This is a genomic window from Pseudomonas solani, from assembly GCF_026072635.1.
Classification (GTDB): domain Bacteria; phylum Pseudomonadota; class Gammaproteobacteria; order Pseudomonadales; family Pseudomonadaceae; genus Metapseudomonas; species Metapseudomonas solani.
This window is the reverse complement of sequence record NZ_AP023081.1, coordinates 6,088,436-6,144,356: the sequence shown is the minus strand read 5'-3', so window position 1 is coordinate 6,144,356 and position 55,921 is coordinate 6,088,436. Positions and strand designations below refer to the sequence as shown.

Annotated in this window: 51 protein-coding genes and 1 pseudogene (2 of these 52 cut by a window edge); 22 read left to right on the top strand and 30 right to left on the bottom strand. The window is 64.9% G+C overall.

Features of this window, described 5'->3' with window-relative positions; genetic code table 11:
• The 3 genes from PSm6_RS27765 to PSm6_RS27755 form a co-directional block, all read left to right on the top strand.
• Window positions 1–372 carry the end of a DUF1852 domain-containing protein gene (locus PSm6_RS27765; protein WP_021220137.1) on the top strand. The gene continues 612 nt to the left of window position 1, outside the view, so the window shows 372 of its 984 coding nt (coding positions 613–984); its start codon lies beyond the left edge, outside the window; the stop codon is at window positions 370–372.
• 26 nt (window positions 373–398) lie between these two features.
• Window positions 399–1,427 (top strand): methionine synthase, encoded by a 1,029-nt coding sequence (locus tag PSm6_RS27760; protein ID WP_031287992.1) that lies wholly within the window; start codon window positions 399–401, stop codon window positions 1,425–1,427.
• A 102-nt stretch (window positions 1,428–1,529) separates the two neighbouring features.
• Window positions 1,530–2,039 (top strand): flavin reductase family protein, encoded by a 510-nt coding sequence (locus PSm6_RS27755; protein ID WP_021220139.1) that lies wholly within the window; start codon window positions 1,530–1,532, stop codon window positions 2,037–2,039.
• Between the two features lie 54 nt (window positions 2,040–2,093).
• Here PSm6_RS27755 and PSm6_RS27750 read toward each other — a convergent pair whose 3' ends face one another.
• The 3 genes from PSm6_RS27750 to PSm6_RS27740 all read right to left on the bottom strand — a co-directional run bounded on the left by PSm6_RS27750 (window position 2,094) and on the right by PSm6_RS27740 (window position 4,766).
• Window positions 2,094–2,567, bottom strand: a complete 474-nt coding sequence (locus tag PSm6_RS27750) for a PraA/PraB family alkane oxidation protein activator (RefSeq protein WP_265168883.1) — start codon at window positions 2,565–2,567, stop codon at window positions 2,094–2,096.
• Window positions 2,568–3,185: 618 nt separating this feature from the next.
• Window positions 3,186–3,746: a type 1 glutamine amidotransferase domain-containing protein gene (locus PSm6_RS27745; RefSeq protein WP_021220141.1), complete on the bottom strand. Its 561-nt coding sequence runs from the start codon at window positions 3,744–3,746 to the stop codon at window positions 3,186–3,188.
• Between the two features lie 258 nt (window positions 3,747–4,004).
• On the bottom strand, window positions 4,005–4,766 hold the full coding sequence (locus PSm6_RS27740) for a bestrophin-like domain (RefSeq protein ID WP_021220142.1): 762 nt from the start codon (window positions 4,764–4,766) through the stop codon (window positions 4,005–4,007).
• 347 nt (window positions 4,767–5,113) lie between these two features.
• On the opposite strand from PSm6_RS27740, the gene PSm6_RS27735 reads away from it, so the two are divergent.
• On the top strand, window positions 5,114–5,608 hold the full coding sequence (locus PSm6_RS27735) for a hypothetical protein (protein ID WP_148304344.1): 495 nt from the start codon (window positions 5,114–5,116) through the stop codon (window positions 5,606–5,608).
• 80 nt (window positions 5,609–5,688) lie between these two features.
• On the opposite strand, the gene PSm6_RS27730 is transcribed toward PSm6_RS27735, so the two are convergent.
• From PSm6_RS27730 to PSm6_RS27695, 8 genes are all read right to left on the bottom strand, one after another.
• A complete protein-coding gene (locus PSm6_RS27730; RefSeq protein ID WP_265168880.1) occupies window positions 5,689–5,934 on the bottom strand; it encodes a hypothetical protein in 246 nt (81 codons plus the stop codon).
• 1,315 nt (window positions 5,935–7,249) lie between these two features.
• Window positions 7,250–7,804, bottom strand: coding sequence for a putative natural product biosynthesis protein (locus tag PSm6_RS27725; RefSeq protein ID WP_021220146.1), 555 nt, complete (start codon window positions 7,802–7,804; stop codon window positions 7,250–7,252).
• 159 nt (window positions 7,805–7,963) lie between these two features.
• Complete coding sequence (locus PSm6_RS27720) at window positions 7,964–8,368, bottom strand: DUF2946 family protein (RefSeq protein ID WP_081711603.1); 405 nt, start codon at window positions 8,366–8,368, stop codon at window positions 7,964–7,966.
• A gap of 9 nt (window positions 8,369–8,377) precedes the next feature.
• Entirely contained in the window at window positions 8,378–8,737 is a 360-nt protein-coding gene (locus PSm6_RS27715; RefSeq protein WP_265168878.1) for a hypothetical protein, read from the bottom strand.
• Between the two features lie 125 nt (window positions 8,738–8,862).
• Complete coding sequence (locus tag PSm6_RS27710; protein ID WP_265168877.1) at window positions 8,863–9,270, bottom strand: DUF2946 family protein; 408 nt, start codon at window positions 9,268–9,270, stop codon at window positions 8,863–8,865.
• Between the two features lie 54 nt (window positions 9,271–9,324).
• On the bottom strand, window positions 9,325–9,615 hold the full coding sequence (locus PSm6_RS27705; RefSeq protein ID WP_043245594.1) for a c-type cytochrome: 291 nt from the start codon (window positions 9,613–9,615) through the stop codon (window positions 9,325–9,327).
• 85 nt (window positions 9,616–9,700) lie between these two features.
• On the bottom strand, window positions 9,701–11,803 hold the full coding sequence (locus PSm6_RS27700) for a TonB-dependent copper receptor (RefSeq protein WP_371876986.1): 2,103 nt from the start codon (window positions 11,801–11,803) through the stop codon (window positions 9,701–9,703).
• Between the two features lie 59 nt (window positions 11,804–11,862).
• The gene (locus PSm6_RS27695; RefSeq protein WP_184490075.1) at window positions 11,863–12,234 is read right to left on the bottom strand and encodes a DUF2946 family protein; all 372 of its coding nucleotides are present in this window, start codon (window positions 12,232–12,234) and stop codon (window positions 11,863–11,865) included.
• A gap of 420 nt (window positions 12,235–12,654) precedes the next feature.
• On the opposite strand from PSm6_RS27695, the gene PSm6_RS27690 reads away from it, so the two are divergent.
• Window positions 12,655–13,869: an HD-GYP domain-containing protein gene (locus tag PSm6_RS27690; protein WP_043245598.1), complete on the top strand. Its 1,215-nt coding sequence runs from the start codon at window positions 12,655–12,657 to the stop codon at window positions 13,867–13,869.
• A gap of 123 nt (window positions 13,870–13,992) precedes the next feature.
• Here PSm6_RS27690 and PSm6_RS27685 read toward each other — a convergent pair whose 3' ends face one another.
• Window positions 13,993–14,268 carry a hypothetical protein gene (locus PSm6_RS27685; protein ID WP_021220154.1) on the bottom strand — a complete coding sequence of 92 codons (276 nt, stop codon included), beginning with the start codon at window positions 14,266–14,268 and terminating at the stop codon, window positions 13,993–13,995.
• 676 nt (window positions 14,269–14,944) lie between these two features.
• Between PSm6_RS27685 and PSm6_RS27680 the strand changes: the two genes are divergently transcribed.
• From PSm6_RS27680 to PSm6_RS27660, 5 genes are all read left to right on the top strand, one after another.
• On the top strand, window positions 14,945–15,292 hold the full coding sequence (locus tag PSm6_RS27680) for a metalloregulator ArsR/SmtB family transcription factor (protein WP_021220155.1): 348 nt from the start codon (window positions 14,945–14,947) through the stop codon (window positions 15,290–15,292).
• Between the two features lie 20 nt (window positions 15,293–15,312).
• Window positions 15,313–16,596 carry an arsenic transporter gene (locus PSm6_RS27675; RefSeq protein ID WP_021220156.1) on the top strand — a complete coding sequence of 428 codons (1,284 nt, stop codon included), beginning with the start codon at window positions 15,313–15,315 and terminating at the stop codon, window positions 16,594–16,596.
• 28 nt (window positions 16,597–16,624) lie between these two features.
• On the top strand, window positions 16,625–17,098 hold the full coding sequence (locus PSm6_RS27670; RefSeq protein WP_021220157.1) for an arsenate reductase ArsC: 474 nt from the start codon (window positions 16,625–16,627) through the stop codon (window positions 17,096–17,098).
• 84 nt (window positions 17,099–17,182) lie between these two features.
• Window positions 17,183–17,449, top strand: a complete 267-nt coding sequence (locus tag PSm6_RS27665; RefSeq protein WP_265168874.1) for a PepSY domain-containing protein — start codon at window positions 17,183–17,185, stop codon at window positions 17,447–17,449.
• Window positions 17,449–18,000: a cytochrome b/b6 domain-containing protein gene (locus PSm6_RS27660; RefSeq protein WP_043245603.1), complete on the top strand. Its 552-nt coding sequence runs from the start codon at window positions 17,449–17,451 to the stop codon at window positions 17,998–18,000. Before PSm6_RS27665 ends, PSm6_RS27660 begins: the two co-directional genes overlap by 1 nt.
• Here PSm6_RS27660 and PSm6_RS27655 read toward each other — a convergent pair.
• The 10 genes and pseudogenes from PSm6_RS27655 to PSm6_RS27610 all read right to left on the bottom strand — a co-directional run bounded on the left by PSm6_RS27655 (window position 17,997) and on the right by PSm6_RS27610 (window position 29,146).
• The gene (locus tag PSm6_RS27655; protein WP_265168872.1) at window positions 17,997–19,382 is read right to left on the bottom strand and encodes a sensor histidine kinase; all 1,386 of its coding nucleotides are present in this window, start codon (window positions 19,380–19,382) and stop codon (window positions 17,997–17,999) included. The two genes, PSm6_RS27660 and PSm6_RS27655, sit on opposite strands and share 4 nt — an antisense overlap.
• Window positions 19,379–20,041, bottom strand: coding sequence for a response regulator (locus PSm6_RS27650; protein WP_021220161.1), 663 nt, complete (start codon window positions 20,039–20,041; stop codon window positions 19,379–19,381). Before PSm6_RS27650 ends, PSm6_RS27655 begins: the two co-directional genes overlap by 4 nt.
• Window positions 20,042–20,049: 8 nt before the next feature.
• On the bottom strand, window positions 20,050–20,685 hold the full coding sequence (locus PSm6_RS27645; RefSeq protein WP_021220162.1) for a tetratricopeptide repeat protein: 636 nt from the start codon (window positions 20,683–20,685) through the stop codon (window positions 20,050–20,052).
• The gene (locus PSm6_RS27640) at window positions 20,682–21,488 is read right to left on the bottom strand and encodes an SDR family oxidoreductase (RefSeq protein WP_031287995.1); all 807 of its coding nucleotides are present in this window, start codon (window positions 21,486–21,488) and stop codon (window positions 20,682–20,684) included. The genes PSm6_RS27645 and PSm6_RS27640 overlap by 4 nt, the downstream gene beginning before the upstream one ends.
• Entirely contained in the window at window positions 21,475–22,146 is a 672-nt protein-coding gene (locus PSm6_RS27635) for an iron-containing redox enzyme family protein (RefSeq protein WP_021220164.1), read from the bottom strand. Before PSm6_RS27635 ends, PSm6_RS27640 begins: the two co-directional genes overlap by 14 nt.
• Window positions 22,147–22,154: 8 nt before the next feature.
• On the bottom strand, window positions 22,155–23,624 hold the full coding sequence (locus PSm6_RS27630; protein WP_265168868.1) for an AMP-binding protein: 1,470 nt from the start codon (window positions 23,622–23,624) through the stop codon (window positions 22,155–22,157).
• The gene (locus PSm6_RS27625; protein WP_021220166.1) at window positions 23,614–24,291 is read right to left on the bottom strand and encodes a thermostable hemolysin; all 678 of its coding nucleotides are present in this window, start codon (window positions 24,289–24,291) and stop codon (window positions 23,614–23,616) included. Before PSm6_RS27625 ends, PSm6_RS27630 begins: the two co-directional genes overlap by 11 nt.
• A gap of 418 nt (window positions 24,292–24,709) precedes the next feature.
• A pseudogene (locus tag PSm6_RS27620) lies at window positions 24,710–25,420 on the bottom strand (response regulator); the annotation flags it as partial.
• A gap of 49 nt (window positions 25,421–25,469) precedes the next feature.
• Window positions 25,470–28,337, bottom strand: a complete 2,868-nt coding sequence (locus PSm6_RS27615; RefSeq protein WP_265168866.1) for a hybrid sensor histidine kinase/response regulator — start codon at window positions 28,335–28,337, stop codon at window positions 25,470–25,472.
• Between the two features lie 38 nt (window positions 28,338–28,375).
• Window positions 28,376–29,146 carry an MCP four helix bundle domain-containing protein gene (locus tag PSm6_RS27610; RefSeq protein ID WP_265168864.1) on the bottom strand — a complete coding sequence of 257 codons (771 nt, stop codon included), beginning with the start codon at window positions 29,144–29,146 and terminating at the stop codon, window positions 28,376–28,378.
• 903 nt (window positions 29,147–30,049) lie between these two features.
• On the opposite strand from PSm6_RS27610, the gene PSm6_RS27605 reads away from it, so the two are divergent.
• Window positions 30,050–30,586, top strand: coding sequence for a hypothetical protein (locus PSm6_RS27605; RefSeq protein WP_031287997.1), 537 nt, complete (start codon window positions 30,050–30,052; stop codon window positions 30,584–30,586).
• 185 nt (window positions 30,587–30,771) lie between these two features.
• Here the strand turns inward: PSm6_RS27605 and PSm6_RS27600 are convergent, their stop codons facing one another.
• Window positions 30,772–31,515, bottom strand: coding sequence for a class I SAM-dependent DNA methyltransferase (locus tag PSm6_RS27600; protein ID WP_265168862.1), 744 nt, complete (start codon window positions 31,513–31,515; stop codon window positions 30,772–30,774).
• A gap of 200 nt (window positions 31,516–31,715) precedes the next feature.
• Here PSm6_RS27600 and PSm6_RS27595 point away from each other — a divergent pair, with 200 nt between their 5' ends.
• The 6 genes from PSm6_RS27595 (at window position 31,716) to PSm6_RS27570 (ending at window position 36,298) form a co-directional block, all read left to right on the top strand.
• Window positions 31,716–32,552, top strand: coding sequence for a TIGR02285 family protein (locus tag PSm6_RS27595; protein WP_265168860.1), 837 nt, complete (start codon window positions 31,716–31,718; stop codon window positions 32,550–32,552).
• Between the two features lie 28 nt (window positions 32,553–32,580).
• The gene (locus PSm6_RS27590; protein WP_052351391.1) at window positions 32,581–34,188 is read left to right on the top strand and encodes a sensor domain-containing diguanylate cyclase; all 1,608 of its coding nucleotides are present in this window, start codon (window positions 32,581–32,583) and stop codon (window positions 34,186–34,188) included.
• Window positions 34,189–34,304: 116 nt separating this feature from the next.
• A complete protein-coding gene (locus PSm6_RS27585) occupies window positions 34,305–34,730 on the top strand; it encodes a GNAT family N-acetyltransferase (protein WP_043245332.1) in 426 nt (141 codons plus the stop codon).
• Between the two features lie 129 nt (window positions 34,731–34,859).
• Complete coding sequence (locus tag PSm6_RS27580; protein WP_043245334.1) at window positions 34,860–35,297, top strand: HIT family protein; 438 nt, start codon at window positions 34,860–34,862, stop codon at window positions 35,295–35,297.
• A 116-nt stretch (window positions 35,298–35,413) separates the two neighbouring features.
• Window positions 35,414–35,809: a hypothetical protein gene (locus PSm6_RS27575; protein ID WP_043245336.1), complete on the top strand. Its 396-nt coding sequence runs from the start codon at window positions 35,414–35,416 to the stop codon at window positions 35,807–35,809.
• Window positions 35,810–36,103: 294 nt separating this feature from the next.
• The gene (locus PSm6_RS27570; protein WP_043245338.1) at window positions 36,104–36,298 is read left to right on the top strand and encodes a DnaD domain-containing protein; all 195 of its coding nucleotides are present in this window, start codon (window positions 36,104–36,106) and stop codon (window positions 36,296–36,298) included.
• 421 nt (window positions 36,299–36,719) lie between these two features.
• Here PSm6_RS27570 and PSm6_RS27565 read toward each other — a convergent pair whose 3' ends face one another.
• Complete coding sequence (locus tag PSm6_RS27565; protein ID WP_265168857.1) at window positions 36,720–37,169, bottom strand: anti-virulence regulator CigR family protein; 450 nt, start codon at window positions 37,167–37,169, stop codon at window positions 36,720–36,722.
• Window positions 37,170–37,874: 705 nt separating this feature from the next.
• Here PSm6_RS27565 and PSm6_RS27560 point away from each other — a divergent pair.
• Together PSm6_RS27560 and PSm6_RS27555 are read left to right on the top strand one after the other, a co-directional pair.
• Window positions 37,875–39,953: a phosphocholine-specific phospholipase C gene (locus PSm6_RS27560; protein ID WP_265168855.1), complete on the top strand. Its 2,079-nt coding sequence runs from the start codon at window positions 37,875–37,877 to the stop codon at window positions 39,951–39,953.
• A 1,179-nt stretch (window positions 39,954–41,132) separates the two neighbouring features.
• On the top strand, window positions 41,133–41,474 hold the full coding sequence (locus PSm6_RS27555; RefSeq protein WP_021220181.1) for a DUF6794 domain-containing protein: 342 nt from the start codon (window positions 41,133–41,135) through the stop codon (window positions 41,472–41,474).
• Window positions 41,475–41,510: 36 nt separating this feature from the next.
• On the opposite strand, the gene PSm6_RS27550 is transcribed toward PSm6_RS27555, so the two are convergent.
• Together PSm6_RS27550 and PSm6_RS27545 are read right to left on the bottom strand one after the other, a co-directional pair.
• Window positions 41,511–42,113: a hypothetical protein gene (locus tag PSm6_RS27550; RefSeq protein WP_265168853.1), complete on the bottom strand. Its 603-nt coding sequence runs from the start codon at window positions 42,111–42,113 to the stop codon at window positions 41,511–41,513.
• Window positions 42,114–42,309: 196 nt separating this feature from the next.
• The gene (locus PSm6_RS27545; protein ID WP_021220183.1) at window positions 42,310–43,038 is read right to left on the bottom strand and encodes a Crp/Fnr family transcriptional regulator; all 729 of its coding nucleotides are present in this window, start codon (window positions 43,036–43,038) and stop codon (window positions 42,310–42,312) included.
• A gap of 169 nt (window positions 43,039–43,207) precedes the next feature.
• On the opposite strand from PSm6_RS27545, the gene PSm6_RS30690 reads away from it, so the two are divergent.
• Window positions 43,208–43,540, top strand: a complete 333-nt coding sequence (locus PSm6_RS30690; RefSeq protein ID WP_371876985.1) for a DUF3509 domain-containing protein — start codon at window positions 43,208–43,210, stop codon at window positions 43,538–43,540.
• Here the strand turns inward: PSm6_RS30690 and PSm6_RS27540 are convergent.
• Window positions 43,537–43,719 carry a hypothetical protein gene (locus PSm6_RS27540; protein ID WP_265168851.1) on the bottom strand — a complete coding sequence of 61 codons (183 nt, stop codon included), beginning with the start codon at window positions 43,717–43,719 and terminating at the stop codon, window positions 43,537–43,539. The genes PSm6_RS30690 and PSm6_RS27540 overlap by 4 nt on opposite strands.
• Before the next feature lie 95 nt (window positions 43,720–43,814).
• Window positions 43,815–44,147, bottom strand: a complete 333-nt coding sequence (locus PSm6_RS27535; protein ID WP_021220186.1) for a hypothetical protein — start codon at window positions 44,145–44,147, stop codon at window positions 43,815–43,817.
• Window positions 44,148–44,510: 363 nt separating this feature from the next.
• Here PSm6_RS27535 and PSm6_RS27530 point away from each other — a divergent pair, with 363 nt between their 5' ends.
• Window positions 44,511–44,765, top strand: coding sequence for a hypothetical protein (locus tag PSm6_RS27530; RefSeq protein WP_021220187.1), 255 nt, complete (start codon window positions 44,511–44,513; stop codon window positions 44,763–44,765).
• Between the two features lie 308 nt (window positions 44,766–45,073).
• On the opposite strand, the gene PSm6_RS27525 is transcribed toward PSm6_RS27530, so the two are convergent.
• Window positions 45,074–53,695, bottom strand: a complete 8,622-nt coding sequence (locus PSm6_RS27525) for a glycoside hydrolase family 94 protein (RefSeq protein ID WP_265168850.1) — start codon at window positions 53,693–53,695, stop codon at window positions 45,074–45,076.
• A gap of 420 nt (window positions 53,696–54,115) precedes the next feature.
• Between PSm6_RS27525 and PSm6_RS27520 the strand changes: the two genes are divergently transcribed.
• Window positions 54,116–54,490 (top strand): hypothetical protein, encoded by a 375-nt coding sequence (locus tag PSm6_RS27520; RefSeq protein ID WP_265168848.1) that lies wholly within the window; start codon window positions 54,116–54,118, stop codon window positions 54,488–54,490.
• Window positions 54,491–54,719: 229 nt separating this feature from the next.
• Here the strand turns inward: PSm6_RS27520 and PSm6_RS27515 are convergent, their stop codons facing one another.
• Window positions 54,720–55,921: the end of a DEAD/DEAH box helicase gene (locus PSm6_RS27515; protein WP_265168847.1), read on the bottom strand. 1,738 nt of this gene lie beyond the right edge of the window; only the last 1,202 of its 2,940 coding nucleotides appear in the window; the start codon falls outside the window, past its right edge; it ends in the stop codon at window positions 54,720–54,722.

The following is a 55,921-nucleotide window of genomic DNA, read 5'->3' as shown; positions in this document are numbered from 1 at the left end:
ACGGATGAGTACTTCCAGAAGATGGGCCTCAAGGTGCGCTACTTCATGCCGCCGAACAGCGTGGCGCCGTTGGCCTTCTACTTTGCCGGCGACCTGCTGGGTGACTACACCAACCTTGAACTGATCAGCACCATCAGCACGATGGATACCTTCCAGAAGATCTACCGGCCCGAGATCTACAACGCGAACTCTGCGGCGGGCAAATCCTATCAGCCGAGCCTGAAGCACGAGGACTACTCGCTGACCCGGATTGTCTACGACCGGGAAGAGCGCAGCCGGCTGGCTATCGAACAAGGGAAGTTCGTCGAAGAGCACTTCATCAAGCCGTACCACAGCATTCTTCAGCGGTGGTCCGCCGGCTGCGCTCTTTGACTCATCAACCTACAAGGTCATCCATCGTGAAAAAATTACTCCCCACGTCGACTGCCGGCAGCTTGCCCAAACCCTCCTGGCTGGCACAGCCCGAGACGCTGTGGTCCCCCTGGAAGTTGCAGGACGAGGCGTTGATCGAAGGCAAGCAGGATGCGCTGCGCCTGTCGTTGCAGGAACAACAACAGGCCGGAATCGACATCGTCAGTGATGGCGAGCAGTCGCGTCAGCACTTCGTCACCACCTTCATCGAGCACCTCGACGGCGTTGATTTCGAGAAGCGCGAGACGGTTCGAATCCGTGATCGCTACGACGCCAGCGTGCCGACGGTCGTGGGCGCTGTAAGCCGGCAGAAGCCGGTCTTCTTGGAAGATGCCAAGTTCCTGCGTCAGCAGACCCAGCAACCCATCAAGTGGGCGCTGCCAGGCCCCATGACGATGATCGACACGCTGTACGACGCCCACTACAAAAGCCGCGAAAAACTGGCCTGGGAGTTCGCCAAGATCCTCAACCAGGAAGCCAAGGAGCTGGAGGCTGCCGGCGTCGATATCATTCAGTTCGACGAGCCCGCCTTCAACGTATTCTTCGATGAGGTGAATGACTGGGGCATCGCTGCCCTGGAGCGCGCTGTCGAAGGGCTCAAGTGCGAAACCGCCGTGCACATCTGCTACGGCTACGGTATCAAGGCCAATACCGACTGGAAGAAAACCCTCGGGTCGGAGTGGCGGCAATACGAAGAGATCTTTCCCAAGCTGCAAGCGTCCAGCCTCGACATCATTTCGCTGGAATGCCAGAACTCCCGCGTGCCCATGGAGCTGCTGGAACTCGTGCGGGGCAAGAAGGTGATGGTGGGGGCCATCGACGTGGCATCCGACAGTATCGAAACCCCGGAGCAGGTCGCCGACACCTTGCGCAAAGCCCTGCAGTTCGTCGATGCCGACAAGCTTTGCCCGTGCACCAACTGCGGCATGGCGCCCCTGTCCCGTCGGGTTGCACGGGGCAAGCTCAATGCCCTGAGTGCCGGCGCAGACATCGTCCGCAGGGAACTCCTGGCCTAGTGCCGAATTGAATTCGGACGCGGTGCAGGGGAGGGCTGAAGCCCGTCGCCGCTCAAACCCTCCTTTGCACCTCCGAGCTGCACCCACTGTCCAGGACCTGCCATGTCACTCCCTCGTACGTCCATCGAGCCCTGCCGCTTTCGCGAAGCGCTCGGGCATTACGCATCCGGTATCACGGTGATCACCTCGCATCACGATGGCGAGCCGGTCGGCTTCACCTGCCAGTCGTTCTACAGCGTGTCGATGAGCCCACCGCTGGTGTCGTTCAGCGTCATGTGCAGTTCGGCCAGCTACCCCAGAATCCGCCAGGCCGGCCGCTTCCTGGTCAACATCCTCTCGGGTGAGCAGGTGACGATTTCCAACCAGTTCGCCCGCAAGGGCACCGACAAATGGCATGGAATCGACTGGAAAGCGTCGCCGCTGGGCAACCCCATCATTGCGGGCAGCCTGCACTGGCTGGATTGCGAGATTCATGCCGAACACGCCGCCGGCGACCACCTGATCGTGATCGGTGAAGTGAAGGCGTTGAGCCTGCCGGATGCCGCGGCCACGCAGCCACTGCTGTATTTCAAGGGGCAGTACCGCAACCTCGCCACCCATAGCGCGGTGTGAGCGGCGCCGCGCTACTCGAGTGGGTGCCGGGCACTGGTAACCCGGCACCTTCGATCAAGGCACGACGGTGAACATGGGCGATGGACTGAAGCGCAGGTTCCCGAGGATGCAGTCGCCCAAGAACTGGTTGGGCGAGAAGGAAAGTGTGTTGGAGGCGTTCGACCACGACCCGTTAAGCGTCGCGGAGGAAATGGTGCAGGACTTCCCTAAGACCAACAGCTTGACCCCCGAGAGGGTCGCCGCCGTGGTGGTCGTTGCTGTCCAGGTCCAGGGCAGCCAGGAGGCAGTGATGGCCGGGCAAAAGCCTGTGCCGGTAATGCTCACCGTGGTGATGCTTGCCGTGTTGCTGGTGCCCGTCGTGCCGGAGAGGCTGATGTTGCAGGTTGTGGTCGGGATGGTTCCGGACTGCAATGTAAACATGCCGTAGGCCGTGAATGCCGTGCTTGGCGGCAACAATGTCGCTGCTTGGGCGATGCTGCAAAGGGCTGCCAAAACGAAGGCGCATAGCGGTTTGAAATAGGCGTTCATGTCGTGTCCCTGTTCGCTCTGATCTTGCAGAGGTTCGCGCGTTCTTCCCTGCAAACTGCCGTTTGGGTAACTGCTCCTTCTCTCCAGCGTTGCTGGACAGTCCGTTGAGGCTAGGTGAGGCTTGCCGGCTGTAAGCCAAGCCAAAGGCTGGGGTGCGGCGCGCTCGCCTTCAGCGGCGGGCACCTGGGTAACAGGCGGGTTCGGGGGCGGCGGGCGAGTGTGTGCTGGAGACTCAACCGGGCCGGCGCGCGCATTCACGGACCACGCGATGTGCTCGCCAGTGGCACCGTTCGGTGGATGAAAAGAGCGCCATCCACCCTACACATGGGTGGGCATAGTGGGTGGTGCCAGCGCCGTAGGATGCGTCGGGCGGCGCTCCGAGAGCGCAGCGAAACCCATCATCGCAAGCGTCGGGTTGCACCTGACCTGCAGGCTAATCACCGTCTCCGCCATGTGCTCCCGGCGGCACCCCGGTTGGGGTGGGCGTCGCAGGTTGGCGCCGAGCGCAGCGAGGCCCAACGGTTCGTCGGTGAAGCTGATCGCGGATGAATCCGCTCCCACAAAGAGGCGACCCTGGCTCGCCGCCGTGATGTGCCCGGCGGCGCTCTTTGTAGACGATCAGGCCGCCTGCAGGGCCTTGCCGATGGCCGCGTTGAAGGCGGGCAGGTCGTTGGGGTTGCGCGAGGTGATCAGGGTCCAGCCCTTGCCCGGGCAGACCTTTACTTCTGCATCTACCCAGCTCGCACCGGCATTGACCAGGTCGATACGCACGCTGGAGTAGGAGGTCAGTGATTTGCTGTCGACCACGCCAGCGTCGATCAGCAGCCAGGGCCCATGGCAGATCGCCGCGACCGGCTTGCCCGCCGAGGCGAACTCCTGCACCAGGCGTTGGGCGTCCGCATCCTGGCGCAGCGTATCGGCATTCACCGTACCGCCCGGGATCACCAGCAGGTCGAAGTCGCTCGCGCCCAGGCCCTTGAGGGTCGTGTCCGAATTCACCGTCACGTCTTTTTCACTGTCCTGGACCCAGGTCTGGGCTTCGCCACCCTTGACCGTCGCATGCATCACCTTGGCTCCCTGGGTCTTCAGGGCCTCCATGGGCTTGAGCAGCTCATCGCGCTCGATCCCGGTGTTGGCGGTGATGAATAGAACCTTCTTGCCTTGCAGATTCATGCTCATGATGGACCTCTTCGCAGAAGCGCCTCGCGAGGCGCGGGGACACGTGTTGGAGAACACGAGAGTCTTCTGAATGGGCAGAGGCCATGCCGATAAGTTCGAACGATTCGCCCGACGGATACCCGATACGGGCTTGAAGTGTTCCGTCGTGATCGCTACGCCCCCGGTATTCGCTTTTCGGGCGGGAGCGGCATCGCACGTTGGATGAAAGAGCGCCATTGCCCGCCGAGATGAACGCCCGCACCCGGCGATGCGCTGAAGTCACCCCTGCATCTGCATCTCTGCCAATGCCCTGCGCAAGGGGGCGTCCGATATCTGGATGGGGCCGTGGAAGGGGATGTCCATGTCCAGCACCAGATACACGGAGGTGGCGATCAGCAAGGAGGACACGGTGAACATGCCGATCACCATTGGGTTGCGTGGCGCCCGATAACCGAAGCTTGCGTAGATAAGCGTCAACCACGCGACGAGCATGCCTATCAGCGGCATCGGAATCGTGCCTTCGGATTGCTCCACGATTCTCCAGCGCTGCTCGATGAGCGAGTGATATTGGCGACGAAGATCGGTGAGCTGGGTTTCCTGATACCGGCTCCCGGGTGTGATGGCGGCAAGAGCCACGCCGATGTTGTCGAGAAACTGCGTGGCGGGGCTGTTCCGATGCTGGAGCGCCTCATCCCCACGGTAGGGATTGGCAATGGCGCGCTCCACATACGCAGCCAGGCGCAGGCGGGTTTCCTGTGCCGCTTCTCCGTAATTCTTCAAGGTGCGATCAAAGATGATCAGGCTGGTGGCGTAGGCGTGCATGTTGGTGTCGATGGCTTCGAAGGTGTTCTTTGCTGAATTGATCATGAGGCCGAACACCAGTGAGGTCATGACCACGAAGATATTGGCCACCAGGCGGACCACCGTGTTGGTTTCTTCGTCTTTGTGACGGGCCGAAAGCTTGGGATACCAATGCATCATCAGCAGGGAGGCCAGTATCAGGCATACGAAGACGCCCGCTGCGATCAGGACTGATTCCATAGGTACCGCCTTCGGTGTGTCGTGGACAGGTCGTGGCCCGGGAAAGCCGATTCACCCGCTTCATCGTCTCTCCAGCATCTGCTGCTATCGGAAGGTAGTTGGAAGACAGACTTTTCGCCCGCCCGCAATGGGGCCGACCGGTGGGGTGACAGCCGTTGCGCCGTCGCACCGATGTGCTTGGATTGTCCTATCCAGCCAGGGATGGGCCCGCTGCGGAGGCTCGCCTGGCGTGTAGCCCGGATTGGGTACTGCCGCGCACGTCCCGGCCCCGGGCAACTGATGAACATCCACACGCGGAGAGGGAGAGTCCAATGCCGAGCGTAAAGGTAGGGTTGAACGAATGGGTCGTGCTCGACACAACCGGCCACAACGACCTATCACTCTGGACGGACGGGTTGTCCGGTTGCGTCGGGGTGGGGGTGATAGTCCCACCGAAGATCTTCGTGACCCATATCAGCAGTACGTTCAGTGCACAGAGCTGGACGCAGAGCGTCGAAGCCCCCTTCCTCCAAGCGTTGAGCAACCTAGGCAGCATCAAGACGGCCAAGGAAATCTCGGTCGTGATCGGCGACGACGACGAAACGCCGCTCTCCAAGGCTGTTCTCGCTACCTTGTTACAGCTCTGCGAGACCAACGATCTCGATTTCGAGCCCTCGCTGACCGACTCGCGAACGGGGCTGCGCATCTACCAGCACTCGGTCTCCGGCTCCGTCAGCCTGATGATCCAGTCGCTGGCGAAGATGGGGCACCTAAGCACATGGGGCACCAGCCAGAACTCCACCAATGGAACCGGTGTGGTTGCTCAGGGCTTCTTCAGCGGTGGCAGGGTCGCGGATATCTAGCGGTTGGGTAATAGGGGGAGGCCAGGTTTTTGAGCCCCGGCCTCTTGCAGGTGGACCCTGGCCGTAAAGCCACATCACCCTCAACGCAGCGGCAACTGCGCCAGCTTCGCCACGTGCTGGAAGTCTTCCTGGTTGCTGCGGGAAAGGTGAATCACCGCCTCCATCAGCGCGGCCTCTCGCACGTCATCCAGGTAGGGCCCGGGTATGCCTTCGCGCATGGCGGCGTTGTCCAGGATGACCTCGGCGAGCACCTGGACTGTATTCAGGCGCGATTCCAGGCGGTCGACGAGTTCATGCAGGCGGCGGTGTTCGAGGTCGCTGTTCATGCCGATCTCTCCTTTTTGATGCGCAGGAGCGGCAGGTGCGGGTGGGGGAGTTTGATGGAGTTCATGGTCGTAGCCTCTTGGAGCCAAGAACCGCTCCCTGACGCCAATCAGGGTGGGCGGACCGTGCAGGTTGGCGTAACCGTCAAGAGAACCGGCGCATCCGAAGATGCCCTGCACGGTCCTCCCATGAAAAACACGGGTGCGACCATGCCAGGAGCTGAACCGAGGCCCATGCTCCTTCTCTTGATCGGGACGCCAATCCCGGCTCCCCAGGTTGGGCAGCGGGGCAACGTTATGGATTCGGGGGCGGGGTGTCAATCGGAGGGCCGGAGGCCAGCGGTGAGGCTGATCGCGGATGAATCCGCTCCCAAAAGAAAGGCAGCCCGGATCAGCGTAGGGCGGGTGTAACTCGCGAGTGCCTGGTACCGGCGTTGTCGGGTTGCACCCGACCTAAAGGCCTGCCAAGGCCCATGCAATGCGTTCGTCGGTGGCATCGTTTGGTGGATGAAAACAGCGCCATCCACCCTACGCATGGGTGGGCATCGTGGGTGGGGGGGCGCCGTAGGTTGGCGCCAAGCGCAGCGAGGCCCAACGGTTTGTTGGCGAGGCTGATCGCGGATGAGTCCGCTCCCGCAAAAGAGGCAGCCCGGATCGGCGTAGGGCGGGTGAAACCCGCGAGTGCCTGGTACCGGCGTTGTTGGGTTGCACCCGACCGACAGGCCTGCCACGGCCCATGCAATGCGTTCGTCGGTAGCACCCTTTGGTGGATGGAAAGAGCGTCATCCACCCACCTCGATCAGCTCCGCGCAGGGTCAAAGCGCACAATGCCGGCCGGGCGCACACCCTGCCGGCAGGTGGCAGCGTTGCGCACCTTTATCTTTTGCGTGATGTGAAAAGGCCGAGGCTTTTTGAGCCCCGGCCTTTGACCAGACGTACCTGCCAAGGAAACCGTCGTGTCACGGAAACGTTAGCACCCGGGCCTTTGACGGGCGAGATGCGACAACTTGCCACGCTCGTTGCGCAGGCGGGCGTCGAGCCCAGAGGCCGTCAGCTAGCTGCCATTGGGTGCGGCAGCCTGTCGCACCCTGCGCACAATAAAAAGCCCTCCGTGAAGAGGGCTGGTTTTGCAGAGCGTCCCCGCTCCTTGTCGCTGCTTCGGGCTAACCGTGGAAGCCTCTTTCCTGCATCCGCCCTCGGCAGTCGAACTCTAGGGGCGGGCCTGGTTGCCGCCACTGCGACAGCCTGACACAGCCCCACCCGCCGTCGCGCGCCGTGACGCCTCGGGCGGCGGCTGCGGCGGGCTGTCGCAGCCGGCTCAGCCGGGAATCGGCAACCAGCGCCGGAACCCGTTCGCTCCCCGCCCGGCCAGCGGGCTCCAGGCAAAGTCCCAGTGGGGTGCGGGCAGCCCCTCCTCGGCCTCGACCATCGCAAGCGCCCGGGGCGCGACCTTCCAGTCGGTCACCGTCACCGCGGTTTCACGCCAGATGAGGATGAGCCCCCGGGCCTGGCTGTCGTCGGTGTTCACCCAGCGTGCCGCGGCGGCTGCCATGAACGCCTCCACATGCTCCTCGTGCACCTGTTGCCGGTACTCGGACTCCAGCAGCCAGCGGCAGACGCTCAGGTAGTAGGTCCAGTCCAGCGGGGGATGGCGGCGGTAGGCCCAGGTCATGAAGCTGCGGAACAGATTGAGGCCCTCCGGTGCGTCCAGCTTGAGCAGAGCCGGGCACACATCGAACAGGGTGTGCCAGTAGGGCAGCAGGCGTGCGTCCAGGTGCACGAAGCTGCGTGCGTTGCAGGGGTAGTCGGGAAAGGGCAGCAGAAAGTCGCCACGGCTTCCGCTTGGGCGGGTGGCAAGGGTCGGCGAGCGCATCTGTCCTCCTGCCCCTCGTTGGGGGCTGGGGAGGGATGGCGTCGGAAGGTCGTTTCTTCGGGTGGCAAGCCTGTTGTGGAGCATGTCGTGTCGTCCTTGCAGAGGCGTGGTCTACCTCGGGGCGGATGGGCGTTGAAGCCCGTGCCCGAGGGGTTGCTATCAGGGGCAGCCAGGCAGGACGGGAGAGGCTCGGGGGTTGATCGAGGGCCAGCGCTCGCGGGGCGAGACGGCGAAGGGATGGGCGGCGGGCGTCGGGCGCAGTGCCGCGAGCCGCCCCGGTGCAGCCAGAGGCGACGGCGGCAGGGGGGCCGCGCCGACGGATTGTGAGCAGCAGCAGTGGGACGTGCCACCTGCGTCGGGCGAGCCGGAACTGTCCTTGTCGAGTACCAGGGCGCTCTGCTGCAAACCACCCGACGAGCAGAAGCTCCCGGCCAGCAGTTGCTCCAGGCTGAGCGATCCGAAGGCCGTGGCCATCGGCAACGCCATGACCTTGAGCACGATCGCCAGGAATGCCGCCACCCAGGCATTGTGATGCGCCTCACGGCGCATGCCGCAGCAGATCATCGCGCGTCCCTAGGCCGCCCGGACGGCCCTGCAAGGCAGGTCGTCCTGGCGCACCTCCAGCAGGTGCAGGGCGTCCGGGAGTACGGCCGTGACCCGGTAGTAGCGACGCATCTTGATGCGCCCCTGCCGCTGGTAGGCGATGGCGAACTCGACGTAAGCCCCTTCCAGCAGATTCGCCACGAACAGCGTGCGGCCCTCGCGGCTGGAGGCGAGGTACTCGCGCCGCACGCCTCCCGGTTTCTCATGGTCTCGCCAGACGATCGCTCCCCAGCGTCTGATCCCGGCAATGCGCTGCGCCGTGGACGCGCGGGCGGGATTGCCGATGGTGCCCTCGGCGATCGGCAGAACCAGTACCTTGGTGTCGTTCATGACCTGTCTCCTTCAGGGTACCCGGCGCCGTGCCTTCTCGGCGAAGGCGCGCGGGCCGGGTGTCAGTCGAACGGCAGCGGCCGCCGTGTAGCGGCAAGCGACTGCCGGTGCAGGGAAAGGGAAGGTCAGGCGGGGGAGGCGCGGGGGTTGGCCGAGGGCCAGGTGAGGCGAGGGTGGGTATGGCCCTCGACGACGCCGGGGTGCGGTGGATGGCCGCCAGGCCTGCCAGGCAGCAACAGGCCGCCCAGCAGGAGGGTGGTGAGGGTGAAGGCGCTGCACAGCGGGCAGCCCATGGCCGGCATCGACGAAGCGCCGCCGGTGCCGGCCGGAGTCTTGCTCGGTGACGCACCCAGGTCGCCGTTGGCTGTGCAGTAGAGCCCGCCGATACCGCTCAGCGCCAGGCCGCTCTGCTGGCCATGCCCCAGGCTGCAGGCGAACGCGCTGTACAGGACGCAGGCGTAGAGCATCCAGGCGATCAGGGAGCCTGGTCTACGACGGGCGCTCTTCAGGTGTGGGCGGGCAGGTCTCTGCATTGGGGCGAGGGCGGTGGATGGGTTCGCCCGCCGGGAGCGAACCCAGGCACAGCGTTACTGGGCCATCCAGTGGATCACGGCCTTGTAGTCCTCGGGGCTGCAATCCATGCACAGGCCGCGCGGCGGCATGGCGTTGAAGCCCTGGGTCACGTGCTGCACGAGTACCTCGTCACCCTTTTCCAGGCGGGGTTTCCAGGCCGCGGCATCGCCTTTTTTCGGAGCGGTGGGCAGTTGCCCGTTGTGGCACATGCCGCAGGCGCGGGTGAACACCGCCTCGGGTTCCTGGGCCGCCTGGGCCAGGGGAAGGGCCAGCAGGCAGGCTGCGAAGAGCAGGGATTTCTTCATGATCAACTCCTGTTTTTTCAATTGTCGGTTGGCTTTCAGGTGGAGCACGGCAGCCGACTCACGGATCGGCTGCGCAGGTGTCGCTTCAGAAACTCAGGTCGACCTTGGCCCAGAGGGTGCGGCCCGGCTCGTCGATGGCGACGCGTTCGGCGGGGTAGCCGAAGCCGGCGTCACCGGCGAGGTTGAGGTGTTCGGCATAGTCCTTGTCGAACAGGTTGTCGACACCCGCGCTCAGCTTGACGTTCTTGCTGACACGGTAGGCGCCGTTGAGCGAGAAGACGCCAAAGCCCGCGCTGCTGCCGAAGTCCTGGCCCACGACGTTGCCCTTGCCCTCGGCCACCCGGCCCTGTTGGGCGACCAGGCGCCAGAGCGCGCCGGCGCTCCAGTCATCCTGCTCGTAGGTCAGGCCGAGGCGGGCCTCCAGCGGCGGCATCTGCGGCAGGGCTTCACCGTCGGAGCTGTTCTTGCCCCAGGCATAGGCGAGTGAGCCGTCGGTTTTCCAGTGTTCGCCCAGCTTGTAGCTGGCCCCCAGCTCGCCGCCCATGATGCGGGCGTCCACGTTGCCGGCCGAGGAGCTGGTCATGCCCATCATCCCGGTGCTGTAGCTGAACAGGATGTAGTCACGCACCTGGCCCACATAGGCGGAAGCCCAGGCGTCGAGGTTCTCGCCAGCGTATTGCACGCCGAAGTCGAGCTGGGTGGTCTTCTCGGGCTTGATGCCGTCGAAGGCGTTGGCACTGCCGGACGGGCCGCTTTCCGCCGAGAACAGTTCCCAGTAGTCCGGGAAGCGCTGCACATGGCCCAGGCCCGCATACAGGGTGGTGGGCGATTCGGCCAGGTCGTGCTCGTAGCGCACGAAGCCGCTGGGCAGGGTGTCGGCGCGGGTGGCCCCGGCGGTGGGGTTGTCGACGGTCATCATCCCGCTCCACTGGAACGAGCGGAAATCCTTGGCACTGGACCTGTCCAGGCGCGCACCGCTGACCACGCGGTTGCGCTCGGCGAGGTACCAGGTGGCCTCGGCGAAGGCACCGTAGTTGTGGGTGACGGCGTCCTTGTCCCAGGGCGTCTGGTCGGTGTCGATGTAGTCGCCGGTCATCATGTCGGCGCTGGAGTTGCGCCAGCGGTGCTCGCTGCGCAGCGCGTCGACGCCGGTGACCAGCTCCACCTCGCCCAGGGCGAAGGTGGCGGCGAAGCGGGTGCCCAGGGTGCGGCGGTCGACCTGGGAAGCCATGGGCATCGGCATCATGCTGGAGGGGTCCGGGTCACGCAGGCTGAAGTTGTCCATGATGTGGTCGGCGTAGTTGTAGTAGACCTGCGCCTCCACCTTGGTGAGGACGTCGCCGAGGTTGCTCTTCTCGAAGCGCAGCCCGAGGCTTTCCCGGGTGAACTGGGCGCCGTCCATGCTGCGACCGGCGTAGCGCGCCTCACCGTCGCCCTTGCCGGCGGTGAGCTCCAGCAGGGTGTCTTCATCGGGTGTCCAGCCGATGGCCAGGTCGCCGTTCCACTTCTTCCAGCGCGAGGGCACGGTATCGCCGTCGCCATCCTCGTAGTCATCCGACTGCGCCTGGTTGCCGGTGAAGCGCACATAGCCTTCGCTGCCGCCGACCGCACCATCGAGCACCTTGTCGAAGCGGCCGTTGGAGCCGACCAGGAAGCTGGCATTCAGCCGGCTGCCCAGCTCGCCGAAGTGCTCCGGGCCGCGCTCGAACAGCACCGTGCCGGCGGAGGCGCCGGGCCCCCACAGTACCGTCTGCGGGCCTTTGATCACGGTCAGCTTGTCGTAGGTTTCCGGGGCGATGTACGAGCTCGGAGCATCCATCCGGTAGGGGCAGGCGCCCAGCATCAGGCCGCCGTTGGTGCGCAGGTTGATGCGCGAGCCGAACATGCCGCGCAGCACCGGGTCGCCGTTGCTGCCGCCGCTGCGGATGGCGGCGAAGCCGGGGATGGTCTTGAGGTAGTCGGTGGCATCGCTGGCCGGCACCGGCTGCCGGGCGTCCTTGGGGTTGGCCACGATGGTCAGCGGTGAGCTCTGCTGGACCGCGGTGATAACGGTGGGGGGCAGTTCGTCCTTATCGTGCTGTTGCTCTTCGGCATGCAGGGAGGGCATGGCCACGGCCAGGGCCAAGGCGTGAAGCAGGAAAGGCACGCGCAGGGCGGCGCGACCCGGACGGGAAGGGGTTGCAGACATGATTGTTCCTAAATGGATGAACAGCAGTACGCCTTCGCAGGAAGGCGCGCTTCAACGATTCAGGAAAACGAAGGGGGCGCCCGGTTGGGAGGCGCGAGCAGGAAGGGCGGGGCATTGGCCGGGGGCGCAAGGTGCCGCGCGGGTTGCGTCGCCAGCGCGGGCGGTGGCGCTGGCGGGGTGAACGGCAGGCTCTGCAGCGCAACCGACTGCAGGCCGCACTGGGTGCAGGGCAGTTGCTGGCCGGCGAGCCCGTCGTCCTGGTCGCCGAGCTGCCACTGCATGCCCTGGGAGGTGCACATGAGCATGAAGCCGCCACCGCTCATCTGCGGTATCGCCCACAGCGGCATGGTCACGCGCAGCAGCATGCCCACCAGGGCAAAGGCGTAGAGCCAGTCGCGAAGGTTTCGGCTGAGTGGGTTCAGGGCGGGCATCCTCGAAGGTGCGCGGAGTATAGATTCATTTCCCCCGGGTTCAACACGGCGGATTGCCGCAGCGCCCGCGGCGAGGAGGCGTACTCCGTCTGGAAACGGTAAGCCTGACTATGCGGTTGTAGAGCGACTTCATCGCGTCATTCAACGGCCATTTTCGGCGCAGGTCGCTTCAGCCAACCGAAACACTTGCAGCGACATGCCGGCGGGTAGCTTGTCGTGATTGTCATGCCGGCCCCTGCATATCGCAGCGTACAGCGTACTTTTTGTAGATGATCCGAATATTCGCACCATCTGGCCGCCAACAGCCAAGCGCACGGAGCCTATGCGCTCCCGTGATTTCATAGCGAAATTCAATTGGCTGCCCAGAGCTGGCTTGATGGCTAAATGATTTCACAGGTATCGCTTTCTTTGGAGTGTCCTATGGCTGAAGGCGCCGGGATGGACCACATCAAAGTCGAAGCAGCGCAGCTGACCATCGGCATGTATGTGGTGGAGCTGGATCGCCCATGGACGGACACCAATTTTCTCTTTCAAGGTTTTCGCATTCGCCAGCAGCAGGAGATACGCCTGCTGCAGGAGATTTGCCGCTATGTCTGGGTGGATGCTCGACGCTCGCTCGACGTGCGTGGGCAGCTTGTGGAGAACTACGCTCAGGCGGCTCCCTTGATCCCTGCCATCGCTAAGGTCGACTTCAATGTGGAGGTGGAACGGGCAACTCCTGTGTGGCATGCCGCGCGTGAGGAGTCGTTGCGAATCCTGCATACGCTGAGGATGGGGCAGGAGTTGGATGTGGCGGCTGTCAAAGTCGTGGTCAAGGAGTGCGTCGAAAGCATCTTGCGCAATCCTGCCGCGATGCTCTGGCTGGCTCGCATCAAGAACAGTGATCACTACACCGCTGAACACTCCTTGAGGGTGTCCATTCTGTCCATCGCCCTGGGCAAGGAACTGGGCATACCTCTTTATCAACTGGAGCAGATCGGTGTGTGCGGCATGCTCCACGATGTGGGCAAGATCAAGGTTCCCAACGAGATACTCAATAAGCCCGGTGCACTGACCGCAGAAGAGCTGCGGATCATGCAAAGCCATGCAGCAGAAGGGCGCAAGCTGCTGATGAGCAACCAGCAGATCACGCCGGCGACCGTCGATGTCGCCTATTCGCATCATGAGCGCTTGGACGGTAAAGGCTATCCACGTGGCCTGGACGCCAGCAGGATTCCCTACTTTGCCAAGGTCATTGCTGTGGCAGACAGCTATGACGCCATTAACAGTGATCGGGTCTACAGCAAGGGGAAGTCCAGCCTCGAATCCCTGCGTATTCTGCTGGACGCGGTCAATTGCCATTTTGATGAGGCGATTGTCGAGTGCTTTATCCGGCTGATCGGCCTCTACCCCCCAGGCGAGATTGCCGAGTTAAGCAGCGGGGAAGTGGGCATCATCATTGGATGCCCTCCGGGTAATAAACTCAGGCCCAAAGTACTGATCGTGCGTGATGCGGAAAAAAACGCATGTCAGGAAAGGGTCATTGATCTCGCCGACAAGGCCGTGAGAGTGCGTGAGGTACACGGGAGCGGGGCATTCGGTATCGATATAGAGTCCTACCGTCTCAAGGGATTGATGATTCCGGAGAATCTCTGAGCTCCAAGTAATCCTCACCCCTGCTTTGATCAGCGCGGCATGACGTGGCGCAGAGCAGGGTGTCCACTGGTCGAGTCAGCGACGTTCATCTGAAGGTGGGAAACCACGTCCCCAGCAACGGGGTCATGAGTCATCGGCTTTGTTTGTGGCGATTCGAACTGAGGATTCGAAAGGATGAGTTCGTGCTGTAGGGTGTGCCGCCTCTACGTCGCAAGCGTCCACGAAAGCGCCATTTCTGCTCAGGCTGACGCCGTTGCCCAAGAGGCTTCTCGCCGAGAGATTCCGCACGCCCGTGTCCCTCAGTGCATCCATCAAGGCGGTCTCTCGCACGTCATCCAGGTAGGGCCCGGGAATGCCTTCGCGCATGGCGGCGTTGTCCAGAATGATGTCGGCGAGCACCTGTTCTCGTTCGGGACGCCAATCCCGGCTGCCCAGGTTGGACAGCGGGGCAACGTTATGGATTCGGGGCGGGGTGTCAAGCGGAGGGCCGGAGGCCGGCGGTGAGGTTGATCGCGGATGAATCCGCTCCCACAAAAGAGGCCGCCCGGTTCGGCGTAGGGCGGGGGAAACCCACGAGGTTCCGTGTAGGGGCCCTGTCGGGTTGCACCCGACCTACAACGGCACGGTGCCGTAGGTTGGCGCCGAGCGCAGCGAGGCCCAACGCCACCCTGTCCGGTCTCGCTGCGGGCGCTCTCTGTGGGAGCGGCTTCAGCCGCGAAGGGCTTGCAGCCGGCACATCCGGCCATTCCATCGCGAATGAATTCGCTCCCACGAGGCGGCGCCGTGGGATGCGCCGGGTGGTGCTCCGCGAGCGCAGCGAAACCCGTCACCACAAACGTCGTGTTACACCCGACCTACAGGCCAAACACAGCCCCTGTATGGGCGACTTCAGTCGCCAAGCAGGCCGCAGGGCTGCCCCAACGCGGTGCTTCCCGGTGGCACCGTTTGGTGGATGAAAAGAGCGTCATCCACCCTACACATCGGTCAGCACCGTGGGTTGGCCCGGGCGGCGAAATGTCTTTTCTGGATATATGGAAATCCGTATATTCGATTTCCCATATGTTATGGCCCTCCCATGATCACCCCGACCGACGTCTTCAAAAGCCTCGCCGATGAAACGCGCGCCCGCGCCACGCTGCTTATCGCCCACCTTGGCGAGTTGTGTGTCTGCGAGCTGATGTGCGCCCTGGATGACAGCCAGCCGAAGGTCAGCCGCCACCTTGCCCAACTGCGCAGCAATGGCTTGCTGCTGGATCGCCGCCAAGGCCAGTGGGTGTATTACCGCCTCAACCCGGAGCTGCCCGCCTGGGTGCACGAGATGCTGCAGGTGACGCTCAAGGCCAATGCCGAGTGGCTGCGGGAAAACGCCTCGCGCCTGCACAACATGGATGACCGCCCCGTCCGTGCGGCCGCCTGCTGCTAAGCCTGTTGGAGCGCTGGTTCATGCTTGTCGCCATTGCCGTGTTCGTCTTCACCCTGGTGCTGGTCATCTGGCAACCCAAAGGCCTGGGGGTGGGCTGGAGCGCCACCCTCGGCGCGGTCATCGCGCTGGGCGTGGGGGCGGTGTCGCTGCACGACATCCCCGTCGTGTGGGCCATCGTCTGGAACGCCACCGCTACCTTCATCGCCGTCATCGTCATCAGCCTGCTGCTGGATGAGGCCGGTTTCTTCGAGTGGGCGGCGCTGCATGTAGCCCGCTGGGCCAAGGGCAGCGGTCATCGCCTGTTCTGCTTCTGCGTGCTGCTGGGCGCCGCGGTTTCGGCGCTGTTCGCCAACGACGGCGCGGCACTGATCCTCACGCCCATCGTCATGTCCATGCTGCTGGCGCTGCGCTTTTCGGCGGCCACCACGCTGGCCTTCGTCATGGCGGCCGGGTTCATCGCCGATACCGCCAGCCTGCCGCTGGTGGTCTCCAACCTGGTGAACATCGTTTCCGCCGATTACTTCGGCCTGGGCTTCAGCGAGTACGCCGCGGTGATGGTGCCGGTGAACCTGGCCAGCGTCGCCGCCACGCTGCTGGTGCTGTGGCTGTTCTTCCGCCGAGACCTGCCCCGGCGCTACGCCCTGGAGGCGTTGCCGGCGCCGGAGACGGCGATCCGCGATCGCGCCACCTTCGTGGTGGGCGGGTGGACCCTGCTGGTGCTGCTGGCCGGCCTCTTCGCCCTGGAGCCCCTGGGCATTCCGGTCAGCGCCGTGGCGGCCGCCTGTGCGGCGACCCTGTTCGCCGTCGCCGCGCGCGGGCAGCGGATCGCCACCCGGCGCGTGCTGCGCGAGGCGCCCTGGCAGGTGGTGGTGTTCTCCCTCGGCATGTACCTGGTGGTCTATGGCTTGAAGAACGCCGGGCTGACGGACCTTCTCACCCAGGTGCTGGACCGCCTCGCCGCGCAGGGGCTGTGGAGCGCCACCCTCGGCACCGGCGTGCTTTCCGCCGTGCTCTCCTCGGTGATGAACAACATGCCCAGCGTGCTGATCGGGGCGCTGTCGATCCAGGGCAGCGGGGCCGAGGGCGTGGTGCGCGAGGCGATGATCTACGCCAACGTCATCGGCTGCGACCTCGGCCCGAAGATCACCCCCATCGGCAGCCTGGCCACGCTGCTCTGGCTGCATGTGCTGGAGCGCAAGGGCATGCGCATCACCTGGGGTTACTACTTCAAGGTCGGCATCCTGCTGACGCTGCCCGTACTGCTCATCACGCTGTCGGCCCTGGCGCTGCGCCTGAGCCTTTGATCGCCGCCCGGGGCGGCAGGAGCCATCGATGCGAGTCCTGTTCATGTGCACGGCCAACAGCTGCCGCAGCATCCTGTCCGAAGCCCTGTTCAACCACCTGGCGCCGCCCGGGTTCGAGGCGGTGAGTGCCGGCAGCTTTCCCAAGGGCCAGGTGCTGCCACGCAGCCTGGCCACCCTGCAGCAGGCGGGCATCGACACCCGGGGGCTGCGCAGCAAGGGCAACGAGGCCTTCGCCGACAACCCGCCGGATGTGGTCATCACCGTGTGCGACAAAGCGGCCGGCGAGGCCTGCCCGGTGTACTTCGGCCCGGCGCTGAAGGCCCACTGGGGGCTGCAAGATCCCTCCGAGGCGGTGGGTGACGAGGGCCAGGTGGAGGCGGCCTTCCGCGCCACGCTGGCCTGCATCGAGCGGCGCTGCCGGGCCTTCCTGGCGCTGCCTTTCGCGAGCCTCGAGCGCGACGAGCTGCAGCGTGAACTGGCCCGTATCGGCACCTTGCCGTAGCGGCCGGACGGGGCGTTCGGGCCTCAGAAATCCTTAAGCTTCGGCGCGCAGAGTGAGGCCTCCAAACACCAAAGGAGCTTCACCATGCGCTTCATGCTGCTTCCCGCCCTGCTGATCGCCAGCGGCGCCGCCCTCGCTTCACCGCAATGCACCACCGCCGACCGCTCCACCTGGAAGGACCCCGAGCAGTTCCAGGCCCAGTTGAAGGAGCAGGGCTATCAGATCAACAAGTTCAAGATCACCTCCGGCAACTGCTACGAGATCTACGGCCTCGACAAGGACAAGCGCAAGGTCGAGATCTACCACGACCCGGTCACCGGGCAACCGGTGAAGAGCCGGGTGGAAGACTGATGCGCGCGGCGACCATCCGCCTCTGGGACCCGCTGGTCCGGCTGTTCCACGTCTCGGTCGCCGGCGTCTTCTTCGCCGATTACTTCTTCACCGAGGAAGGCGACCCCTGGCACGCCTGGCTGGGCTACTACGCCTGCGCCTGGCTGCTGGTGCGCGTGGCCTGGGGCTTCATCGGGCCACGCAGCGCGCGCTGGCACGACTTCTGGCCGACGCCGCGACGGCTGGCGGCGCACCTGCGGGCACTGGTCAGCGGCGCGCCCTGCCACCGCCTGGGGCATTCGCCCCTGGGGGCGCTGGTGATGGTGCTGATGATGGGCGCCATCGCGCTGCTGGGGCTCAGCGGCTACCTGATGCAGGAGGTCGATGCGCTGTGGGGCGTCGACTGGCCCCAGGACCTGCACCGCTGGAGCGCCAATGGCCTGGCGTTGCTGGTGGCGCTGCACCTGAGCGCTGCGGTGTTCGAGAGCCTGCGCCTGCGGGACAACCTGCCGCTGTCGATGATCACGGGCCGGCGCCGCCCGCTGCCGGAGGAGGAGCAGGGGCCGGGCTAGGCCGGCCCGGCGGGCCGCTGGCGCAGGGGGAACATCAGGATGGCGCGCAGACCGCCGCCGGCTGCATTCTCCAGGCGCACGTCGCCGCCCAGGTGCTCCATGATGGTCTTGACGATGGACAGCCCGAGGCCGGCGCCGCCCTCGTGGCCATCGCTGAAGAAGCGTTCGAAGACCAGGGCCAGGCGTTCTTCGGGGATGCCCGGTCCCTGGTCCTCCACCGCCAGCTCGATGTGCTCGGCGGCGTTGCGCAGGCTGATGGTCACCACGGCGTCGGCCGGGGAGAAGTCCACGGCGTTGCTCACCAGGTTCTGCAGGGCGATGCCGATGCTCATGGCGTCGCCACGCACGGGGTAGGTGCCAGGCTGGATGTCGAGCACCGGCTCGACGTTGTGCTCCAGCACCCAGGGGGTCATTTCCACCAGGGTGTCGGTGGCGACCTTGGCCAGGTCGAGGTCATCGCCCGGGTGTTGCCCCAGGCGCGGCTCGATCCGTGCCAGGGTCAGCAACTGGTTGACCACGCGGCTCAAGCGGTCGACGCCGCCGATCAGGTAGCCCAGGGCGCGCTCGCGGTCTTCCTCGGTCCTGGCCTGCTCCACGTTCTGCGCATGCAGGCGCAGGATCGCCAGCGGGGTGCGCATCTCGTGGGCGGCGTCGGCGATGAAGCGCTGCTCGCGGCGCAGCAGGTCGCTGACCTGGCCGAGCAGCCGGTTGATGGCCGCCTGCATGGGCTCCAGCTCGCTGGGCAGCGGGGCCAGCTGCAGGGGTTCGAGGGATTTGGCATGGCGGCCGCGAATGACGTTGGCCATGTTCTGCAGCGGTTGCAGCCCCCAGCCGATGGCGAACCAGACCAGCAGCGCCAGCACCAGCCCGCCCAGCAGGAATGGCAGCAGGGTGTGGCGCACGATGCGGTTGACCAGGTCGCCGCGCACGTCCTTGCGTTCGCCGACCCAGATCACCACCTGCTGCTCGCTCACCGGCAGCAGGAAGCCGCGCCACTGCTTGCCGTCGAGGGTGATGTCGGAGAAACCGGGGGTGCGCTGCTGGGGGCCGATGCGCGGGGCGCTGGGGGTGTTCACCAGCAGTTCACCGTCAGTGCTCCAGACCTGGAATGCCAGCTTGTTCTCGTAGGGGTGGCCGATGCCGGAGCGGCCTGCCTGGAGCAGGGCGGCGTCGAAGGCGCCGTAGAGTTTCTGGCGGTCGCCGGCGGCCAGCGGCAGGCTCATCACGCCCTGCAGCAGCCGGGCGTTCTGCGCCAGGTGGGCGTCGTAGACCTCGGCGATCTCGTGGCTGCTGTCGCGGTAGTTGTAGTAGGCGAGCAGGTTGGTGCCGGCGATGAGCAGGATGAACACCCGCCACAGGGTACGTTGACGCAAGGAGGTCATAGTTTGCTTTCCACCAGGTAGCCGATGCCGCGCACGGTGCGGATCAGCTCGCCGAAGAGCTTCTTGCGCAGGTGGTAGATGTGCACTTCAAGGGTGTTGCTTTCCGCTTCCTCGTCCCAGCCGTAGAGCAGCTGGGTCAGGCGCTCGCGGCTGAAGACCTTGCCCGGCTGGGCCAGGAGTTCGTGCAGCAGCATGTACTCCTTGGGCGTCAGCGAGACGGGCCGGCCCTGGTAGTGAACCTGCTGCGAGACCGGGTCGAGGCTGACGCCGCCGTGTTCCACCAGCACCTGCGCGCGGCCGCTGCTGCGTCGCAGCAGGGCACGCAGGCGGGCCTTGAGCTCGTTGAGGTCGAAGGGCTTGATCAGGTAGTCGTCGGCGCCGGCATCGAGGCCGGCGATGCGGTCCTCCATGCCGTCGCGGGCGGTGAGGATCAGCACCGGCAGCGCCGACCCCGAGCCGCGCAGGCGCTTGAGGACGTTGAGGCCGTCCAGGCGTGGCAGGCCGAGGTCGAGGATCACCAGGTCGAAACTCTCCTGGGTCAGGGCGTGCAGTGCGCTGGCGCCATCCTGCAGCCAGTCGATGGTGTAGCCCTCTTCGCGAAGGCCGGTGCGCAGGCCTTCGCCCAGCGCGCTATCGTCTTCAACCAGCAACAGACGCATGCTTGGTCCTAGTTGTCCTTGAGGTTCTTGAGTAAAGCATTGATCTCATCCCGTCGCCCCTGGTCAGCCAGCTCGCGCCCGGGGCGCGGGGGGGCCTGCAGGGCTTGTTCCAGGGCCTGGCGGGCTTCTGTCGGGCGGTCCTGGCGGTACAGATGATCACCCCAGAAGTACAGGCTGTCGATGCCGTGCGGGTTGATGCGCAGGGCTTCCTGCAGCAGCGCCTCGGCTTTCTTCGCGTCGCCGAAACCGATGGGCCAGCCGGGCACTCGGTCATAGAGCGCCGCCAGGCTGGTGTAGGCCGAGCCCTGCAGGGCTTGCGGGTCCAGCGCCAGGGCCTTTTCCAGGCTGGCGCGTGCCTCCTTGACCTTGCCCAGTGCGCCCAGGCCGCCCTCGGCCCCGGCCCAGCTGCTGGTGACGATACCGTTCCAGATCCAGGCTTCCGCCGCCGTCGGTTGCTGGCGGGCGAATACCTCGCTGTCGGCCGCCAGCTTGGCGAAGGCCGTCTCGCGTTCAGCCTCGGGCGTGCGGTACTGGATCTGCGCCCAGCGGGTCTGGATGTCGGCCAGGCGCTGCTGCCCGGCGTCGTCCAGGGACCAGGCCAGGGGCGAAGCGATGAGCAGTGCGATGAGCAGGAGTCGTTTCATTTGCTGGTTTCCCCGGTGGTTGCGCGGCTGTGCTGGCGGATGACGGGCAGCTGCTTGCGCAGCGCCCGGTCCACCAGCCCCGGTAGCAGGTGGTTGAGGCGCACGAAGAGCTTTTCCGGCCAGCCCAGGTAGAGCTCGCGGAGGTTGCGTTCGATCGCTTCGAGCACGGCGAGGGCGACGTCCTCGGGGGCGTCGGTGCCCACTTTCAGCGCGTCGTTCAGCGCGGTGGCGGCGGCGCCGTTCATGGCTGTGCGGGTGGCCCGTGGCGCCACGTAGAGGACGTCCACCGAGGTGTCCGCCAGCTCCCGCCGCAGCGCCTCGGAGAAGCCGCGCAGGGCGAACTTGCTGGCGCAATAGGTGGCGTAGCCGGGGTAGCCGATGGAGCCGTAGGTGGAGCCGATGTTGGTGATCAGCGCGTGCTCCTGCCGGCGCAGCAGGGGCAGCAGCAGGCGGGTGAGCTGCAGCGTGGCCTTGAGGTTGAGGTCGAGCAGCTCGTCCAGGCGCGCGTCGTCGATCTGCTCGAACAGGGCGAAGTGGTTCACCCCGGCGGCGTTGACCAGCAGGTTGACGCCGCCCAGCTGCCAGGCCGAGGTCAGCACCTGGTGGCGGTCGGCGCTCTGGGTGAGGTCGGCCTGCAGCCAGCGCAGCTGGTGCGGGTACTGCTGGCGCAGGGGCGCCAGGCTGCCCTCGTGGCGGCTCACCGCCAGGACCTGGGCGCCGGCCTCGCAGAGTTGCCGGGCCAGTTGCAGGCCGATGCCGCCGCTGGCGCCGGTGAGCACCGCACGGCAATCAGACAGTCGCATGGCGCACCTCGGCACGGGGCAGGCCGCGGAACATGTCGGCATAGAGGCCGTAGACCACCTGCGAGGTGTGGATCACCGCGGCCTGGTCTTCGGGCTGGTCGAGGCGGTCCATCAGTTTGCGGTAGGTGGCCATGTGGTCCTGGTCCAGCTCGCCGTGGGAGCTGAGGTAGCTGAAGGCCGTCGGTGGCAGACCGAGGGAGCTGCGGATGCTGCCGGCGGCGTGGGTGGCCAGGGCGATGCTGGTGCCCTCCAGCACGTTGACCATGCCGAACAGCCCCACCGGGTTGTGCCGGGCGATGGTGTCGTAGAGGAAGGCCACCATCAGCTCGATGGACAACGATGGCCGGCTGTCGCGCACGCGCTCGGGGTCGCCGCCGCAGGCCGCGATGTCGTTGAGGATCCACTGCTCGTGGCCGTACTCCTCGTCGATGTATTCGCACACGGCCTTGCGCAGCCACTCCAGGCGGCTGGGCAGACGCGCGCCGCAGGCCATCATCAGCGGCGCGGTGTGGCGTACGTGGTGGTAGGCCTGGGTGAGGAAGGCGATGTAGCCCTCCAGGCTGACGGTGCCGCCCAGTGCGTCGCGGATCACCGGTACGGCGAACAGCGCCTGGCGTTCGGTGTGGGTGGCGCTTTGCAGGGTGTCGAAGAAGGACATGGGAAACCTCAGGCGTTGGCGAGTTGGTTAAAGGTGGTCTGGTAATGGAGGAAGATCGCCTCGCGGCGCGGCCGGCCGTTGCCGGTGAGCATGCCGTTGGCGGTGGAGAAGGGCTCGGGCAGGCGCGCCCAGCGGTGCACCCGGGCGTAGTCCGGCAGCCCCTGGTTGCAGCGCTGCACAGCGGCTTCCAGCTCGGCGGCGGTGGTCTCGACGGCCAGCGGCCAGAGCAGCGCCAGGTTGTGGCTCAGGCCCTCGCCATGGACGAAGGCCTGGAGGATGGTGCCGTCCTGGGTCAGCTCGGCCTCCACCCATTCCGGGTTGACGTTGCGGCCGAAGCTGGTGATGAACTGGTTCTTCTTGCGCCCGAGGATGCGCAGGTAGCCGTCCGTATCGAAGTGGCCGAGATCACCGGTGGGCCACCAGGGCGAGGCGGGCGGCGGCTCGCCCAGGTAGCCGAGCAGGATGGCGCCGCGCACCAGCACCTCGCCGTCTTCGGCCAGGCGCACCTCGACGTGGGGCAGGGGCCGGCCCACCGTGCCGGGGCGGCTGTGCCCGGGCAGGTTGAGGCACACCACCGAGGCGCATTCGGAGAGCCCGTACCCCTCGTACACCGGCAGGCCGATGGCCTGGGCGCGAGCCAGCAAGGCCTCCGAGACCCGCGCGCCGCCGACGGCGACGAAGCGCAGCTCGCCGACCTGCATCAGGCCGCGCTCGATGGCGGTGACCAGGGCCAGCAGCAGTTGCGGCACCAGGATCAGGCTCTGCGCGCCGCTGAGCATGATGCAGCCCAGCAGGCGCTTGAGGTCGATGCCGCTGGCGCCGTTGAGGCCGAGCTGGGCCAGGGGCAGCAGGGTGACCTGGGCGCCGGCGATCAGCGCGGCGTAGGTACCGAGGTTCTCCAGCAGTACGCCCAGGGGCAGCACCGCCAGATACTGGCGCGGCGCGGTGGGACGGCTGGCGGCTTCCAGGGCCTGGGCGACCTCGAGCATGGCGGCGGCGGACAGGCACACGCCCTTGGGGGTACCGGTGCTGCCGGAGGTGTAGGTGATGCGCGCGGTGCCTTCCGGCAGGGCGGCGGCGTGGCTCGCCGGGCGCTGCCAGAGGCCGTCCGTGTATTGGTAACCGGCGGCGGTCAGTTCCTCGCCGTGGGCGTCGTCGTCCGCCAGCACCAGGGTCGCCTGGCTTTGCTGCAGGCAATGGGCCCGCTGGGCGGGGCTGAAGAAGGGCGGCAGTACGATGCACGGGCGCTGGCTGAACAATGCCGCCAGGTCCCAGAACAGTGCGTCCGGCCCGTTGTCCAGGAGCAGCACCAACGGCCCAGCCGGCAGCTCGCCCAGGCGGGCCTCGCGCTGCGCGACCTCGGCCAGCAGCTGTGCATAGCTGAAGCGCTGCTGGGCGCCCCTGACGGCCGGGCGCCGGGCGTCGCTATCAGCGTGCCGTTGCAGGATTTCACGGAACCCCTTGAGGTCAGGCCGCATTGCCGTTCTCCCCGTGCAAGGCGGGGAGCCCCAGGCGGTGGAACACGCCGTGGCGCTCCAGCTTGTGGTAGCCGTTGCCGATGTCGCCGGCGAATACCTGCGGGCGTTGTGCGTAGTAGGTGCCCCAGTTGCTGTCCGGGTCGGCCAGGCGCTCGGCTTCGGCCCGGCCCAGGGAGATCGGCTCCAGGCCGAGGCGGTGGAAGCTGTTGACCAGGCTGGCGGTGCCAGTGAAGGCGACCCAGCGCAGCCCTCGGGTGGCCAGGAGCCAGGTCACGGCGATGATCAGCAGGCGGGCGCCGCCGGCGGACAGCGACGACAGGTTGCCGACCTCCACCAGGGCCGCGCGGGTGACGGCGGCTCCGGCCAGGCGGCTCACCGCCGCTTCCATGGGCTCGTCCAGGTACTGTTCGAGGAACAACGGCCCGGTGTCGGCCAGGCGGAGGCCGACGGCGGCGTCCAGGTCGCCGTGGCGGTCATGGAGCCCGAGCATCTCCGGCAGGAAGTGCTGGACGTCGGCGTCGTGGGCCGCTTTGAAGCTGCGCTGGACGAAACCTTCCAGTGCCTCGCGGCCCGGGTCCCCTGGGCGTTGCAGGGCCAGGTAGGCGTGGCGTTGGCCCAGGCTGCCAAAGTGAAGTGGGAACAGCGTTTCCCATTGCGACTGGATCATGTCTTGCCCCCATCGTTGGTTCGAGTGGGGGCAGTATCCGCAGCGAATCTGAATGGAGTCTGAAGCCGGCCCAAACGTTCTGGGGGTTGCCTTCAGCCGTTATGCGCAGCCGCTCAAACGATGTGGGCGTGCAGGGCTTCGTCGCGGTCTTCCAGCAGGGCTTCGATGTCGGCGAAGCGGGTCTGCAGCGCCTCGACCAGCTGCGGGTCGAAGTGCCGCCCCGATTGCTCGAGGACGTGCGCCTGGGCGCGTTCGGGGCTCCAGGCGCGCTTGTAGGGCCGGTCCATGCGCAGGGCGTCGTAGACGTCGCAAAGCGCGACGATGCGGGCGGCGAGGGGGATGGCATCGCCGGCGAGGCCCCGGGGTAGCCGCTGCCGTCCCATTTCTCGTGGTGGCAGTAGGCGATCTCCGCGGCCATGTCGATGAGCTCGGTGCCGCCTTCCTCATGCAGGATCGAATAGCCGATGCGCGGGTGCTCCATCATGGCGGTGCGCTCCTCCAGCGTCAGCGGCCCCTCCTTGAGCAGGATGCTGTCGGCGATTCCGATCTTGCCCAGGTCGTGCATCGGGGCAGCCAGGCGCAGCGTCTCGCACCAGCTTTCGGGCATGCCGATGGTGGCGGCCAGCAGGGCGGCGAATTCGCCGATGCGCAGGATGTGGTCGCCGGTGTCGTTGTCGCGGTAGCAGGCCGCGCGGCTCAGCGCGCGGATGCCGGCGCGGTAGCTTTCCTTCAACTGCGCGGTGCGGGTGCGCACCTTGGCTTCGAGGTCCTGGTTCATGTTCTCCAGGTGCTCCGTGGCGTAGGCGAGCTGCAGGCAGTTGCGGATGCGCAGCAGCAGCTCGGGCAGGTCCACCGGTTTGGTCAGGTAGTCGTTGGCGCCCAGTTCGAAGCCGCGGCGCCGGCTCTCCGGGTCGCCGAGCGCGGTGAGGATGATGACGGGCTGGCGCGAGCGGTTCCTGCCGCCGAGGCGCCGGAGGATCTCGAAGCCGTCCGGGGCGGGCATGTCCAGGTCGAGTATCAGCAGGTCCCAGGGGTTGTGGATCAGCCATTCCAGGCCTTTGGCCGAGTCGCTGAAGCCCTGGACGTGATGCAGCCCGAAGGCCCGGGTACTGGATTCCAGCAGGCGCATGTTGGCGGTGATGTCGTCGATGATGACGATGCGGGTTTCCTTGGGGATGCTAGTGAACATGAGGCTCCTCCTTGACCAGCAGCGAACTCGCCAGTTCGCGCAGTTCCTCGACGTCTATCGGTTTCAACAGCACGGCTCTGAAAGCATAGAAGCTCAACCACGAAGGGTCGGGTTTTGCGGTGAGCATGACGACGGGCACATCGGCCCCGCCTTCGATGCCGTTGAGCTGGCTGATCGCGGAGGCACCATCCACGCCGAGGTCCACGAGGAGCATGTCCGGCAGGCCTTGCTGCAGCGCCTCGGCCAGTTGCCCGCCGTGGTCCAGCGAGGCGACATCGGCGACGCCGGCCAGGGCCCTGGCGACCCTCCGTCGGCTGGGCTCGTCGTCATCCAGGTGGATGACCCTCGGTCGCCCCGAGCGCTCCACGCGGCCGACGCTGGAGGGCGTATTCGCGAGGGGCAGCTCGATCCAGAAGCGGCTGCCCACGCCGAGTTCGCTGTGCAGGCCCATGCGACCCTGCATCAGTTCCGCGAGCTCGCGGCACAGCGAGAGGCCGATGCCCGTTCCCTTGATCGCGGTGTTTTCCTTGCCCAGGCGCTGGAAGGGTTCGAACAGCTCCCCCTGCAGGGCCGGATCGACCCCCTCGCCGCCGTCCTCCACATAGATGCGCAGGTGCTCATCGCAAGGCTCGACGCCCAGCAGCAGGCGCCCGCCGGGGCGGTTGTACTTGATGGCGTTCGACAGCAGGTTGATCAGCACCTGGCGCAGGCGCCTGCTGTCCGCCATCACGTGCGTGGGGGCCTCGGGCAGCCGCACCTGCAGCTCCAGGCCGACGGTCTCGGCCTGCCCGCGCACCATCTCCGCGCACTCGTGCATCATCCGCCCGGCATTCACCGGGCGCAGGGTCAGCTTGGGTGCCTCGGCCTGGAGGCTGGACCAGTCGAGCAGGTCGTCCACCAGTTGGGAGAGATGACCGCTGGCCAGGAGTATTTCGTCCAGCGACTGGGTGTCTGCGCCCGTCTGGGTCGCCTGCATGTGCATCAACTGGGCGAAGCCGTGGATGGCGTTCAGCGGTGTGCGCAGCTCGTGGCTGATGCTGGAGATGAAACGCGACTTGGCCTGGCTGGCCGCCTGCGCCTCGCGGGTGCGCTGGAGCAGGTCTTCCTCCACCTGCTTGAGCTTTTCGATGTCGACGAAGGTGCCGGCCACCAACGTGTGGGTGGCCTCGCCTTCGAGTTCGAGCTTGCGCCCGCGGCACAGCATCCACACCTCCGAGCCGTCGGGGGCGAGGAAGCGCAGCTCCAGGTCGATGCGGCTGATGACGCCCAGGCGCAGGGCGTTCAGGGCCGAGTCCAGGCGCGGCGCATCATCGGGGTGGATGTGGGGGTGCAGCCGGTGGCGCAGGAGTTCGCAGCCGGGCAGGTTGAAGCGCGCAACGAACTCTCCCCGGAGGTGCAGGCGGTCCTGTTCCAGGTCGTACTCCCAGAGCCCGGCGGTGACGCTTTCGGCGACCAGCTCCAGGCGTTGCTGTGCGGCGTTGCGCTGGTTTTCGCTGATGCCCAGCTGTTGCCCCATCACCAGCACCGATTCGGCCATCCGGTCCAGCTCGAGAATGCGGGATTCGGCGCGTCTCGGCTGCCACTGGCCGAGGCCGATCTGCCGCAGCATGTCGGCGATGCCATCGATGGTGTCACGCAGCCGGTCGCTCAGGTGGCGGGCGCGCAGCCACATGTAGGTGAAGAAGCACAGGTAGAAGCCGACCAGCCCGGCGATCAGCAGGTAGCCGATATGTCGGTAGTGCCCGGCGAGGTTGTTGGTGGCGGCCATCACCTCGCTTTTGTCCGCCAGGGCCACCAGGCGCCACCCCGAGGGCTGGATCTCGTTCCAGGCCACCAGGTGCGTGCGCCCCTTCAGGTCGATCTCGGCGCGGCCGTTCGGCGCCTTGGCCAGCGTCTTGGCCAGGTCGGCCGTATCCGGGCGCATGCCCAGGTTGAAGCCGGCCGGCTTGAAGCGCTCGCTTTTCACGGCTTCCTGAGTGTCGTGGCCAGTCAGCTCCTGCAGGTCGAAGTCGTGCTCGGCGGCGTGGGGGAGGGCCATGATGTTCATTTCCTGGTTCACCAGGATCAGGTAGCCGCCCCAGCCGATGTGGAGCCGGGATATCTCCTCGAGAATGCCGCCCACCGTGACGTCCATGCCCACCACGCCTTCGAGGAAGTCGCCGCGGTACACCGGGGAGATGGAGGAGGTCATCCAGCCCTGGCCGGCCGGGTCGAGGTAGACGTCGGTCCAGCGTTGCAGGCGCCCCGGGTTATGCGCCGCATCCGCCAGGTAGTAGAAGCTGTACTCGGGGATGCGCATGTCGTGGGGATACTGCTTCTGCGTCTCGAACCAGGGGAAGATGCGGTTGTAGTTGTCCCAGCTGTTGAAGTAGAGGCTGGCCACCAGGGGCTGGTGGTTCTTCATCTCCTCCATGAGCGAATCGAGCGACGCCAGGCTGCCGACCTTGCCCAGGTCCTGCTTCTCCAGGGGCGTGGCGGCGGAGTAGAAGGAGGCCGCGCCGCCGAGGTTGCGCGGGCTGTAGCGCGCGCCATCGGCGGTGGTGGCGAAGCGCTCCGGCGGCGTGTGGGCGGGGTTGGCCAGGGCCTGCTCGACCATGTGGGCGAAGAGGTCGGTGTTGGCGGCCACATGGCCCATGTGGTCCTGGATGATCTGGGCGTTCTGGTCCGCCGTGGCGCTGAGGCTGTCCATCGCGTTCTGTTCCAGGTACTGCACCTGGGCGTCGCGGATGGCCTGGTTGCTGAGCAGGTAGCAGGCGATCAGCACGGTCTCCACCAGCACCAGGGGCAACAGTGCGCTCTGCACGTAGGCCCGCCAGAGCCATCGGCGCAGCCCGATCTTGTTGTGGAGTTCCGACATATCCGTATCCTCTTGCATCGCCTTGCGGCTGTCCTTGTCTAGAGCCGGAACGAGGTGACCACGGCATTGAGCTCCACCGCCAGGCGCGACACGTCACGCATGTTCACCAGGCTGCGGTCGACTTCCCGGGCGACGGCCGCCTGCTGTTCCGCCGCACTGGCGACCTGCACGGCCCGGGACAGGGGGCGGACGATGCTGCGGGACAGCACCAGCGCCATCAGCACCGCGCCGGCGAGGATGAAGCCCACCAGTAGATTGGCCCGCTGGTAAGCGGATGAACTGGCCGGTGCCGCATTTTTGGCGCCGTCCTCATTCAACTTCGTCAGCGCGGCCAAGTCCGTGTTCATTAAGTGGCCTTGTTCATTCAACTTCTGGTTGATGAGTTGTTCGGCGTCGGCAAGTTGGTTGGCGGACAGGTGCTCGATGATTGGGTTTTGAATGCTGAGGTAGTTTCTCAGGTCCGCGTCGAACCTGTTGTGCAGGGGCTGCTCTTCGGGGCTGGATATATAACCTCGATAGGTGTCGCCGGCGCGTGCAAGTTCGGACTTTTCATTGTCCAGTTCTGCCGCCGTAGTGGTGTCGAAGGACGCCAGCGCCCGAAGTGTCGAAGCGCGTATCTGCCAGGTGGCCTGGTCGAGGTGGCTGATGGCGATGATGCTGGGAAGCCAGTTTCCCTCGACCTCCCCTGAACTGCCGTGCATGCCCTGCATCTGCCGCAGCGACCCAGCGCCCATGGCCACCAGCAGCATTACCAGAGCGGCGAAACCCACGTTGATGCGGGTGGCGACACGCAGATTGCGGATGGACATGACGACTCTCCCGGTCCTGACTGCCACTAATTGGCGTTACGATCTTGCATGCCTGCCGGGTGCTAACTGAAGTGTGGGCCTGGCCCCGTTTTAATGCCGTGAACGGCCCTTCGCATTTATTCGTGCAGAGGCGAATCTGTATCAAATAAGTCCATTTTCTCAGTTGGATGTCGGCAGTGATATCAATATGCCTGTGCTGTTTATAGTCAGGCGCAGTGGGCGAGTCTTCAGCGAAGCGACGAGTGGTATTCGCCTTTGGTGGAAGTTTGTTTAAAGGGTATTTAATTCATCGGAAGTTGTGGTGAAAGTGTAGGGCTGATGTGAAAGAAGTGTGAAAATAACGAGATTAAAGGGTGCCTGGTTATTGCCGATCGAAGTAACCGTGTTGAGGGATTATTGGCCTAACACGTTGCCTCGACCTGTCGGGGCGACTTCAGTCGCCAAGCAGGCCGCAGGGCTGCCCCGGCACCGTGCTCCCAGATGGCGCCGCCTGGTGGATGAAAAGAGCGCCATCCACCCTACACGTCGGTCAGCACCGTGGATTGGAGCGGCACCGTAGGATGGCGTAGAGCGCAGCGAAACCCATCATCGCAAGAACGTCGGGTTGCACCCGACCTACAGGCTGGCTCGTGGCCTATGTAGGGGCGACTTCAGTCGCCAAGCAGGCCGCAGGGCTGCTCCGGCACCGTGCTCCCAGATGGCGCCGCCTGGTGGATGAAAAGAGCGCCATCCACCCTACCCATCGGTCAGCACGTGGTAGAGGGCAGCGTCGTAGGTTGGTGTCGAGCGCAGCGAGGCCCAACGCCAAAAGCGCTGCATGCTCGGCTGTTTTCGGACGGCGCCTATGCTAAAAAGCTGCCCAGGAATCCGCGGCCGTACGGCGCAGACAAAGGAGCAACGAGCATGGGCAACAGTTCAAGGATTGGCGTGGCATTGGCGCTGCTGCTGGGCGCGACCACGGTGTGGGCCGAAGAGCCGGCGGAAGACGCCAGCACCCTGAAGGAGTCGGCCAAGGCTGCCGTTTCCACCGCCATCTCCGCTGGCAAGAACCTGCTGGGTGGCGCCTCTCAGGGCATCACCGAAGGCCGCGAATCCGCCCAGGGCGCGGACGGTGCCATCGTCATCTCCCAGCTCGACCAGTTGGAAGGCAAGGTCGAGGTCAAGCTGCTCAAGGTCGATACCACCGACGAGAACTTCGGCGCCTTGCTGGGCTTCAAGAACCTCACCGAAAAGCCCGTGCGCCTGATCAACCTGCTGCACAACGGCGCTTTGCTGGCCATCGATCAGGATGACTACTCCAGCAACCTGGTGCCCATGGAAAACCCCGAGGAAGTCACCGTGCCGCCGAAAACCGGCGTACGGCAGCGGTTCGTGTTCCAGGGCCCGGTGGAAGGGCCCAAGGCCGTGCGCCTGTGGGGTCGCGAGTACAGCGTGAAGTAAGCCGCTGCGCATGAATGCCTGCCTCTGCTGGAGGCGGGCGTTGGTGTACCGGAATAGTCACTGCAGCCGCGCCTTCCTCAGTCTTGAGCCCGGCGCGGCGGGCAATCTACGGTCCATTTACCCCGCCGGTATTGCTCGACCAGACCGCCTGAGCCTCAGGCCTGCTTCCGTAGCGGCGGTGACGCTCAGCGCTTCACGCAGACGAACAGGGCATTGCCGGAGGTGCCAGCCCAGGGGGTGATCCGCTCGTAGTCGTGCTCGAACACCTGCACCTCGAAGTGCGGCTGCAACAACTGCTGCAGCTCGGCGAAGGTCAGGGCGACCATGGGGTGTTCGTCCTGCCAGCTCTGGGTGATGCCGGCGGTGGTTTTCTCGATGCTCAGGCGCAGTGCCTGGCGCTCGCCTTCGCCGCTGTAGTACCAGCCGGAGCCGAAGCTGAACCGGCTGCCGTCGTGCTCCGCGCTGTGGCGCACGAAGGAGCGGTTGTCGATCTGCCCCTTGTCCACCGTGTTGAAGCAGAACACGCCGCCCTCCGCCAGCGCGGCGTGGACGCTGGCCAGGCAGGCGCGCAGCTGCTCCAGCCCGGGGTTGTAGTGGATGGAGTAGAGGAAGCAGGTGATCAGGTCCTGGGGCTCGTCGACGCGGAAGCTGGCCATGTCCTGGCAGCTGAACTGCGCGTCCGGGCAGCGCTGCTGGGCGAGGTCGAGCATGGGTTGGTTGATGTCCAAGCCGGCGCTGCGATATCCGAAATCGAGGAAGTGACGCACATGCGGGCCGGTGCCACAGGCCAGGTCCAGGTGACGACGCCCCGGGGTGCCGAACAGTTGGTGCAGGCGGCGCACGCAGTGGCTTTGCGCCTGGTAGTCGATGTCGGCGCACATCAGGTCGTAGTAGGAGGACAGGTCGGTGTACAGCGCGTTGGAGGACATAAGCAGCCAGGGCGTGGGATTTTCGGCGCGGCATGTTAACCCAGCTGCGGCCAGGGTCTGGCGAAAACCGGACGCGTCGCAGCGTCAGGCGCTAAGGCTTTGGGGCCCCGGTTCGCGCAAGCCGCTTCGCTTTGCTTTACTGGAACAACACCTCCTTGGAGAGGGTTGTGGTCGTGCTGGCTCGAATCCTGGGTTGCTGCTTGTTGTTCGCCGTAAGCGCCGCCAATGCCGATGGGGAGCGCCTGCGCTGGTTGATCAACGATTTCCCTCCATTTACCGAGGTGGGGCCGCAGATGCCCGGCCCGGGCATCGCCGCCGACATGCTGCGCTACCTGCAGCAGCACATGCCGCAATACCACCATGAATTCGAGGAAGCCAGCTTCGCGCGTGCCTATGCGCTGATGGAGCGTGGCGAGCCGGTGTGCCACTCCACCACGCTCAAGTTGCCCGGGCGCGAGAAGGCCATGCTGTTTAGCCGTCCGGTGTTCTTCCTGTCGGCCCAGAAAGTGCTGGTCCGCGAGGACCGCATCCCCCAGGTGGCCCCTTACGTCGATGGCGCGGGGCGGGTGGATGTGCGCCGGTTGCTCGCCGATACCCAGCTGGTTACCGCCGTCAGCGAGCGGCGTGGGTATTCCCCGAAGATCAACGCCGCGCTGCGCGAGGTGGGCTACCCGCCGCAGTTGCTCAAGGCCGGCGTCAACTTCGGGGCGCCGCTGCAGCAGTTGCCGGCTGGCTGGATCGACTACCTGTTCGCCTACCCGCTGGAGGTGGGCTGGTACCAGCGGCAGCACCCGGAAATGGCCGGTACCGCGCTGCGGCAGCTGGCGGTGGCGGGTGACCCGCCCTACACGCTTGGCTACATCGCCTGCGTGCGCAGCGAGTGGGGCGAGCGGGTGATCCGCGACATCGATGCGCAGCTGGTCAAGGCCGGGCCACGCCCCCCCTGGATAGACATGTTGATCGACTATCTCCCCCTAGAAGAGCGCCAGAGTTATGAGCAAGCTCTCGTTGAACACAAGCCTTTCGCGCAACCCTGAAACACCGGTTCGCCCCCTGGCGAGGCGGATGCTGGCCTGGGTGCTGCTGATCAGTGCAATCAACGCGGTACTGGCGACGTCCGTGCAGCTGTATCTCGACTATCGACGTGACCTGGCGGACCTCGAAGAGCACCTGAACTTCGTCCGCGACAGCCATCTGCAAGGGCTCGCGGCGGCCGCCTGGAACTTCGACCGCCCCCTGGTGGAGGCGCAGCTCAAGGGGCTGGTGGGCTCGCCCTGGGTGGCTGCCGCAGAGCTGCGCTACGGGCGCACCGATGAGCAGCGCCTGGCCATTGGCGAAAGCCTCGACGGCAAGGAGGGCGTGAAGGCGTTCCCCCTGGAGTACGACCTGGGCCCACGCACAGTGGTAGTCGGCCAACTACGGGTGCTGCCCAACCTGGCCCTGGTCTACCAGCGGACCCTGGATCGCGGGCTGATCGTCGTCCTCACCCAGGGGGTGAAGGCGTTCGTGTTCTCCATCGCATTGCTGTGGCTGTTCCACTGGCTGGTGACGCGCCGGCTGACCCGCCTCAGCACCTTGTTGAGTGGCTTCAGCCCAGGGACGGCGGGCCTGCTGCCGCTGGTGACGGAGGAAGACCGGCGCGCGAACGACGAGCTCAGCGTGCTGGCCGGCACCCTGGAGGATGCGCAGACGCGGCTGGATGCGTACCAGCGCCAGGAAATCGCCCTGCGTGAGGCCTTGGAAGACGAGGTGGCGCGCCGCACCCTGCACCTGGACCAGGCGCTGCTGGAGCAGCAGGCGATCTTCGACAACTCCCTCACCGGTATCGCCTTCATCCGCCAGCGCGTGATCCTGCGTTGCAACGCCAGCTTCGAGCAGATGTTCGGCTACGGCCCCCGTGAGCTGACGGGCAAGTCGACGCGGGTGATCTTCACCAGCGACAAGGCCTTCGAGCAGGAGGCGTCCTTCTTCATGCCGGTGCTGCTGCGCGGCGGCACCTACGTCGGCGATTGCGAGCTGCTGCGCAAGGATGGGCGCACCCGCTGGTTCACCCTGCAGTTCAAGCTGCTGGATGTGGACGATCCCGAGCAGGGCGCGGTGCTGACGCTGCACGACATCACGGTGCGGCGTGACGCCGAGCAGGCCCTGGAGCGGCTGGCCCGGCTCGACGGCCTGACCGGCATCGCCAATCGGCGCACCCTCGACGAAGCGCTGCGGGTGGCCTGCCGCAAGGCCAGCAGGGACAGGAGCCCCTTGAGCGTCGCACTGCTGGATGTCGACTTCTTCAAGCCGTTCAACGACCACTACGGGCATGCGGCCGGCGACACGGCCTTGTGCTCGGTGGCGGATGTGCTGCAGAGCGCCATGCGCCGCCCCTATGACCTGGCGGCGCGTTATGGCGGCGAGGAGTTCGCGATCCTGCTGCCGGCCTGCGAAGACCCCGCGCCCCTGCTGGAGCAGTTGCGCCAGGCGGTGGTGGCCCTGGCCATTCCCCACGGCCACTCCCAGGCCAGCACGGTGGTTTCGGTGAGCATCGGTGCGGTCAGCGTCAGTGGCACCGACCGCTGCGAACCGGGGGACCTGCTCGCGACGGCCGACGCCATGCTCTACAGGGCGAAGGAGGAGGGGCGCAACCGGGTGGTCTGCCAGCTTATGCCGGCAGAGGCGGCGTAGAGAGGCGCAGCGATACGGGACCATTGCGCGCCAACGCACGGCCCGACATAGTGGCCCGCCGCGGCTCGTGGAAGAGCCGCTCGCAACCCCATGAATAGCCTCTAAAGGACTAGCCCATGAGCCCCCGCATCGACATCACGGCAACCCCCAGCGAGGAAGACCGCGCGGCCATCCTCAGGCCGCTCCGGGCCCATAACACGGCCAGCGCCGGGGATCCGCAGCGCGCCACCCTGGCCCTGCTGGTGCGTGACGAGCACAGCGATGAGGTCATCGGCGGGCTCTACGGCGAGATCTTCTATGGCTGGCTGTACATCGAGCTGCTGGCCATCCCCGAACAGGCCCAGGGGCAGGGTACGGGGTCGCGGCTGATGGTCATGGCCGAAGAGGCCGCCCGCGAGAAGGGCTGCGTCGGCATCTGGCTGGACACCTTCGATTTCCAGGCGCCGGACTTCTACCAGAAGCACGGCTATACCGCGTTCGGCGAGATCGCCGATTTCCCGCCGGGGCACACGCGCTTCTACTTCCAGAAGCGCCTCGTTTGATTCGCGCTAATGCCCGTGCTTGAGCGGTGCGGGGGTTCCCTGCTGGCCGTTGCCAGTGGTTAACTCCAGCCCCCGGTGCGCAGGCCTGCGCCCATGCACCGCCGACCCCATCAGCAGTAAGGACGACCGATGTCCCTGATTTCACAGCGCGTGGAAATGGCCCGCAACGGCACCAATGACAAGGTGATCTGCCGCATGCCATCCGGCTGGGCGGTGATGGGGGACGTGCAGTTCCTCACCGGCTATTGCCTGCTGCTGCCCGACCCGGTGGTGCCGAGCCTCAACGACCTGGATATCGAGGCCAGGGCCCAGTACCTGCTCGACATGGCCCGTATCGGCGATGCGGTGCTGCAGGCCACCGGCGCCGCGCGCATGAACTACGAGATTCTCGGCAACTCCGAGCCGGAGCTGCACTGCCACCTGTTCCCGCGCTACCCCACGGAGCCCGAAGAGAAGCGCCGCATGCCCGTGTGGTTCTACGACTGGAAGAACGCGCCGCCCTATGACGAGAACGTGCATGGCGAGCTGCGTAAAAAGATCGCACAATTGCTGCAGGCGTCTGTCTAGGGCGAACGGAGGAGGGGAAGGGGCCGACTGCGCCATTGGGGCCGCTGGTCATCTGTGGTTCATGCAGCCTGGATGCCCGTGTAGAATCCCGCGCCCCAAAATCAGGAGACAACACGTTGGTAATTCACTACTCCTCCTCTCCAGAGACCGCCGCCTGCGGCCGCGCCACCACGAGCCAGAACAGCAGCGCTGATGCCGCCCAGGTATCCTGCAAGCTTTGCCTCCGCTCCATCGAGAAACAGGCCGTAGAACCCGCACGCAAGACCCCGAGCCTCGCCGAGCTGCGGGCCGCCGCCAAGGCCGAGAAGGCTGCTGCGGCGCCGGTCGCTGCGCAAGCCTCCGTTGCTTCCGCTATTCCTGCCAAGCCTGCAAAACCCGCAACTGTCGTCGTTGCCGAAGTGGCGCAACCCGCTTCCGTCAAATCGGCCCGCGCCGAATGGCAGCAGCGCCTGGCGCAGATGCCTGGTCGCAATCGCCTGCCGCGTGGCAAGGCCCGTCAAGCCTTCATCTGACCGGACCTTCGCTGGTGAGCGCCCGCTGCTGAACGCAAGCAGGTGCCCAGCATCGGAAGCACGCGGGCAGGCGTCGCCTTGCCTGCGTGCCGACGGCCCCACTTTCGTTTTTATCCCTATCCGCGGCTTTCATCCTCGACCCCGCATAACACGAGCATTCTGCAGTCACCGAATCGAGCGCGCATGGGCCTCCATGCCGGCTACCCGGTTCGGTTGTGCCCAGTAAATCCTGCTGGCGAGTCTGTGGATCCGCGTCTAGATTGCTGGCTTCAATCCCTGCTTTGGAGCGGATTCATGGACGAGCAGCTCAGCACAATTATCCAATTCGCCGAAACCTACCTGGGGCGTCCGTTGACCGAGGCTGAACTGCAGCAGCTCATCGCCTTCGTGCGCTCCAACCCAGAGCTTCAGCCCGGCAGGCTGCTGGGTGCGGCCGCCGAGGGGAGCCAGCCCGAGGATGCGCTCACAGCGTTCCTGGGCACGCTTTAGCCGGTAGGTCGGGTGCAACCCGGTTTGCTGTGATGGGTTTCGCTGCGCTCGCGGAGCGCCGCCCGACCCATCCTACGGTGTCGATCCAACCCACGGTGCTGACCGATGTGTAGGGTGGATGGCGCTCTTTTCATCCACCAAACGATGCAGCCGACGGGCACATGGTTATGGCAACACTGCGGGCTGCTTGGCGACTGAAGTCGCCCCTACATGGGCTGTGGTGGGCGCGTGTGCAACCCGGCATTTGCTGTGATGGGTTTCGCTGCGCTCGCGGAGCCCCGCCCGACGCATCCTACGGGGCCGATCCAACCCACGGTGCTGACCAATGTGTAGGGTGGATGACGCTCTTTTCATCCACCAGGCGAGGCCATCGGCGGGCACGTAGTCCCATGGTTTTCGCGGGTTTCACCTGCCCTAGGGTTCAGTCCAGCACGTCATGCAGGACTTCGTAGATCACGCCCGTGGCGATGGTCACCAGCAGCAGGTCGGTGCCGGCTTGCTGCCACTCATAACCCTCGTAATGGGGCAAGCGGCCCAGCAGGCGGCCGTCGAGCTTCCTGGCGATGCCCGGTGGCAGCGGCTTGCCCCGCGCCAGGTTCTTCTGGATGCCGGGCGGCAGCGAGGGGCCGGGGCTCCAGTAGCCGCGGTTGTCGTTGAGGATGATCCGCACGCCGCCGATGTCGATCGAGGGGCTGCCCTGCCAGTTGTCCTGGCCATGCTGTCCCTGGTTGCCCTGGTTGCCCTGGTTGCCGTGCTGGCCGCCCTTGTCGTGTTTGCCTTTGCCGTTGCCCGGATCGGCCAGCAGCGCCGGCGCCGAGCCGACCAGGGCAAGGCCGAGAATCACGGATAACACTGCATTACGCTTGAACATCACATCACCTCCGAGGGCACCTGCTGAACGAACCGGCTCTTGCAAGTGTAGTGGGCGCGCGTTTGGTCAGCTATGGATCGCAGCGCGTAGGTCGGGTGCAACCCGGCGTTTGCAGTGATGGGTTTCGCTGCGCTCGCGGAGCGCCGCCCGACCCATCCTACGGTGTCGCCCCAACCCACGGTGCTGACCAATGTGTAGGGTGGATGACGCTCTTTTCATCCACCAAACGATGCAGCCGACGGGCACATGGTTATGGCAACCCTACGTGCTGCTTGGCGAATGAAGTCGCCCCTACAGGGGGCCTGTAGGTCGGGTGCAACCCGACGGTACGTCCACCAGCCAGCCAGCAGGCAGACCTCCTGTGTGGTGCCATTGGTCTCTACCACAGTGGCACTTGGCCGCCTCACTCGGGTGAATGGGTGAAGGCGGCGGCGCATACGGGTTACAGGGCGTTGGTGGGTGCCGAGGCCCGGGCTAGAGCGGGGGAGGAGTCTGCGGGCGGGGCTGTCAAGTAAAAGCTGGCCTAGACCAAAAACATGCATCAGAAGTGTGATTCCGTTGGCATGAGGAGTTGTTGCAAAGCGTGTTGAAACCAAAGCGTCTTTTTCCACCACTAGCGTCGCCTGGGTTCGAACATCTCGCTGCCGGGCGTCATGGAAGCGCTCAGCAGCCTTATGCCACTCATACGACCTGGTGAGTTCCTCGATGATTTCGAAAAGCAGAAGAAGCTTCATCCAGCTGGCGGCCGGCACGGTCGGCGCCACCGTTGCCAGCAGCCTGCTGCCGGCCAGCATCCAGGCGGCGCTGGCGATCCCCGCGCACCGCCGGCACGGCAACCTCAAGGACGTCGAGCATGTGGTGATCCTGATGCAGGAAAACCGCTCCTTCGACCATTACTTCGGCACCCTCAAGGGCGTGCGTGGCTTCGGCGATCGCATGGCCATTCCGCTGCCCGACGGCCAGCGCGTGTGGCACCAGAAGGGCAGCAAGGGCGAGATCCTGCCGTATCACTTCGACACCAGTACCACCAGCGCCCAGCGTGTGGACGGCACCCCGCACACCTGGCCCGACGCCCAGCAGGCCTGGAACGAAGGACGCATGGACAAGTGGCTGCCGGCCAAGACCGAGCGCTCCCTGGGCTACTACAAGGAACAGGACATCGCCTTCCAGTTCGCGATGGCCAACGCCTTCACCATCTGCGACGCCTATCACTGCTCCTTCCAGGGCGGCACCAACCCCAACCGCCTGTTCCTCTGGAGCGGCACCAACGACCCGCTCGGTCAGCACGGCGGCCCGGTGACCACCAACGACCACGACAGCAACGGCCCGGTGGAGCAGGGCTACACCTGGACCACCTACCCCGAGCGCCTGCAGGCTGCGGGCATCAGCTGGCGCGTGTACCAGGACATGGCGGACAACTTCTCCGACAACCCGCTGATCGGCTTCCGCCAGTACCGCGCGGCGGCACCGGATTCACCGCTGATCGTCAACGGCCTCAGCACCTGGAAGCTCGACGCCCTCAAGCGCGACGTGCTGGCCAACACCCTGCCGCAGGTGTCGTGGATCGTGGCGCCGGCCAAGTACTCCGAGCACCCCGGCCCGTCGAGCCCGATCTGGGGCGCCGAGTACACCGCCTGGGTGCTGGACGCGCTCACCGCCAACCCCGAGGTGTGGAGCAAGACCGCGCTGCTGGTGATGTTCGACGAGAACGACGGCTTCTTCGACCACATGGCGCCGCCGGCCGCACCCAGCCTCAACGCCGACGGCACGCTGAACGGCAAGACCACCGCCGACGCCACCCTCGAATGGCACACCAAGGGCGACACGCGCTACCGCAACCAGCCCTACGGCCTCGGCCCGCGCGTGCCCATGTACGTGATCTCGCCCTGGAGCAAGGGCGGCTGGGTCAACTCCCAGGTGTTCGACCACACCTCGGTGATCCGCCTGCTCGAACAGCGCTTCGGCGTGATGGAACCCAACATCAGCCCCTGGCGCCGCGCCGTGTGTGGCGACCTGACCTCGGCGTTCGACTTCAGCAAGCCCAACGACGGCGCCTTCCCGGGGCTGCCGGACACCGGCCAGGCCGACGCCATCGTCGCCAGCCAGATCAAGCTGCCGAAACCCAAGCCGCCGGCCGTGGCCGCCATGCCCGTGCAGGAAATGGGCATCCGCCGCGCCCGCGCGCTGCCCTATGAACTCGGCGTGCACGCCCGCTACCGCGCAGGCGAGGAAGCCCTCAGCCTCACCTTCGCCAACACCGGCAAGGCGGGTGCGGTGTTCCAGGTGTTCAACCTGCTGGACAGCGTCAGCGCGCCCAAGCGCTACACCGTCGGCGCGCACCGCCGCCTGCACGACAGCTTCCCGGGCAACGCCAGCGGCGACTACCACCTGGAAGTGCACGGCCCGAACGGCTTCCTGCGCGTGTTCCGCGGCAACCTGCGCCGCGACGCTGCAGACCGCAAGGCACCGCTGCCGGAAGTGCGTATCGACTACCAGCCGCTGCTCGGCAGGCTGCAGGTGCAACTGATCAACCGTGGCCGCCAACCGCTGAAGCTGACGATCAAGGACAACGTCTACTTCCGTGGCGAAAGCCAGACCGTCACCGTCCCGCCGGACCAGCGCAGGGAAGTGCGCTACTCGCTGCGCAGCAGCTGCAACTGGTACGACTTCAGCGTCCGCGCGCAAGGCGTGGAAGGCTTCCTGCGCCGCTTCAGCGGGCGCATGGAAGACGGCCGCACGGGCTTCAGCGACCCGGGCATGGGGCTGGGGTCGTTGGACTTCTGAGGGTGCGACCTGGCCCGCTTTGGCGGGCCAGGTCGGGGAGGGCGGGTGTTTGAAACCGGCTCGGACTTTGCTCCGAGGTCGAGCGCCATCCTGCAGACAGGCTCGAGTGGCGATAGCGAGATGTTGTTCGCAGCTCTGTAGCGTTCAGGGCAGTTTTGTCGTGCTATCTTTCCGCGCCTATATGTCCAGATATCGTCATACAAACTCCCACTGCTAGAGCAGTAGATGAAGTCGGTTACCGCTACATCAGTACAGGCAAGTTTTTGCTGGGTTGATTTCGCCGGTTGATATGACGTCAGTGGACCTTTCGCCTTGCAGTGAGACAGTCTCTATTGAGCATTTTCTTGGGCATCTACTGTTGAGTGAGGCCCAGGCCGTGCCTGATGTTCGGTTGGCTCCATTGCTGGTTTTGCTTGCTAATCCTCTTGGTAGGGTAGAGAAAAGATGCTGTTGAACTACAAGTGCACCTGCTGCTTGTTCACACGCGAGATGAAATACCTGCCGAGAGAGTATTTACTGTCGGAAATTCATAGGGTTCCGATGGCTCAGAGACATTTCTGGTGCACCTCCTGTAACGATATTTCGGTTGCTGAGGTGCTGGAAAGGGATGATGAGGAAGTGGAGTATCTAGAAGGGGTTTTGGCAGAGAGCCGCGCATTGGTTGAACTGGATCTAGACCCATCCAGCTTAAGCCTTAAGGAGGCTATTAGAGTCAAGAGTGCGCCAGAGACGATACGAGAGGTGGAGGAAAAGTTGGCGAACTGGGCAGAATGGAGAGCCCGTAGAAAGGCCCCTGGAAAGTGTTTGAGGTGTGGTTGTATCTCAATCTCGGTTCCTGATAGCTATATGAGTTCATTTGCTCATGGTGGCTGCTCAGGAGTTTTGGAGTGCTTGTGTACAGTCTGGTCCTCTAATAGTCCGGCCACATTCCCTCATGTATATAGTGTTGATGGCGATTTTCTAGAGCAGGGTAGGAAGCCTGTCTTTAGAGGTGGGTTGAAAGTTGTGTATGAGCCAATGGAATTGTTTGTTTGAGCCTCACCATGTTGTTTTCATCTGCGGAATTTAGGTGATTTTTGGGCGCTGTTCGTACTGCGGATTTTATTTTTGCAATGAGCAGCTAAGGCGGCATGCTTTTTAGCTAAAAGCAGGTTTACCACTACTTCAGTTGGCCCCTTGATGAAAAGACTACTGCTGCTCTTCCTCTTTCTTTCCACCCCGGTAGTCGCCGAGGACGAGCAGGTTCTGGGGCCGGACAAATGGCCCACTACCGTGCAAGCGACGGTAGCGGACATCCTGGCGTCCATGACTCCCGAGGATAAGGCGACTATTCGTCAAACCAAGAAAGACGACCTGATCATGTACCACCACGGCTGGGGCACCGGCATCCGCAACTACTACGGACTCTGGAGAGGCAACAGCACGCTCATCGAGTCCGCCTGCGGGGAAGGCTGCCACCCGGATGACGCCTCCATGGTGATCATCGAGGCGGTCTGGTCTGCCTTGCAGCAACAGAGCTGACGCGCTATCGGCGACGGGATAGCGTGCCCGGCACCATCAATCCCCTCGAACCCGCTTCAGCCAGTTCCAGAACGGATCGCTCGACTCATCGTCGTCCATGCTCGCGGTGCTCTGGACGATCTCCTTCGCGCGCGTCGGGATGCTCAGCCCCAGCGTGCGCTCGACATGCTCGCGGAACAGCTGCGGAGGCGGTGGGTAGTCGGCGTCTTCGTAGTCGATGTCCTTGATCTGCTGGGGCGTCACCCCGAACTGCTCCGGCCAGCACAGCTCGTCGTAACCGATGGCCAGCAGGCGCAGCAGGTCCTCCACGTTCTGCGTCAGCACGCAGAGCATCACCGACCCGGAGCCCGAGCCCAGGTGCACGATGCGCTGCTGCCCCTCGTCGTCCACCCACAGCCCTGCCCAGGAACCATCCCCGCCGGTTTTCAGGAAGATCCGCAGGCGTTCGTTCACCGCCGGGTCTTCGCTGTTGGTCCAGCTCGCGGTATCGGCCAGGTCCGGCACGTGGAAGGAGGTGGTGGAGATCTCGCTGAATTCGGGCTCGGGGTGCAGGGTCATGTAGCGGGCCCCGCTGCGGAGCGTGCGGACGCAGCCGTGCGCTTCCATCAGTTCGATGGCCTGGCGCAACAGGCTGGGCATCGGATTGGCGGCCGGAAAGGCGGCCGCAACCTCATCGGAGAATCTCATTTCGTCCCTGGTCTGCCCTGTGGTGGATGGCGGGGTGCATATCGGCGCAGATTACCCTGCACGCTCCTCGGCTGGCGTTACGGGGCTCACGTTGCTAATCGAGTCGGGATTCTGGTGGCGGTGGGGGGCGAGGCTTGATCACTACCGTTCAGGCAGTGTCCTGGGAAGGCAGGTAGGGCAGGAGACGCTCGGTCTCTTTGCGCACCACCGCGTAGCACTCGCAGCTCAACGCTTCGAGCCTGGCCCTGTCCAGCACCCTGATGTGGCCACGGCTGTATTCGATCACGCCCTGGCGTTGCAGATTTCCAGCAGCCTCGGTAACGCCTTCGCGACGCACCCCGAGCATATTGGCGATCAGTTCCTGGGTCATGTTCAGCGAGTTTCCGGACAGCCGGTCCAGCGACAGCAGCAGCCAGCGGCACAGCTGCTGGTCGATGGAGTGATGGCGGTTGCAGACGGCGGTCTGGGCCATCTGGGTGATCAGCGCCTGGGTGTAGCGCAGCATCAGTTGCAGCATCTCGCCATGGCGGTTGCATTCGTCCTTCAGACGTTGCCCCGGCAACCGGTAGGCGTAGCCGGCGCTCTGCACGATGGCGCGGCTGGGCGTGCTTTCGCCGCCCATGAACACTGCGATACCGATCATCCCTTCGTTGCCTGCCACCGAGATCTCTGCCGATGCGCCGTTCTCCATGACGTAGAGCAGGGAAACGATGGCGTCGATGGGGAAGAACACATGGCGCATGGCGTCGCCTGATTCGTAGAGCACCTTGCCAAGCGGGAACTCGACGAGCTCAAGGTGGGGCTGCAGACGCTTGCGCGCGTCGTCCGGCAATGCGGACAGCAGGTGGTTCTGCTGGGGCTTGGGTATGCGGGTCATAGTGGTCGCCTAGGGGAAGTGGAGGCCCCAGGTGGCCCACACTACTCCACTTACGCGTCTACGTACGGTGCCTTCCTGGTCTCCATGGGTGCGCTGGCGTACAGACGCCAGGGGATGGCTCGTGCAACCTACGGGGCTGCGGACAGATCCGCCGCTCCCAGGGGGGCCCATGAAACCTATTACCACCTACCTCGCCAACTCCTTTCCCGAACACAGTGTGACGATGAGCGCGCGACCGGGCGGTAGCCTGGTGGTGTGCCTCGAGCGGGCGGGCAATCGCTACCTGAGAGTAGTTGCCGCCGGTGCATTGACCGATGCTGACCAGCTTGACGCCCTGGTCAAGCAGATTCAGCTGGATCTCAAGTTGAGGAAAGGGGGGAGCTCTGGCTGGCTACGGATGGCCACCGGGCCGGCATTGAGTTGCCCACCTACAGCGGCATGCCGCTGCGCCTTGGCAAGAAACCGTTCATGGCAAGGCCTCAGTGAGGGGGCGACAGGCTAGCGCCTGTCAGGCTTGCCGGGAGTATCCAGGGGCAAGGACAGCTGCCTGTCGTACAGGGCGATTTCGGCGCGCAGTGCTTCAAGGAACTGGCGTTTGTCCTGTGTCGATTTGCGCCGTTCCGGCGGATCGACGGGGCTCGATTCGAGGGCGTCCCTGCGGTCTTCCTCTGGCGTGTGCATGAATCCCTCCGTCCGCCGTGGTGGCGGAGCGTTCATTTGAACGTGGGAAACGGTCCGGATGGGGCGAGGCAGGTCGGTACCGTGGGCGTGGGACTCTACTCGTAGCGTCGCTCCGGCCTGCAGGCCTTCAGGAGCTCCGCACCGGTCGTCTGACAGGCTTTCGGCTGCAGGGTGCGGATGGCGCGGCGGGCGAGTGATGCCTGCAACGCATCCATGGCGTTGCGTGCCGCTTCGTAACGGGCCTGCAGTTCACTCGCAGCGCTGCTGCGTTCTTCCGGGGAAAGCTCGCAGCGTTTTCTGATGATGGCGTCGATGGCGATCAGGAACTGCTGCAGTTCTTGGGTCCGTCGTGCACGTATCGCCCGTTCCTGAGCGGTTTCGGGTATGTGGCCCGGTGGGGGCGTGGCACTTGCAATCGAAACGGTCATGGTGCTTCCCGGGTCTGGGTTGAGGGTAGTCCGTACAATTGCAGACTTCGCCCATGGGTGTCGGTGCGTTGGAGCACTTATATCGGCCCTAAGCGCCCTAAGCGCCCTAAGCGCCCTAACGCACCGAGGCCGACGGGAGCATCTGCGATGCTCGCCAGGAGCGAGCGCACCTGCGAAGCCTTGTGAGGTAGAGATGAAAAGACATTCCGATCCCAATCTGGTCCGTCGGCCCGGCAAGCCTGTGGCAAGGCGCTTCCCGCTTCAGGTCACCGCAGGACAGTTGCTGCTCAGGCGTTGTCTGGAAACCGACGAGAGGGATATCCATGGGCCTGCGGGCGAGCCGTTACACCAGGGGCCGCAGCCATGAGCGGCCGTGGGCTACAGGGCATCCGGCTTCCTTTCTACTTCGTCATCGACCGGGAAAGCGGCAATGTGATCCGGTTGATACGGCGCGAGAGCGTCCCGGACGACACCCCGACCATCATCCACCTGTTGGCCCCCTGCTCGGGGCGGCGGCGCCATGCGTCGTTGTACGCCTCCGGCAGGGACCTGATCCACGCGTCCCATGTGCTGGATGATTTCGACAGCGCCTGCCTGCGACGCCGGGTTGCCCGTTAAGCGCGCCAACGCACCGAAGTCGCATGCGAGCCTGGCTAAGCTCAAGGCCCCGGAACAAGATCCTGCAGAGCCGGGTTGCCTTCGAGGGCCCCATGAAGATTCCATGCCACAACGATCCCCTGCTCGATATCCTCTTTTCCCATCCTGAGATCGCGGCAGAGCGGGCTCCGCAACGGCCTATCTATTCACGCGCCGAGCGCTATTCCTTCCCGGACCCATCCGATCCCCCCGCAGTCGCCCGGAAGCACCCTCCCGAGCCCTGCATCGCGCCCTTCGTGGGGCCGCCGGCCCCCTGAGCTCCGCCCCGGTCAGGCCTGCTCAAGGCTTGCCGAGGTTGCTCGGTACAGCGCCACGACCTGGTGCTCGCCGCCGTCGTCCCGTAGCACCAGGGTCGCATCGGCCTGCACCTGCCCATCCAGGCTCAGTGAACCGCTGTCGCTGCCGGCCGGGCGGACCTCGATCCGATAACGCGTTGCTCCGAATCGGTAGTACAGGGTATAGCCCGGCCAATGCGCGGGCAGCAGCGGCTGGATGCGCAGTGTGGTGCCGTTGCGCTGCAGGCCCAGCAGGGACTCGACGATCAAGCGGTACATCCACCCGGCCGAACCCGTGTACCAGCTCCAGCCACCACGGCCTGCATGGGGCGCAGCGCCGTAGACGTCCGCCGCCATTACGTAGGGCTCCACCTTGTAGGTTTCGATCCGCGCGGTGCCGTGCTGGCCGGCCGGGTTGATCATGTGCAGCAGCTCCCAGGCCCGTTTGCTGTCGCCGAGCCGGGCGAAGGCCATGCTTGCCCAGACGGCGGCATGCGAGTACTGGCCGCCGTTTTCCCTGACGCCTGGCACATAGCCCTTGATGTAGCCGGGGTCCAGCGAGCTGTGATCGAACGGTGGGTCCAGCAGTAGCACGATGCCGATATCTCGGCGAACCAGATGCTCGTCCAGTGCGGCCATGGCGCGGCGGGCGCGGTCGTCCGGCGCGACGCCGGAAAGCACCGCCCAGCTCTGGGCGATGGAGTCGATCCGGCACTCCTCGTTGCGGAACGATCCCAGCGCTTGTCCGTTGTCGAAATAGGCACGTCGATACCAGCCTCCATCCCAGCCATGTTCTTCCAGGCTGGCACTCAGCAGTTGCGCCTGTTCGGTACAGCGTCGGGCGAACGAGGTGTCATCTTGCAGGTGGGCCATCTCGGCAAATCGCAGCAGGACTTCATGGCCGAAGAAGCCCAGCCAAACGCTTTCCCCCTGTCCCTGCTCGCCCACCCGGTTCATGCCGTCGTTCCAGTCACCGCAACCCATCAGGGGCAGTCCGCGTTCACCGCGCGGCAGGCTGTTCTCTATGGCTCGCACGCAGTGCTGGTACAGGCTTTCCTCCAGAGGCGAGTGGCCCGGCAGATCGTAGTAGGACTCTTCGCCCGCGTTCAGCCGACGACCTTCGATATAGCCGACCTTTTCGTGCAGCACAGTGACGTCCCCGGTGACCTGGACATAGCGGCTTGTGGCCAGCGGCAGCCAGAGGAAGTCGTCCGAGCAGCCCGTGCGCACGCCCCTGTTCTGCGGGGGATGCCACCAGTGCTGCACGTCGCCTTCGGGAAACTGGTGCGCGGCGCAGAGCAGCAGGTGACGGCGCGCGGAGCCCGGGTCGGCATGGACCATCGCCATGCAGTCCTGCAGCTGGTCGCGGAAGCCGATGGCACCGCCAGACTGGTAGTAGCCGCTGCGTGCCATGAAGCGGCTGGCGATGACCTGGTACATCAGCCAGCCGTTGGCCATGAAGTCGATGGATGGATCGGGCGTCTCGATACGGACGGCGCCCAGGGTGTCCCGCCAGTACCTGCGCACCTTGTCCAGTTCACTGATGGCGGCCAGGGTGCCCCGATGCTTGAGCAGCAGAAGGTTGGCCGCCTTGGCATCGTTCTCGAAGCCCAGCCGAAAGACGATCTCGCGGCTTTCACCCTCGTCCAGTACCAAGGGCACCTGGAATGCGCCACAAGGGTCCATGCCTGCGCCGGTGCGGCCGGACAGGCGTCCACGTTCCAACGCGGCCGGCGATGCCAGGTTGCCGTTGCGTCCGATGAACTCGGTGCGGTCGCCGGTGAATCCCGGGTTCTCGGCATCGGTGTCGAGGAAGGCCACTCGGCTGGAGAAGTCGATGGAGTAGGCGTTGCGCGCTAGCAGCGCACCGCTGAAGGGGTCAGCTTCGGTGACCAGGTGCATGGCCGATCTGCTGCGCAGGTCGCCGAGCACCCATTCCACGTAGCTGGTCACCGTAAGCCGGCGGGGCCGGCCGGAGCTGTTGCGTACCTTGAGCCGGGAGAACTTGATCGGTGCCTCCAGGGCGACGTAGACCCACAGCTCGGTGTTGATGCCGTTCTCCTCGTGCTCGAAGACGCTGTAGCCGAAGCCGTGGCGAATTCGATATGCGCCGCGGCCCGGGCAGGGCAGGGGGGTTGGCGACCAGTAGTGACCGCTGTCTTCGTCGCGCAGGTAGAGGGCTTCGCCGCTGGGGTCGCTGACCGGGTCGTTGTGCCAGGGCGTGAGCCGGTATTCGTGGGCGTTCTCACCCCAGGTGTATGCGCTGCCGCTTTCGGAGACGACGCTACCGAGCTTCGGGTTCGCCAGTACGTTGACCCAGGGCGCCGGGGTGGGGCGGTCGCGTTGCACGTCGATGATGTACTCGCAGCCGTCGGCACTGAAGCCGCCGTAAGCGTTGGTCAGCACCCGTTGCGGTGGGCGCGGCAGGTCTTGCGGCAGTGCACGTGGTTGCGGGGCTGCGGCGGATGGCTCGAAGCGGCCCAGCGATGGTTCGGCCCGGCGCCTTTGGACCTGCTCGGCGAGGCTGCCCTTGCTGTCGTTGATCACCAGGCGTGCCACGGCGAGGATCAGGGTTCGGTCCTCGCCTGAGAGCTGTTGTGCAGGGCGCACGAAGATACCGCCGGGGCGGTCCACCAGGTTGGCCTCGCTGCCGGAGGTGACCAGCCCCATGATCAGGTCCTGAAGGTGCTGGCGGTAGCCGGCCTGGTCCTCGTTCCAGATCACGAGATCCACCGCCAGGCCTTTCTGCCGCCAGTAGGTGTGGGCCTGCACCATCTGCCTGGCCAGTTCGATGCTGGCAGGAGCGGCGATCTGCAGCAGAACGATAGGTAGGTCGCCGGATATGCCTTGACCCCATAGCCCTGACTGGTTGCGCCGGTTGGCAACCAGCGTCGCCTGGTCGGTGCGCAGTGCGGCATTCGCATAGAGGATGCCAGCCGCCATCTGCTCGAACAGGCGGGCATCCGCCATTGTCGCGTTGAGCTGGCGCAGCAGCACCTGGCTGTGGGTCCAGGCGAGGTCGAAGACGCGATCGGCCAGATGGCGGTCGCGGTATTTCTCGATCAGGTGCAGGCAGTCTTCGCGACTGTCCGCGATGCCGGTCACCAGGTCGATGGTGGCTGTCTGGTTGGGGTCCAGGGTGATGCGGCAGCGGATGGCCACGATGGGGTCCAGTACCGGGCCGGCGGTGCCGGAGAGCTGTTCCGTGCCTTCGGCCAGAGCCGCCGGAGCTACCACCGTGCGTCCCCTGCCGATGAAACGGGCGCGGTCCGTCTCGTAGGAAATGCTGTCGATGTCCACGCCGTGCGCTGCCAGGAGGTGGCACATCCAGGGCACCGCCTCGTCGCTGGCGCGGGGGCGGCGGGTGCAGACGATGGCCTGTAGCGGACGCAGCAGCTCGGTCTGCACGAAGAGGTTGCTGAAGGCCGGGTGCATCGCGTCACTGAGTGCAGGTGCCAGCACCACCTCGCTATAGCTGGTCAGCTCCAGGCTCCGTCTCGTGCGGCTGCGGTTGGTGAGGTGCAGGCGCCTGAGCTCGATGTCGTCCTCCGGGGATACGACGATCTCCATGTGGCTGTCGAAGTCGCATTCGCGAACACGGAATTCAGCTCGTGCGTCGGTGAAGATGGCTTCATGGAATTCCGGGTGGCGCAGGGTCGGCTGGTGCGCAGCCGACCAGTAGGCGCCGCTGGCGACATCCCGCAGGTAGCAGAACATGCCGTAGCCATCCCGGGTGAAGTCTTCCTGCCAGCGGGTGATCGCCAGGTCGCGCCGTTTGCTGTAACCGCCACCGGCGTTGCTCAGCATCACGTGGTAGCGACCGTTGGAGAGCAGCTGCACGGCGGGGCGTTTGCGGCCTGGATCAGCGTAGACGCGCAGCTTGGTTTCGTTTTGGCGCGTGGCTTCGTCAGCCGGCGCGTTGGTGGCGTGGATGTACTGGACCGCGCTCTTGGGGACACGTTCCTGCAGCAGGAGCAGGGTGGCCTGGAACTGCGGCACGGACTCGAAGCGGCGCTGCATCGGGCGGTCGAGTAGCAGGCAGGTGAGTGCCAGCAGGCTCATGCCCTGATGGTGGGCCATGAAGGAGCGGACGATGGCCGAGGACTGCCCACGGGGCAGGCGCGCCTCTGTGAAGTCCACCGCCTCATAGAGTCCGAAGCGGCCCGCGAGGCCCAGCGACGTCAGGCGCTGGAGGTTACGGCAGGCGGCCTCGGGAGCCACCATCAGGGCCAGGACACTGGCGTAGGGGGCTACCACCCTGTCTTCGCCGAGGCCGCGCTTGAGGCCCAGCCCCGGTACCCCGAAGGCGCGGTACTGGTAGTTGAACTGTGCGTCGAGGGTGTTGTAGCCCGATTCGGAAACCCCCCAGGGAATGCCGTTCTGATTGCCATGTTCGATCTGCCTGGCCACCGCCGCGCGGCAGCTCTGGTCGAGCAGCGTGCCTTCGTAGCCGGGCATCACCAGCAGGGGCATCAGGTACTCGAACATCGAGCCGGACCAGGACAGAAGCACCGGTACCCCACCATTGCTGGTGAGCAGCCGGCCAAGGGTGAACCAACCCTCCTGCGGCAACTGGCCCTGGGCGATGACGACGAAGTTGGTCAGGCGCATCTCGGAAGCGAGCAGGTCATAGAAGGCGGTGTCGAGCCGACGTTCATCGACGTTGTAGCCGATCACGAAAAGGTCTCGGCGTGTGTCGTAGAGGAAGGTGAAATCCATGTCCGCCAGTGCGACCGCCATTTCCGCAAGCCGCTCCAGGGCCTGCACACGCCCGGCGGCGAGCGTGCGCACCGCCTGCACCCTGTCCTGGTGTTCGGGGCTCCAGAGGCGGGCGTCCAGTTGGGCCATCCGGCGCCAGGTGCTGTGTTCCGCATCGCTCGCCTGGAGGGGCTCCGGCAGCTGGAAACGCTGCAGCTCCTGCTGCTGGTCCATGCACTGCCCATGCAACTGGTCGATCCAGAATGCTGCGTCCGTCGTGTCCCCTGGTGACAGGAGGCGGGTGGTATCTGCCGTTCTCTGCAGCAGCCCGATCATCCGGGGAATGTCCGCGAGTCCGCTCTGCAGGCTCATCGCCTCGGCCTCGCCGCGCAGATCGATCAGCGCACGGGTATCAAGGTCGGTTGCGAGGAGCGCGTCGAGAACGGTGTCGATGCCGTCCATCAGGCCACCGGCCACGCGCCGATCCAGCAGTCGTTCATCAGCCAGTGCCATGAGACCGGGACGCAGGGTCAGCAGCAGTCCGGCAAGGTTGCCGCTGTCGACGGTGGAAACGTAGCGCGGCGGCAAGGGCTGGAGGGTGCGGGTGTCGTACCAGTTGTAGAAGTGGCCGCGATGGCGCTCCAGCCCGGCCATGCTGGCCAGCATCCGCTCCAGGCGATCCAGGAGGCAGCCACCGCTCAGGTAGCCGAAGTCATGGGCGGCCAGATGGGATAGCAGCGCCATGCCCATGTTGGTGGGTGAGGTCCGATGAGCGATGGCGGCACGTGGCTGCTCCTGGATATTGTCCGGTGGCAACCAGTTGTCCTCCGGGCCGACATATTGCTCGAAGAAGGCCCAGGTCTTGCGCGCCAGCACATGCAGGAAACGCAGGTCGTCGGTGGAGCAGGAGAAATGTGCGATCGCCGCGGGGCGACTGAGCCACCAGGCCAGGGCCGGGCTGACCAGCCAGATGGTCAGGAAGGGGCTGGCCAGTACCAGCACGTCGGGGTTGGGCAGCAGCAGAGCCAGCAACGACAGCGCCAGCAGTGGGGCGATCCACAGGCTGCGATAAAGGCCGAGGAACGCGTTGCCGGTGGCTCGCTCCACCTCCCGGGAGGCATTCCACTCCAGCAGGTGCCTCCTGCTGACCACCATGCGCCACAGGGTTCGGATGATCGCATCGAGGCTATAGAGCGCTTCGTGAGGCAGCCATGCTAGGTTCAGCAGTGCACGGGTGAAGTGCATGCCGGAGGTTCGAAAGGCCGCCGACAGGTGTTCGCGAAGCGGAATCTCGGGGGCTTTGCGCAGTAGCTCCAGCAATGTGTTCAGCAGCGGTTGGGCGAGCACCAGCAGTACCAGTGCAGAGGTCCAGATGTAGGGCTGGGAGGACACCAGCCAGCCCCAGGCGAGCATGCCCAGGAGCGCCACCTGCTCCAGGCTGCGCCGCAGGTTGTCGAGGATCTTCCAGCGTGCGAGGACGCTCAGGCGGTTGCGTTCGGTGCCGCCTTCGGGGCAGGGCGTCCAGGGCAGCGCCCAGGGCAGCAGTTGCCAGTCACCGCGAATCCAGCGGTGACGGCGCTTGACGTCGGCGCTGTAGCGGGCGGGGTGCTCTTCGTAGAGTTGCACGTCACTGAGCAGGCCTGAGCGCGCGTAGCATCCTTCGATCAGGTCGTGGCTGAGGATGCAGTTTTCCGGGAAGCAACCTTCAAGGGCTTGCTCGAACGCATCGATGCAATAGATGCCTTTGCCAATGAAGGAGCCGTGCTGGAACAGGTCCTGGTAGACATCCGACACGACACGCGTGTAAGGGTCCACACCGGCATCGCTGCCGAAAAGGCGGGCATAGGCCGACCTTGCCGTGCTCGGCAGGCTGATGCCGATGCGTGGCTGGAGAATGGCGTAGCCGCTGCTGATATGTCCCAGGCGCGGGTCGAAGGTCGCACGGTTGAGCGGGTGCTCCATGGCGCCGACGAGCTGGCGGGCAACATCGCGTGGCAGCTGGGTGTCGGTATCCAGGGTGATTACGTAGCGGACCGCAGGCAGCGCGTCGATGTCACCGACTATCAGCGCGAAGCGCTCCCGACCTCGTCCTCGGAGCAGCGCATTGAGTTCCGCGAGCTTACCGCGCTTTCGCTCATACCCCATCCAGGTCCGATCGGACGGGTTCCATTGCCGTGGCCGGTGGAGCAGGAAGAAACGATCTCCCTCGCTGTTCGGGTACTTCGCGTTGAGCGCTTCGATCTGCAGCCGCGCCATGCCCAGCAGGCTAGCGTCCGCGTCGATCACCTCGGTGGGGGCGTCCAGGAAATCAGTGAGCAGCGCGAAGTACAGGTTGCCGTCCCGGTTCGCGAGATAGCGGACTTCCAGGCCTTCGGCCAGTTCCTCGACGTCTCCGGCATGGGCGATCAAGGTGGGTATCACGACCAGGGTGCAGGCATCCCTCGGGATGCCCTTGCTGTAGTCCAGGCGTGGCAAGGGGTTGGGTACGACGGTCAGGGTCACCAGCCAGTTCACCAGGCCGATGGCCAGTCGGCTGGTCATCAGCAGCGCGCCGATGGCGAGCGGTACCAGCAGGTAGGTCGGGACGCCATCGCGCCGCGAGGCGTCGATGAATGGCCAGGCAAACGCCAGCGTGAGGAGCAGGGCGGGCGTCAGGAAGAACGCCAGGGGTGCGCTTCGCAGCAGGCGCTGCCAGCGCTGGGCCATTGGGATGCGCGCCGCGATGCTCCGTTCCAGTTCGGCGAGGCCATGGTCGATCAGGTAGTAACCCACGTGCCCGGTCGGGGCCGTTTCCGGGTTGGCGACGCTGAGCAGGACAGCGGCTTCGGCGACGTCCTCTTCGCTGCGGGCACAGGTCCTGGCCAGGCGTTCGACCTCGTGTCGATAGCGGTCGCGGCTGGCGAAGTCCATGAGCGGGTAGATGCCCGCCGGATCTGTGCGTAGCACCTGTTCGACCTGGCTCAGGTTTTCGACGAATTCACGCCAGTCGGTAGCCGAGAGCAGGCGCAGGCTGCCGATGCTGTTGCCGATCGAGACCTGCTCGGCAGCCTGCTGCTGGGCGTCCAGGCGCACCAGGCGCTCGATGCTGAGGCCTCCTTCGGCAAGTGCCTGCTCGATCCACGTCATGGGCAGGACCAGTGCGGCGCTCTGCCCCTGCAGGCGTCTTGTCAGCTCGGCGACGAAGGACGCGGTGAGCGGAGGGGCGGAGCGCGCCATGTCCGCCACTGTCAGCACCACGCTCTTGGCGTCCCGTTCGGCGGTTTCGATAAGGCGGTCGGCCCAGTCGTTGGCCAGGATGTGCTCGTCCCAGTTGACCATCACCCGCGAGGCGACGCGCCGCAGGTTCTCGATCAGCGCCAGGCGCAGCATTATGGGGATCGCCCATAGCTCGCCCAGGGTCAGGGGCGTGACGCTCTGATAGGCCGCGACGAAGCGGCTCAGGCTCTCGCCGTCGACCCGGCCATCCCCATGGGAAATGGTTTCCAGCGCGATGTCGTAGACCCTGGGCAGGCCCGCCGACGGGCCGCTTGCCAGGCGTGGCAGCTCACGACTGTAGCCTCTTGGCAGATGGCTCTTGGCGGTGCGGATGTGCTCTTCGACCAGGTAGAAGTTGTCCAGCAGCCATTCCGCTGCCGGTGTGACGTTCTGGTTCGGCCCGGGAGCGCTGTTGAGGGCCAGGCAACTGCTCGTCAGGGTGATCTCGTTCTGCGCCAGGCGTGCCAGCAACGTATCGCGGACCGGATGCCGGCCTACATGGTGGTGCTGGGCCAGCCAGGCGCCGTATGCGGCCATCTGCTCGCTGCTGAACAGTTCCGCGCGGAGGATGGGCTCATACTCGAATTTGCGTCGTGAGGTACGCCACTGTGCGTAGCGAAAATGCAGGCGCGCCAGCCAGGCGCGGGTACGAATGCTGTCCATATGGGTCCCTTGCACGACGCGCCTGCCTATCGAGCGCAGCAGGCGTGGTGGCGGTGAGCCGGGGTAGATGGCTCGATGAAGCGGCGTGTTGCCCGAGGGCAATTTTGAAGGTTGACGAGCCTATCGGGCGGCGTCCGTGTCGTCTGTTCGTTAGCGAACATAGCCGTGTGCGGCGTTGTGGGCAGAGAGGCCGGCTGCGCGCCGGTCCCCTTTGCGGTGTGGCATCGTCCGAAGAAGGTGGCGCCGAGGTGATGACGGCTGGCACAGCTGGCGAAACGAATTCAACTGCTGCGAACAGAGTGAGCCGGCGCTTACACTGGCGGCTCCGCAACCACGGCTTCCGCCCGACACATGGCCAACCGACCGCACATACGGCCCGCCCTGGATGGGGACATCGCCGCCCTTGTACGGGATGGGCCAGTGGTCCAGACCCTCCTGGCCGTACTCACGCAGCATCGGGTCGGAATGCTTCGCTATCAACTCCAACGCCACTTTTGTCTCGGTCGTGCCAATGCGTGCCAGCGCATAAGCGCACTTGCACTGAAAGGCGTGGAGATTGTCCCAGTCGATGAGGTACTCAAACCTCATCTCCGCAGCTCTGGCGATGGCTGCCGTGGTGCTGGGCTTGCCGATCAGCCCCAGTTCGAAAACGATGTCTTCATGTGCCTCATGCCAGTGCTCCAGCAGCAGCTTTGCAAGCAGTGGGGCGGTGGTCTGATCGTCGAGGTTGGCGAGTGCCTTCAGGGCGGCGTCGATTTCGCGCGCGTGGAAGGCGGAGTGGAAGAGGTCGAGTGAGGTCGGTCATGAGTGGGATTTACGCTGTTAGTGAGGCTCGGAGACAGATTATTCCAGCGTTAACTGTTCAGCGGAGAGGCGTGGATGATAGGCAGCTATCCGCCAGGAGCGGCCATCGAGTACCTAGGAGATTTACACAAACCTGTGGTGGCAAAGCGAAGTAGGTATCGAAGGCACGGTCATACATGACATCAGCGGAATCGGCTGCCATTCCGCTGATGCGACTCGGTTAAGGGCTAACAATAACCTTGATGTCTGATCCCGAAATGCTCTTGATGTATGAGTAGCTCGTTCCCAATACGGCCAACTGCTCCTTCGACACCATCTTCGCTGATATTGCGGGTTGAACGATCACAAACTTGAAGATCAGCTCATGGTCGTGGCATTTGTTGCGCAGTATCTCCAGTTGTTGAGGCGTGCCTTTCAGGATTCTGTCGAAGCCCTTGAGCAGTGATTGCTGGTAACGATCCATCAATCGGTTGAAGAACTTGTCGCCCGTGTACAGCCATTTCACCGATCTCGACGCCTGGCCGCATACTTCATAGACGTCGGCGACGCGCGCCCCGGGCGCAGCCACGCCATTCGTCATAGGGCAGTATTTGCAGTGGTAGAGGTCGACGTATATGGCGTTCTTGTTTTCCCGAATTGCCACTAGATCAGCGATTTCGCCTTTGCCGTCATCGTTGAAGACGATGGAGTATTCATCAGCGATCTTGTCAAAAGTGAAGCCTTGTACTGAGTCTTTACGTCGCTCTGCACGCATGGACTCCTGATAGATTTTCGTCGCTCCCCAATCCCAGGGTTCGAGCAAATCGGCAGGCAGTTTTACATCCATGCTGTTGAGCGAGTAATGGCGGTAGTTGCCTTGCACCATGGAACCGTCGACCTTGAGCAATACAAGCGGCTCGGCATCCAGGTAGGAGTCCAGTGGCATTTCGTGGGGGTAAAGAATCTTCACGCCTGGACAGGACGTCTTGTAGCCGTCCTCCAACAAATTGATGGAGATGGTAGTGAGGCGGCGTTCATCGCCATCGTTCCCCGCGACAAGGACGGGTATCTCCAGCGTCCGCGCGTCAATGTACTCAGGCTTACCAAGCTCGACGTCGAGGAGGTTGAAAGTCTCTCCCTGAAAATACAATGCGATCCTTTGCTCGCTTTCGATCGCGATTGACTCAGGCCAGTCGGAGTAAAACAGGCCCTCTGGCCATCTGTCCTTGATCTGCTCAACACGCATGACATTTTTGAGCACGTCAGCAGGGTCGATAGTGTTGTCGTTGAGTTTGACCGACATGCGCTTGCACCACTCGACCCAGTAGTTGATCGGAGAGGAGTTCATCTCCCAGATCTTGCCTTTTTGCGAGCAGCCCACGGTAGTTCGTTCGCCATCCTCAAAGCCGGTGGCGAAAATATTGGATTTTGTCGCGTTGCCCT

Excerpts from the sequence above, each read along its gene's own strand:
- PSm6_RS27530 (WP_021220187.1), top strand. The coding sequence starts at position 44,511 with ATGAGCGGCCGTGGGCTACAGGGCATCCGGCTTCCTTTCTACTTCGTC.
- PSm6_RS27645 (WP_021220162.1), bottom strand. The coding sequence starts at position 20,685 with ATGAAACGACTCCTGCTCATCGCACTGCTCATCGCTTCGCCCCTGGCC.
- PSm6_RS30690 (WP_371876985.1), top strand. The coding sequence starts at position 43,208 with ATGAAACCTATTACCACCTACCTCGCCAACTCCTTTCCCGAACACAGT.
- PSm6_RS27540 (WP_265168851.1), bottom strand. The coding sequence starts at position 43,719 with ATGCACACGCCAGAGGAAGACCGCAGGGACGCCCTCGAATCGAGCCCC.
- PSm6_RS27570 (WP_043245338.1), top strand. The coding sequence starts at position 36,104 with ATGGACGAGCAGCTCAGCACAATTATCCAATTCGCCGAAACCTACCTG.
- PSm6_RS27555 (WP_021220181.1), top strand. The coding sequence starts at position 41,133 with ATGAAAAGACTACTGCTGCTCTTCCTCTTTCTTTCCACCCCGGTAGTC.
- PSm6_RS27635 (WP_021220164.1), bottom strand. The coding sequence starts at position 22,146 with ATGTCCTTCTTCGACACCCTGCAAAGCGCCACCCACACCGAACGCCAG.
- PSm6_RS27710 (WP_265168877.1), bottom strand. The coding sequence starts at position 9,270 with ATGCAGAGACCTGCCCGCCCACACCTGAAGAGCGCCCGTCGTAGACCA.
- PSm6_RS27550 (WP_265168853.1), bottom strand. The coding sequence starts at position 42,113 with ATGCCCAGCCTGTTGCGCCAGGCCATCGAACTGATGGAAGCGCACGGC.
- PSm6_RS27560 (WP_265168855.1), top strand. The coding sequence starts at position 37,875 with ATGATTTCGAAAAGCAGAAGAAGCTTCATCCAGCTGGCGGCCGGCACG.
- PSm6_RS27545 (WP_021220183.1), bottom strand. The coding sequence starts at position 43,038 with ATGACCCGCATACCCAAGCCCCAGCAGAACCACCTGCTGTCCGCATTG.
- PSm6_RS27655 (WP_265168872.1), bottom strand. The coding sequence starts at position 19,382 with ATGACCTCCTTGCGTCAACGTACCCTGTGGCGGGTGTTCATCCTGCTC.
- PSm6_RS27535 (WP_021220186.1), bottom strand. The coding sequence starts at position 44,147 with ATGACCGTTTCGATTGCAAGTGCCACGCCCCCACCGGGCCACATACCC.
- PSm6_RS27580 (WP_043245334.1), top strand. The coding sequence starts at position 34,860 with ATGTCCCTGATTTCACAGCGCGTGGAAATGGCCCGCAACGGCACCAAT.
- PSm6_RS27705 (WP_043245594.1), bottom strand. The coding sequence starts at position 9,615 with ATGAAGAAATCCCTGCTCTTCGCAGCCTGCCTGCTGGCCCTTCCCCTG.
- PSm6_RS27585 (WP_043245332.1), top strand. The coding sequence starts at position 34,305 with ATGAGCCCCCGCATCGACATCACGGCAACCCCCAGCGAGGAAGACCGC.
- PSm6_RS27590 (WP_052351391.1), top strand. The coding sequence starts at position 32,581 with ATGCTGGCCTGGGTGCTGCTGATCAGTGCAATCAACGCGGTACTGGCG.
- PSm6_RS27745 (WP_021220141.1), bottom strand. The coding sequence starts at position 3,746 with ATGAGCATGAATCTGCAAGGCAAGAAGGTTCTATTCATCACCGCCAAC.
- PSm6_RS27605 (WP_031287997.1), top strand. The coding sequence starts at position 30,050 with ATGGGCAACAGTTCAAGGATTGGCGTGGCATTGGCGCTGCTGCTGGGC.
- PSm6_RS27750 (WP_265168883.1), bottom strand. The coding sequence starts at position 2,567 with ATGAACGCCTATTTCAAACCGCTATGCGCCTTCGTTTTGGCAGCCCTT.
- PSm6_RS27700 (WP_371876986.1), bottom strand. The coding sequence starts at position 11,803 with ATGTCTGCAACCCCTTCCCGTCCGGGTCGCGCCGCCCTGCGCGTGCCT.
- PSm6_RS27565 (WP_265168857.1), bottom strand. The coding sequence starts at position 37,169 with ATGTTCAAGCGTAATGCAGTGTTATCCGTGATTCTCGGCCTTGCCCTG.
- PSm6_RS27640 (WP_031287995.1), bottom strand. The coding sequence starts at position 21,488 with ATGCGACTGTCTGATTGCCGTGCGGTGCTCACCGGCGCCAGCGGCGGC.
- PSm6_RS27720 (WP_081711603.1), bottom strand. The coding sequence starts at position 8,368 with ATGATCTGCTGCGGCATGCGCCGTGAGGCGCATCACAATGCCTGGGTG.
- PSm6_RS27725 (WP_021220146.1), bottom strand. The coding sequence starts at position 7,804 with ATGCGCTCGCCGACCCTTGCCACCCGCCCAAGCGGAAGCCGTGGCGAC.
- PSm6_RS27715 (WP_265168878.1), bottom strand. The coding sequence starts at position 8,737 with ATGAACGACACCAAGGTACTGGTTCTGCCGATCGCCGAGGGCACCATC.
- PSm6_RS27660 (WP_043245603.1), top strand. The coding sequence starts at position 17,449 with ATGCGCGCGGCGACCATCCGCCTCTGGGACCCGCTGGTCCGGCTGTTC.
- PSm6_RS27625 (WP_021220166.1), bottom strand. The coding sequence starts at position 24,291 with ATGATCCAGTCGCAATGGGAAACGCTGTTCCCACTTCACTTTGGCAGC.
- PSm6_RS27675 (WP_021220156.1), top strand. The coding sequence starts at position 15,313 with ATGCTTGTCGCCATTGCCGTGTTCGTCTTCACCCTGGTGCTGGTCATC.
- PSm6_RS27600 (WP_265168862.1), bottom strand. The coding sequence starts at position 31,515 with ATGTCCTCCAACGCGCTGTACACCGACCTGTCCTCCTACTACGACCTG.
- PSm6_RS27630 (WP_265168868.1), bottom strand. The coding sequence starts at position 23,624 with ATGCGGCCTGACCTCAAGGGGTTCCGTGAAATCCTGCAACGGCACGCT.
- PSm6_RS27525 (WP_265168850.1), bottom strand. The coding sequence starts at position 53,695 with ATGGACAGCATTCGTACCCGCGCCTGGCTGGCGCGCCTGCATTTTCGC.
- PSm6_RS27665 (WP_265168874.1), top strand. The coding sequence starts at position 17,183 with ATGCGCTTCATGCTGCTTCCCGCCCTGCTGATCGCCAGCGGCGCCGCC.
- PSm6_RS27650 (WP_021220161.1), bottom strand. The coding sequence starts at position 20,041 with ATGCGTCTGTTGCTGGTTGAAGACGATAGCGCGCTGGGCGAAGGCCTG.
- PSm6_RS27740 (WP_021220142.1), bottom strand. The coding sequence starts at position 4,766 with ATGGAATCAGTCCTGATCGCAGCGGGCGTCTTCGTATGCCTGATACTG.
- PSm6_RS27615 (WP_265168866.1), bottom strand. The coding sequence starts at position 28,337 with ATGTCGGAACTCCACAACAAGATCGGGCTGCGCCGATGGCTCTGGCGG.
- PSm6_RS27670 (WP_021220157.1), top strand. The coding sequence starts at position 16,625 with ATGCGAGTCCTGTTCATGTGCACGGCCAACAGCTGCCGCAGCATCCTG.
- PSm6_RS27690 (WP_043245598.1), top strand. The coding sequence starts at position 12,655 with ATGGCTGAAGGCGCCGGGATGGACCACATCAAAGTCGAAGCAGCGCAG.
- PSm6_RS27695 (WP_184490075.1), bottom strand. The coding sequence starts at position 12,234 with ATGCCCGCCCTGAACCCACTCAGCCGAAACCTTCGCGACTGGCTCTAC.
- PSm6_RS27755 (WP_021220139.1), top strand. The coding sequence starts at position 1,530 with ATGTCACTCCCTCGTACGTCCATCGAGCCCTGCCGCTTTCGCGAAGCG.
- PSm6_RS27680 (WP_021220155.1), top strand. The coding sequence starts at position 14,945 with ATGATCACCCCGACCGACGTCTTCAAAAGCCTCGCCGATGAAACGCGC.
- PSm6_RS27730 (WP_265168880.1), bottom strand. The coding sequence starts at position 5,934 with ATGAACAGCGACCTCGAACACCGCCGCCTGCATGAACTCGTCGACCGC.
- PSm6_RS27610 (WP_265168864.1), bottom strand. The coding sequence starts at position 29,146 with ATGTCCATCCGCAATCTGCGTGTCGCCACCCGCATCAACGTGGGTTTC.